The 57400-nt window shown below is 73.6% G+C and carries 51 protein-coding genes (2 of these 51 only partly in view); 17 read left to right on the top strand and 34 right to left on the bottom strand.

Annotated elements, in window-relative coordinates; translation table 11 throughout:
- Together H291_RS0126000 and H291_RS31710 are read right to left on the bottom strand one after the other, a co-directional pair.
- Positions 1–418, bottom strand: the 5' portion of a protein-coding gene (locus tag H291_RS0126000) for a response regulator transcription factor (RefSeq protein WP_020017961.1). 281 nt of this gene lie to the left of the window's left edge; the window shows 418 of its 699 coding nt (coding positions 1–418); the start codon lies at positions 416–418; its stop codon lies off the left edge, out of view.
- The gene (locus H291_RS31710; protein WP_020017960.1) at positions 415–1686 is read right to left on the bottom strand and encodes a sensor histidine kinase; all 1272 of its coding nucleotides are present in this window, start codon (positions 1684–1686) and stop codon (positions 415–417) included. The genes H291_RS0126000 and H291_RS31710 overlap by 4 nt, the downstream gene beginning before the upstream one ends.
- Before the next feature lie 273 nt (positions 1687–1959).
- Between H291_RS31710 and phoU the strand changes: the two genes are divergently transcribed.
- Complete coding sequence (gene phoU / locus H291_RS0125990; RefSeq protein ID WP_020017959.1) at positions 1960–2607, top strand: phosphate signaling complex protein PhoU; 648 nt, start codon at positions 1960–1962, stop codon at positions 2605–2607.
- 97 nt (positions 2608–2704) lie between these two features.
- Here the strand turns inward: phoU and H291_RS0125985 are convergent, their stop codons facing one another.
- The 9 genes from H291_RS0125985 to H291_RS0125945 all read right to left on the bottom strand — a co-directional run bounded on the left by H291_RS0125985 (position 2705) and on the right by H291_RS0125945 (position 11559).
- Complete coding sequence (locus tag H291_RS0125985; RefSeq protein ID WP_020017958.1) at positions 2705–3445, bottom strand: phosphoglyceromutase; 741 nt, start codon at positions 3443–3445, stop codon at positions 2705–2707.
- A gap of 92 nt (positions 3446–3537) precedes the next feature.
- On the bottom strand, positions 3538–4866 hold the full coding sequence (gene mshA, locus H291_RS0125980) for a D-inositol-3-phosphate glycosyltransferase (protein WP_020017957.1): 1329 nt from the start codon (positions 4864–4866) through the stop codon (positions 3538–3540).
- Positions 4866–5900 (bottom strand): lactonase family protein, encoded by a 1035-nt coding sequence (locus H291_RS0125975; RefSeq protein WP_020017956.1) that lies wholly within the window; start codon positions 5898–5900, stop codon positions 4866–4868. The genes mshA and H291_RS0125975 overlap by 1 nt, the downstream gene beginning before the upstream one ends.
- A gap of 112 nt (positions 5901–6012) precedes the next feature.
- Positions 6013–6342 carry a histone-like nucleoid-structuring protein Lsr2 gene (locus H291_RS0125970; protein ID WP_020017955.1) on the bottom strand — a complete coding sequence of 110 codons (330 nt, stop codon included), beginning with the start codon at positions 6340–6342 and terminating at the stop codon, positions 6013–6015.
- A gap of 174 nt (positions 6343–6516) precedes the next feature.
- Entirely contained in the window at positions 6517–6699 is a 183-nt protein-coding gene (locus H291_RS0125965; RefSeq protein ID WP_020017954.1) for a hypothetical protein, read from the bottom strand.
- Positions 6700–6737: 38 nt separating this feature from the next.
- Complete coding sequence (gene lysS, locus H291_RS0125960; protein WP_084468444.1) at positions 6738–8291, bottom strand: lysine--tRNA ligase; 1554 nt, start codon at positions 8289–8291, stop codon at positions 6738–6740.
- Between the two features lie 78 nt (positions 8292–8369).
- A complete protein-coding gene (nadC, locus tag H291_RS0125955; protein ID WP_020017952.1) occupies positions 8370–9299 on the bottom strand; it encodes a carboxylating nicotinate-nucleotide diphosphorylase in 930 nt (309 codons plus the stop codon).
- On the bottom strand, positions 9296–9964 hold the full coding sequence (locus H291_RS31705) for a GntR family transcriptional regulator (RefSeq protein WP_020017951.1): 669 nt from the start codon (positions 9962–9964) through the stop codon (positions 9296–9298). The genes nadC and H291_RS31705 overlap by 4 nt, the downstream gene beginning before the upstream one ends.
- A gap of 77 nt (positions 9965–10041) precedes the next feature.
- Positions 10042–11559: a hypothetical protein gene (locus tag H291_RS0125945; RefSeq protein WP_084468443.1), complete on the bottom strand. Its 1518-nt coding sequence runs from the start codon at positions 11557–11559 to the stop codon at positions 10042–10044.
- Between the two features lie 216 nt (positions 11560–11775).
- Between H291_RS0125945 and H291_RS0125940 the strand changes: the two genes are divergently transcribed.
- Genes H291_RS0125940 through H291_RS0125925 form a run of 4 tightly spaced genes read left to right on the top strand, consistent with a single transcriptional unit; the run spans position 11776 to position 17307 of the window.
- Positions 11776–13053 carry an NRAMP family divalent metal transporter gene (locus H291_RS0125940; RefSeq protein WP_020017949.1) on the top strand — a complete coding sequence of 426 codons (1278 nt, stop codon included), beginning with the start codon at positions 11776–11778 and terminating at the stop codon, positions 13051–13053.
- 41 nt (positions 13054–13094) lie between these two features.
- Positions 13095–13880, top strand: coding sequence for a LamB/YcsF family protein (locus H291_RS0125935; protein WP_020017948.1), 786 nt, complete (start codon positions 13095–13097; stop codon positions 13878–13880).
- Positions 13880–15526: an urea amidolyase family protein gene (locus H291_RS0125930; protein WP_020017947.1), complete on the top strand. Its 1647-nt coding sequence runs from the start codon at positions 13880–13882 to the stop codon at positions 15524–15526. The genes H291_RS0125935 and H291_RS0125930 overlap by 1 nt, the downstream gene beginning before the upstream one ends.
- Positions 15523–17307 carry an acetyl/propionyl/methylcrotonyl-CoA carboxylase subunit alpha gene (locus H291_RS0125925; RefSeq protein ID WP_020017946.1) on the top strand — a complete coding sequence of 595 codons (1785 nt, stop codon included), beginning with the start codon at positions 15523–15525 and terminating at the stop codon, positions 17305–17307. The genes H291_RS0125930 and H291_RS0125925 overlap by 4 nt, the downstream gene beginning before the upstream one ends.
- A 40-nt stretch (positions 17308–17347) precedes the next feature.
- Here H291_RS0125925 and H291_RS0125920 read toward each other — a convergent pair whose 3' ends face one another.
- The 15 genes from H291_RS0125920 to dacB form a co-directional block, all read right to left on the bottom strand.
- Complete coding sequence (locus tag H291_RS0125920) at positions 17348–19045, bottom strand: L-aspartate oxidase (RefSeq protein ID WP_020017945.1); 1698 nt, start codon at positions 19043–19045, stop codon at positions 17348–17350.
- Complete coding sequence (gene panD / locus H291_RS0125915; RefSeq protein WP_020017944.1) at positions 19042–19548, bottom strand: aspartate 1-decarboxylase; 507 nt, start codon at positions 19546–19548, stop codon at positions 19042–19044. The genes H291_RS0125920 and panD overlap by 4 nt, the downstream gene beginning before the upstream one ends.
- Before the next feature lie 4 nt (positions 19549–19552).
- A complete protein-coding gene (gene panC, locus H291_RS0125910; protein WP_020017943.1) occupies positions 19553–20473 on the bottom strand; it encodes a pantoate--beta-alanine ligase in 921 nt (306 codons plus the stop codon).
- Complete coding sequence (locus H291_RS0125905) at positions 20470–21444, bottom strand: Rossmann-like and DUF2520 domain-containing protein (protein ID WP_020017942.1); 975 nt, start codon at positions 21442–21444, stop codon at positions 20470–20472. The genes panC and H291_RS0125905 overlap by 4 nt, the downstream gene beginning before the upstream one ends.
- 3 nt (positions 21445–21447) lie before the next feature.
- Positions 21448–23010 (bottom strand): PH domain-containing protein, encoded by a 1563-nt coding sequence (locus tag H291_RS0125900; RefSeq protein ID WP_020017941.1) that lies wholly within the window; start codon positions 23008–23010, stop codon positions 21448–21450.
- Positions 23007–23498, bottom strand: coding sequence for a PH domain-containing protein (locus H291_RS0125895; protein ID WP_020017940.1), 492 nt, complete (start codon positions 23496–23498; stop codon positions 23007–23009). The genes H291_RS0125900 and H291_RS0125895 overlap by 4 nt, the downstream gene beginning before the upstream one ends.
- Before the next feature lie 34 nt (positions 23499–23532).
- Complete coding sequence (locus tag H291_RS0125890; protein ID WP_020017939.1) at positions 23533–24018, bottom strand: DUF3180 domain-containing protein; 486 nt, start codon at positions 24016–24018, stop codon at positions 23533–23535.
- Position 24019: 1 nt separating this feature from the next.
- Complete coding sequence (folK, locus tag H291_RS34705; RefSeq protein ID WP_020017938.1) at positions 24020–26686, bottom strand: 2-amino-4-hydroxy-6-hydroxymethyldihydropteridine diphosphokinase; 2667 nt, start codon at positions 26684–26686, stop codon at positions 24020–24022.
- Complete coding sequence (folP, locus tag H291_RS0125880; RefSeq protein ID WP_020017937.1) at positions 26683–27741, bottom strand: dihydropteroate synthase; 1059 nt, start codon at positions 27739–27741, stop codon at positions 26683–26685. Before folP ends, folK begins: the two co-directional genes overlap by 4 nt.
- Positions 27738–28361, bottom strand: a complete 624-nt coding sequence (gene folE / locus H291_RS0125875) for a GTP cyclohydrolase I FolE (RefSeq protein ID WP_020017936.1) — start codon at positions 28359–28361, stop codon at positions 27738–27740. The genes folP and folE overlap by 4 nt, the downstream gene beginning before the upstream one ends.
- A gap of 13 nt (positions 28362–28374) precedes the next feature.
- Positions 28375–30414: an ATP-dependent zinc metalloprotease FtsH gene (gene ftsH / locus H291_RS0125870; protein WP_020017935.1), complete on the bottom strand. Its 2040-nt coding sequence runs from the start codon at positions 30412–30414 to the stop codon at positions 28375–28377.
- A 182-nt stretch (positions 30415–30596) separates the two neighbouring features.
- Positions 30597–31151 (bottom strand): hypoxanthine phosphoribosyltransferase, encoded by a 555-nt coding sequence (gene hpt, locus H291_RS0125865; protein WP_020017934.1) that lies wholly within the window; start codon positions 31149–31151, stop codon positions 30597–30599.
- A 3-nt stretch (positions 31152–31154) separates the two neighbouring features.
- Complete coding sequence (tilS, locus tag H291_RS31690) at positions 31155–32297, bottom strand: tRNA lysidine(34) synthetase TilS (protein WP_020017933.1); 1143 nt, start codon at positions 32295–32297, stop codon at positions 31155–31157.
- Between the two features lie 30 nt (positions 32298–32327).
- Positions 32328–33416, bottom strand: coding sequence for a zinc-dependent metalloprotease (locus H291_RS0125855; RefSeq protein ID WP_020017932.1), 1089 nt, complete (start codon positions 33414–33416; stop codon positions 32328–32330).
- A gap of 33 nt (positions 33417–33449) precedes the next feature.
- Entirely contained in the window at positions 33450–34901 is a 1452-nt protein-coding gene (gene dacB / locus H291_RS0125850; protein ID WP_232216177.1) for a D-alanyl-D-alanine carboxypeptidase/D-alanyl-D-alanine endopeptidase, read from the bottom strand.
- Positions 34902–35158: 257 nt separating this feature from the next.
- Between dacB and H291_RS0125845 the strand changes: the two genes are divergently transcribed.
- Positions 35159–35659, top strand: a complete 501-nt coding sequence (locus H291_RS0125845) for an inorganic diphosphatase (RefSeq protein WP_020017930.1) — start codon at positions 35159–35161, stop codon at positions 35657–35659.
- Positions 35660–35730: 71 nt separating this feature from the next.
- Here H291_RS0125845 and H291_RS0125840 read toward each other — a convergent pair whose 3' ends face one another.
- On the bottom strand, positions 35731–37164 hold the full coding sequence (locus H291_RS0125840; protein WP_157237352.1) for a C40 family peptidase: 1434 nt from the start codon (positions 37162–37164) through the stop codon (positions 35731–35733).
- 421 nt (positions 37165–37585) lie between these two features.
- On the opposite strand from H291_RS0125840, the gene H291_RS0125835 reads away from it, so the two are divergent.
- From H291_RS0125835 to H291_RS0125810, 6 genes are all read left to right on the top strand, one after another.
- The gene (locus H291_RS0125835; RefSeq protein WP_020017928.1) at positions 37586–38923 is read left to right on the top strand and encodes a bifunctional o-acetylhomoserine/o-acetylserine sulfhydrylase; all 1338 of its coding nucleotides are present in this window, start codon (positions 37586–37588) and stop codon (positions 38921–38923) included.
- A gap of 77 nt (positions 38924–39000) precedes the next feature.
- Entirely contained in the window at positions 39001–40293 is a 1293-nt protein-coding gene (gene metX / locus H291_RS0125830; protein ID WP_020017927.1) for a homoserine O-acetyltransferase MetX, read from the top strand.
- Between the two features lie 40 nt (positions 40294–40333).
- Entirely contained in the window at positions 40334–40771 is a 438-nt protein-coding gene (locus H291_RS0125825) for a VOC family protein (protein ID WP_020017926.1), read from the top strand.
- An 80-nt stretch (positions 40772–40851) separates the two neighbouring features.
- Positions 40852–41811 (top strand): zinc-binding dehydrogenase, encoded by a 960-nt coding sequence (locus H291_RS0125820; RefSeq protein WP_020017925.1) that lies wholly within the window; start codon positions 40852–40854, stop codon positions 41809–41811.
- Positions 41812–41946: 135 nt separating this feature from the next.
- Positions 41947–43629 (top strand): discoidin domain-containing protein, encoded by a 1683-nt coding sequence (locus tag H291_RS0125815; protein ID WP_020017924.1) that lies wholly within the window; start codon positions 41947–41949, stop codon positions 43627–43629.
- Between the two features lie 115 nt (positions 43630–43744).
- The gene (locus H291_RS0125810) at positions 43745–44740 is read left to right on the top strand and encodes a LacI family DNA-binding transcriptional regulator (protein WP_051109640.1); all 996 of its coding nucleotides are present in this window, start codon (positions 43745–43747) and stop codon (positions 44738–44740) included.
- Between the two features lie 17 nt (positions 44741–44757).
- On the opposite strand, the gene H291_RS0125805 is transcribed toward H291_RS0125810, so the two are convergent.
- On the bottom strand, positions 44758–46833 hold the full coding sequence (locus H291_RS0125805; protein WP_157237351.1) for a hypothetical protein: 2076 nt from the start codon (positions 46831–46833) through the stop codon (positions 44758–44760).
- A 131-nt stretch (positions 46834–46964) separates the two neighbouring features.
- Between H291_RS0125805 and H291_RS0125800 the strand changes: the two genes are divergently transcribed.
- On the top strand, positions 46965–47630 hold the full coding sequence (locus tag H291_RS0125800; protein ID WP_020017922.1) for a LysE family translocator: 666 nt from the start codon (positions 46965–46967) through the stop codon (positions 47628–47630).
- Positions 47631–47660: 30 nt separating this feature from the next.
- Here the strand turns inward: H291_RS0125800 and H291_RS0125795 are convergent, their stop codons facing one another.
- Positions 47661–47984: a thiamine-binding protein gene (locus tag H291_RS0125795; protein ID WP_020017921.1), complete on the bottom strand. Its 324-nt coding sequence runs from the start codon at positions 47982–47984 to the stop codon at positions 47661–47663.
- Positions 47985–48022: 38 nt separating this feature from the next.
- Between H291_RS0125795 and cofD the strand changes: the two genes are divergently transcribed.
- Both cofD and H291_RS0125785 read left to right on the top strand, forming a co-directional pair.
- Positions 48023–48943: a 2-phospho-L-lactate transferase gene (gene cofD / locus H291_RS0125790; protein WP_020017920.1), complete on the top strand. Its 921-nt coding sequence runs from the start codon at positions 48023–48025 to the stop codon at positions 48941–48943.
- Positions 48940–49698, top strand: coding sequence for an NTP transferase domain-containing protein (locus H291_RS0125785; protein ID WP_020017919.1), 759 nt, complete (start codon positions 48940–48942; stop codon positions 49696–49698). Before cofD ends, H291_RS0125785 begins: the two co-directional genes overlap by 4 nt.
- Before the next feature lie 16 nt (positions 49699–49714).
- On the opposite strand, the gene pdxR is transcribed toward H291_RS0125785, so the two are convergent.
- The gene (gene pdxR / locus H291_RS0125780) at positions 49715–51244 is read right to left on the bottom strand and encodes a MocR-like pyridoxine biosynthesis transcription factor PdxR (protein WP_020017918.1); all 1530 of its coding nucleotides are present in this window, start codon (positions 51242–51244) and stop codon (positions 49715–49717) included.
- Positions 51245–51337: 93 nt separating this feature from the next.
- Here pdxR and H291_RS0125775 point away from each other — a divergent pair, with 93 nt between their 5' ends.
- On the top strand, positions 51338–52321 hold the full coding sequence (locus H291_RS0125775; RefSeq protein ID WP_020017917.1) for an aldo/keto reductase: 984 nt from the start codon (positions 51338–51340) through the stop codon (positions 52319–52321).
- Between the two features lie 7 nt (positions 52322–52328).
- Here H291_RS0125775 and H291_RS0125770 read toward each other — a convergent pair whose 3' ends face one another.
- The 3 genes from H291_RS0125770 to H291_RS0125760 form a co-directional block, all read right to left on the bottom strand.
- Entirely contained in the window at positions 52329–52943 is a 615-nt protein-coding gene (locus H291_RS0125770) for a nitroreductase family protein (protein ID WP_020017916.1), read from the bottom strand.
- A 39-nt stretch (positions 52944–52982) separates the two neighbouring features.
- Positions 52983–53381 (bottom strand): hypothetical protein, encoded by a 399-nt coding sequence (locus tag H291_RS0125765; RefSeq protein WP_157237350.1) that lies wholly within the window; start codon positions 53379–53381, stop codon positions 52983–52985.
- Between the two features lie 116 nt (positions 53382–53497).
- Positions 53498–54703, bottom strand: coding sequence for a hypothetical protein (locus H291_RS0125760; RefSeq protein ID WP_020017914.1), 1206 nt, complete (start codon positions 54701–54703; stop codon positions 53498–53500).
- 214 nt (positions 54704–54917) lie between these two features.
- On the opposite strand from H291_RS0125760, the gene H291_RS0125755 reads away from it, so the two are divergent.
- Entirely contained in the window at positions 54918–55247 is a 330-nt protein-coding gene (locus H291_RS0125755) for a cupin domain-containing protein (protein WP_020017913.1), read from the top strand.
- 3 nt (positions 55248–55250) lie between these two features.
- Here H291_RS0125755 and H291_RS0125750 read toward each other — a convergent pair whose 3' ends face one another.
- Positions 55251–57400, bottom strand: partial view of an FAD-binding and (Fe-S)-binding domain-containing protein gene (locus H291_RS0125750; RefSeq protein ID WP_020017912.1) — the 3' portion only. It continues 946 nt past the right edge of the window; 2150 of the gene's 3096 nt are visible here — the last part of the coding sequence; its start codon lies off the right edge, out of view; the stop codon is at positions 55251–55253.

Below are 57400 nucleotides of genomic sequence, written 5' to 3'. Positions count from 1 at the left end.
TCCGGACCGGCCCCACCTCCAGCACGCCGTCCTCGTCCTGCTCGGTCGAGTCGTTGGGCTGCCGGCGCCGCAGCACGGCCCGCACGCGGGCCAGGAGCTCGCGGTACGAGTACGGCTTGGTCACGTAGTCGTCGGCGCCGAGCTCGAGGCCCACCACCTTGTCGATCTCGGAGTCCTTCGCGGTCAGCATGATGACCGGCACGTCACCGCGGGCCCGCAGCTCGCGGCACACCTCGGTGCCCGACAGCCCCGGCAGCATCAGGTCGAGCAGGACCAGGTCCGCACCCTCCGCGTCGTACGCAGCGAGCGCCGAGTTGCCGTCCGCGGCCTCGACCACCTCGAAACCCTCGCGGGTCAGCTGGTACGTCAGCGGGTCCCGGTACGACTCCTCGTCCTCGACCACCAGGATGCGCGTCACGCACCTACCTCCTCGTTCTTCGTGGCCGCGTCGTCAGCGGCCTTGTGCTGGTCGTGCTGGTCCTGCTCCTCGCCCTCGCGGACGACGTCCGCGAGGGGCGGCGGGGTAACCTTGCCGGCGCGGCCCGCGCCGGCGGGCCGGTCGGCGGACGGGATCCGCAGGGTGAAGGTGGATCCCCGGCCGGGCTCCGACCACATCTGGACGTCGCCGCCGTGGTCGGCCGCGACGTGCTTGACGATGCTCAGGCCCAGACCGGTGCCCCCGGTGTCGCGGGAGCGTGCCGGGTCGACGCGGTAGAAGCGCTCGAAGACGCGGTCCTGCGCGTCCTCCGCGATACCGACGCCCTGGTCCACGACGGCGATCTCGACGAGACCGGCGCGCTCGTTGACGCCCACGCCCACCCGGCTGGCGGGCCCGGAGTACGCCACGGCGTTGTCGACCAGGTTGCGGACCGCGGTGACCAGGAGGTTGTGGTCGCCGTAGACCTCGGTGTCCAGGTCGCCGCCCATGGTGATCGCGATGTTCTTGGACTGGGCGGTGGTGCGTGCCCGGTCGACCGCCTCCTCCACGACCTCGCGGATCGGGACCGGCGTCAGCTTGGGCATGGCGCCGGCGCCCTGCAGGCGGGACAGCTCGATGATCTCCTGCACCAGCGCGGACAGCCGGACGGCCTCGCGCTGCATGCGCTCGGTGAAGCGGCGGACGGCGACGGGGTCGTCCGCGGCGTCGGCCACGGTCTCCGCGAGCAGCGCCAGCGCGCCGACCGGCGTCTTGAGCTCGTGGGAGACGTTGACCACGAAGTCGCGGCGGATCGCCTCGACGCGGCGCGCCTCGGTACGGTCCTCGGCGAGCACCAGCACCCGGTCGAGGCCGAGCGGGGCCACGCGGACCTGGAGCAGCACGGTGCCCTGGCCCACCGGGCCACGGGGCAGCTCCAGCTCCTGCTCGCGGATCACGCCGTCGCGCCGCACCAGGGCGACCAGGTCGATGATGGCGGCGTGCACCAGCGCGTCGTTGCGCACCACGCCGAGCGCGTACGCCGGCGGCGACGCGCGGATGACCTCGTCCTCGCCGTCCAGCACCACCGCGGCGGAGCGCAGCACTGAGAGCACGCGAACGAGGCCCGCGTCGAGCTCGTCGGGTTCGGTAGGGGGCAGGGCGTGCTGATGCCGTTCGGAGACGCGGAACGCCACGGTGGCGACCACGCCGACGATCACGCCGAGAATTCCGGCGACCAGCACCGGCACCCCGGAGATGATTCCGTCCACGCCTCCAGGGTAGGTCGACGTTTCAACCGCTGGCGGACGTGGGCGGGCGCTTCCAGGATCGCGTCGCCTACTGTTCATGTCAGGGAGGAAGAGCGTTAACCTCCCAGTACATCGCGCCGTCGAACCTAGGTGGGTGCGGGCGGTAGCTGTGCCGTGCACCGTTCGGGACGTGTCCGGACGGTCGGCCCGGCCGCGCGTCGGCCCTGCCCGCCCTCCCGGCGGCGCGACAGCGGACGCGACCCGTCCGTGCGTCCCGGATGCGAGAGGAAACCGATGCGACAGATCTTCGATGCCGAGCTCCAGCAGGTCGGCGAGGACCTGACCGAGATGAGCAGGCTCGTCGAGTCCGCCATCACCCGAGCCGGAACGGCGCTGCTGGAGGCAGACCTGCAGCTCGCGCAGGAGGTGATCGCCTCCGACAAGACCATCGACGCCATCGAGGACTCCCTCGACGAGCGGTGCGTGCACCTGCTCGCGCAGCAGGCCCCGGTCGCGACCGACCTGCGCGTGGTCGTGAGCGCGCTGCGCATGAGCGCCTCCCTGGAGCGGATGGGCGACCTCGCCCGCCACGTCGCCCAGGTGGCGCGCGGCCGCTACCCCGCCCAGGCGATCGTCCCCGAGGCGCGGGAGACCTTCACCAAGATGCACGACGCCGCCGTCCGCGTGGCGCAGCGCACCACCAAGCTGCTCGCCACGCGCGACCTCACGGTGGCCGAGGCGCTCGAGCGCGACGACGACATCATCGACGAGCTGCACCAGGAGACGTTCAACACGCTCCTGGCGCCGGGCTGGCAGGGCACCGTCCAGGAGGCCGTCGACGTCACCCTCGTGGGCCGCTACTACGAGCGGTTCGGCGACCACGGCGTCTCGGTCGCGCGCCGCGTGACGTTCCTGGTCACGGGCGACTTCCCGGAGGAGTGACCGTCCAGCCGACGTAGAACTGTGGCGAGACAGTACTGGGGCGCGACCACCGATCGGTAGTCGCGCCCCAGTTCTGTCTCTACTTCGACACAGGGGGTCAGCGGCCCTGGTTGGCGACCGCCGCGATGGCGTCCTTGGCCGCCTCGGGGTCGAGGTACGTGCCGCCCGGCTTGACCGGCGCGAGCGTCTCCTCGTCCAGCTCGTAGACCAGCGGGATGCCCGTCGGGATGTTCAGCCCGGCGATGGCCTCGTCCGAGACCCCGTCGAGGTGCTTCACCAGCGCGCGCAGCGAGTTGCCGTGCGCGGCGACCAGCACGGTCTTGCCGGCCTTGAGGTCGGGGACGATCTCGCTCTCCCAGTACGGCAGGGCACGGTCGAGCACGAGCTTGAGGGCCTCCGTGCGCACGACGGGGGCGTCGGCGTAGCGCGGGTCGGCGTCCTGGCTGAACTCCGAGCCCAGCTCGATCTCCGGCGGCGGCACGTCGTACGAGCGGCGCCAGAGCATGAACTGCTCCTCGCCGAACTCCTCGAGCGTCTGCTTCTTGTCCTTGCCCTGCAGGGCGCCGTAGTGGCGCTCGTTGAGGCGCCAGCTCCGCTTGACCGGGATCCAGTGGCGGTCGGCGACGTCGAGCGCGAGGTTCGCGGTCATGATCGCGCGGCGCAGCAGCGAGGTGTGCAGCACGTCCGGGTTCACCCCGGCCTCCTTCAGGAGGGCGCCGCCGCGCTTGGCCTCCTCGACGCCCTTCTCGGAGAGGGCGACGTCCACCCAGCCGGTGAACAGGTTCTTCGCGTTCCACTCGCTCTCGCCGTGGCGGAGCAGCACGAGGGTGTAGGTCATGGCTCCATCCTGCCGCACTTCCCGGGGCGTCGACGAAGCCGCAGGCAGTGGTCTCAGCCCCTGGACCTGCGCGGCCCCGGGCCGGGTGGGCCTCAGGCCCGGTGGGCCTCGGCGTGGTGCTTGCGGGCCCGCTCGTACACGTCCAGCATCTCGTCGGCCGCGCGGTCCCAGCCGAACCGGGTGCCCGAGTGCCGGGCACCCGCGGCCAGCCGCGCGCGCAGCTCGTCGTCGTCCAGGAGGCTCTTGAGCGCCAGGGCCCACGTCTCGGGCTCGTGGTCGGGCACCAGGACGCCGGAGACGCCGTCGTCCACGACCGTGCACAGGCCGCCCACCGCGGCCGCCACGACCGGCGTGCCCGAGGCCTGGGCCTCGGCCGCGACGAGGCCGAACGACTCGCTGTGCGACGGCACCGCGACCAGGTCGGCGGCGCGGAAGTAGTCGGCGAGCGCGCCCTGCGGCACCGGGGGCCGCACGCGCACGTGGGCGGCAACGCCCTCCTGGTAGGCCAGCGCCTCGAGCTCGCGGACGGCGGTCGGCCGCCCGGACGCCCCGCCGAGCACCACGAGCAGCGGAGGCTGCCCGTCGCCCTCGGACCAGACCCGCTCCCCCAGCGCCCGGACCAGCACGTCGGGCCCCTTGAGCAGCTGCACCCGGCCCGCGAACAGCACGATCTTGCGGTCCGCGGGCAGCACGAGCCGCTCGCGCAGCTCGGCCCGCTCCCGGTCGCGCTCGGCCGGGTCCGCGGCGCACCGCGGCGGCGCAAACACCCCGAGGTCCACGCCCGGCTGCACCACGCGCACCAGGGCGGGGTCGGCCTGGTAGTCGCGCACCAGGTCGGCGGCCTCCTGGTCCGTGTTCGCGACCAGGGCGTCGGCCTCGGCGACCACCTGCTCCTCGCCGATGATCCGGCCGTGCGGCTCGGGGGCGTCGCCCGGGGCCAGGGACGCGTTCTTGACGCGCGCCATGGTGTGCATGGTGTGCACCAGCGGCACGTCCCAGCGTTCCGCCGCGATCCAGCCCACCTGGCCCGACAGCCAGTAGTGCGTGTGCAGCACGTCGTACCAGCCCTCGGGGCGGTGCGCCTCGGCGCGCAGCACGCCCGCGGCGAAGGCGCAGAGCTGCCCCGGCAGGTCGTTCTTGTCCAGCCCCTCGTACGGCCCGGCGGCCACGTGGATGACGCGGACGCCGGGTTCGGCGTCGGTCACCTTGGGCTGGGCCGACGACGTCGCCCGCGTGTAGATCTCCACCTGCGCGCCGCGGCGGGCCAGCGCCTTCGACAGCTCCAGCACGTACACGTTCATGCCGCCGGCGTCGCCCGTCCCGGGCTGCTCCAGCGGTGACGTGTGCACGGAGACCATCGCGATCCGGAGCGGACGGGCGGCGTCCGGCTCGACGAGATCGGGCGGCAGGCTGTCGCGCATCACGCCTCCAGGACGCACGCGGGCACGGGCAGCCCCAGCCGGTCGGTGATCTCGCCCTGGCCCGACGCGCGGTCCAGGCGGACCGCGAGCAGCTCGTCGGTGTTCTGCGCCGCGACGACGACCAGCTCGCCGTCGGCCAGCACCGCGTGGTGGCGGGGCCAGGCGCCCGCGCCGAGGTCGACGTCGGCGACGTTCTCGATGGCCAGGTCACGGGCGGCGCGCACCCGGAGCACCGACAGGACGTCCGGCCCGCGGACGCCCACGTGCACCAGGTCGCCCGCGACCGTGATGTGCGAGGGGTACCCGGGCGCGCCGTCGGCCATGGTGCGGGCGGTGATCGCCACCGAGCCGACGTGCTCGAGGCGGCCCGGCCCCGCCGGGACGAGCACGTGCAGGCGGCAGTCCAGCTCGCCGGCGAGCAGGATCGTGCCGTCGGGCAGCTCGACCAGGTGGCGCGGGCCGGTGCCGGGCGGCAGGACGGCGGCGACCTCGCCCGCGCCGGAGCCGTCCAGCGGGTAGGTGCGCAGCTCGTCGGTGCCGAGGTCGGCGACCAGCACGCGGTCGCCCCACACGTGGACGAAGTGGGCGTGCGGCCCCTCCTGCCGGTCGGTCACCGGCCCGGTGCCCGTGTGCGGGAAGGTCCGCGGCTCGCCGAGGGCGCCGTCCTCGGCCAGCGGCACGACGGCGGCCACGCCGTCGCCGTAGTTCGCGACCCAGGCCGCGGCCGGCGTCGCCACGACGTGGCACGGGCTCGATCCGCCCGAGGCGACCGTGGCCACGGGGGCGAGCGCGCCGTCGTCGGCCACGTGGAAGGAGGTGAGCGTGCCCGGCTCGGTCTCGGTGACCGCCAGGAGGGTGCGTCCCGACGCCGCCGCCGCGAGGAACGACGGCGAGGCGACCGGGGCGGCGAGCTCGCCGCCGGCGAACCGGCCGTCGGCGCCGATGCCGACGCGCCAGACGCCCTCACCGGTGCCCGGTGCGGCGTCGGACTTCGGATAGGTGCCGATCCACAGGGCGATGGTGGGGTTGCTCATGCGATCAGCCTAATGACGTGCGACGGGTGCTCTTGCCGCGAAAGCACGACGCCCCGGCCGCCCCTCGTCGAGGGGCGCCGGGGCGCAATCCAACGTCGTGCGTACGTCGGCGTCAGCCGTTCGCCTTCGCGTAGGCGTCCTGGACCTCGGCCGCGATCCGGCCGCGGTCGCTGACCGTGTAGCCGTTCGCCTTGGCCCATTCACGGACCGCCGCGGTGTCGCTCCCGGAGCGGGACCGGCGCGTGGTGGTGGTCCGCGCGACCGCGGACTTCACCTTGCGAGCGTGGCCGACCCACGAAGCGAGCGAATCACGCAGCTGGGCCGCGTGCTCGGCATTGAGGTCGATCTCGTAGGAGACGCCGTCGAGGCCGAAGTTCACGGTCTCGTCGGCGGCACCGCCATCGATGTCGTCTTCGAGAACAAGCTGAACCTTCTGAACCATACGGGTACTTCCCTTCCGCGCCACAAATTCCGGGGTTAGTTCGCGAGCATGCCGCACTCAATATTGACATGTCAATAATGGGCATGTGACACCGATCACGAAAACTTCACCCGGGTACGTGAAGTGCGCGGATTTGATCCCGCAGGTCCGCCCCGATAATCTCGCCCGCGCGGATCAGTGCGAAGCGGAATTCCTGGTGTTTTCCGCCGCTGCCGCCATGGCCTCGCGATCCATTCGCTCGAGCGCCTCACGCTCGTGACGGTCCGCGCGCAGGATCTTGCGCATCGCAAACCAGAAGAGCAGACCCACGCCAACAGAGGGCGTGAGCCCGGCGAGCACCGCAAGCGTCGTATCCATCACAAGATCCTCACAAACTCATCTGGGCGGTCGATATCTCAGGCCTGCGGCTTGACCAGCGGGAAAAGGATGGTCTCCCGGATTCCCTGGCCCGTCAGCGCCATGAGCAGGCGGTCGATCCCCATGCCCATTCCGCCCGAAGGGGGCATCGCGAATTCCATGGCCGTCAGGAAATCCTCGTCCAGCAGCATGGCCTCGTCGTCGCCCGCCGCGGCCATCCTGGCCTGCGCCTCGAAGCGCTGGCGCTGGATCACGGGGTCAACGAGCTCGGAATAGCCCGTGGCCAGCTCGAAGCCGCGCACGTACAGGTCCCACTTCTCGACCTGACCCTTTTCCGAGCGGTGGTCGCGTGTGAGCGGTGAGGTCTCCACCGGGAAATCCCGCACGAACGTCGGCGCGGTCAGGTGGTCGCCCACCCGGTGCTCCCAGAGCGTCTCGACGAGCTTTCCGTGATTGAGGATCTTCTTGTTGCCCACCTCGACATCGAGGCGCTCCGCGATCTTCTCGAGTTCCTCGACCGACGTGGCAGCGGTGATCTCCTCGCCCAGGCTTTCGGAGAGCGAGTCGTACATCCGCAGGTTTGCCCATTCGCCGCCCAGCTCGTACTCCGAACCGTCCGGAAGGGTCACGAGGGTGGTGCCGAGAACGTCCTGCGCCGCGGTCTGCACCAGATCCTGGGTGAGTGCGCCGATGGTGTTGTAATCGCCGTAGGCCTCGTACGCCTCGAGCATGGCGAACTCCGGCGAGTGCGACGAGTCCGCGCCCTCGTTACGGAAGTTTCGGTTGATCTCGAAAACCTTCTCGACCCCGCCGACGACCGCCTTCTTCAGGAAGATCTCCGGCGCGATCCGCAGGAACAGCTCCAGGTCGTACGCATTCATGTGCGTCGAGAAAGGCCGCGCGGACGCGCCCGAGGCAATGGTCTGCAGCATCGGGGTCTCGACCTCGAGAAAGCTGCGGCGATAGAAGTTCTCGCGCAGGGAACGCACCACGCCGGAACGCAGGCGCACCATGTCGCGGGCCGCGGGGCGCGCGATGAGGTCCACGTACCGCTGGCGGACGCGCGCCTCCTCGGACAGGTCCTTGTGCAGCACCGGCAGCGGGCGCAGCGACTTGGCCGCCATGCGCCACTCGTCGGCGAAGATGCTCAGCTCGCCGCGCTTCGACGCCCCGACGTGGCCGTGCAGGAACAGGTGGTCGCCCAGGTCGACGTCGGTCTTGAAGGCGGCCAGCGCCTCCTCGCCGAGCGCGGCCAGGCTCAGCATGCCCTGGAGGCGGTTGCCCTCGCCGTCCTGCAGCGTGACGAAGCAGAGCTTGCCGCCGATGCGGACGAACACGACGCGGCCGGCGACGCCGACGACGTCCTCGGTCTCCTGGCCCGCCTCGAGGTGGTCGTACTTCTCGCGGACCTCCGCGAGGGTGTGGGTGACCGGGACGGAGACCGGGTACGCCTCGGTGCCGTGCGCCAGGAGGCGCTCACGCTTCTCGCGCCGGATCCGCAGCTGCTCGGGCAGGTCGTCGGTCGGCGGGGTCGCGGCGCTGGAGGCAGCGGGGTTCTCGGTCGTCACGGAGGCGATTCTATCGGTGCGCATCACCCGCCGAGTTCTCTTTATCCGCCCGGTTGGACACACCGGACCCGGCGGATATCCAGGAATCGCGGAGAAAAGGGATCAGGCGCGCAGGTCGAGGGCCAGGTCCAGGATCGGCGCGCTGTGCGTCAGGGCGCCCACGGAGAGGAAGTCCACGCCGGCGGCTGCGACCGCGCGCGCCTTGTCCAGCGTGAGGTTGCCGGTGGCCTCGAGCTCGACGTGCGCCGGGACGCCGTCGCGCCCCTCCCGCTCGCGGACGGCGGCGACCGTCTCCGCGAGGCGGGCCGGCTCCATGTTGTCGAGCAGCAGGAAGTCCGCGCCCGAGGCCAGGGCCTCCAGCGCCTGGGCCGTCGTGTCGGCCTCGACCTGGATCTGGACGTCGGGGAACATCTCGCGGACGGCGCGGATCGCGGCCGCGACCGACCCGGCGGCGACCACGTGGTTGTCCTTGACCATGGCGACGTCGTACAGGCCCATGCGCTTGTTGGTGCCGCCCCCGGCGCGCACCGCGTACTTCTGCAGGGCGCGCAGGCCCGGCGTCGTCTTGCGGGTGTCGAGCACCTGGGCGCCCGTGCCCTCCAGCTCCCGGGCGAACGCCCGGGTCGCCGTCGCGACGCCGGACGCGCGGCTGGCCAGGTTGAGGAGGGTGCGCTCGGCCACGAGCAGCACCTGCGTGCGGCCCTCCAGGCTCGCCAGCACCTGCCCCGCGACGACGGCGTCGCCGTCCTGCGCGTGGAACACGACGACCGGGACGGGCAGGGCCAGCCGGGCGGCGACCTGGTCCAGCACCTCCTGCACCACCACGAGACCCGCGACCACGCCGTCCTCGCGCGCCACGAGGTCGGCCACCCCGGCGGCCGACGGCGGGATGGTCGCCTGCGAGGTGACGTCCCGGCCCGGGGCGGTGCCCAGGTCCTCGTCGAGGGCGATGCGCACGGTGCCGGCGACCCAGGCGGGGTCGAGGCCCGGGGCGACCGTGGAGGGGGTGGCGAAGACGGGGAGGGTGCTCACCGGGTCACCGTATCCGGAGCGGGGCGGGCACCGTCCGCGTCGACGACGGACTGGAGCATCCGCTGCGAGTCGGAGAGGTACCGGTCCAGGTCCGCGGCCGCGCCGGCGGCGTCACCACCCAGGAAGCGGCGCAGCAGGCCGGCGTTGCGGTCCACGAAGCCGTCGAAGAAGGCGCCGTCGTCGCCCAGCAGGCCGAAGGACAGACGGAGCTCCGCCGAGAGGTTGGCGTGCAGCCGGTCGAGGCGCGGGCTGCCCGCGAGCGCCACGATCCCGGAGTGGAACCGCATGTTCGCGGCGGCGATGTCCCGCCAGTCGCCACCGAGCCGGGCCGCGAGCGCCGCGTCGACGGCGTCGCGCATGGCGCGGGCGCCCTCGTGCGCCGGGTCGCCCGCGGCGAGCGCGGGCACCTCGATGAGCCGGCGGACCCGGTAGATGTCGACGATGTCGGCCAGCGTGGGTCGGGTGACGGCGACGCCGGCGTTCGGCCGGCGGACCAGGAGACCCTCGTGGACCAGGATCCGGAAGGCCTCACGCAGGGTGTTCCGCGAGACGTCGAGCGACTCGCTCACCGACTGCTCCGAGAGCCGCTGCCCCGGGGTCAGCCGGCCGGTGACGATGAGCTCGCGGATGGCGTCTGCGCTGCGTTCGGCGCGGTCCGGCTTCACGACCCCAGTCTATGGAGCGACGCGCCGTGGTGAGCCGGGTGTCCGCCGCCCGCGGACGACGGACACCCGGCCCGCGGTCAGTCGACCGTGTCCGCCACCGCGTGGACCAGGTTGCTCCCCTGGGCGACGATCGCGGTGCGCCAGGCGTCGAACGTCGGGTCGGTCACGGCGAAGTCGGTCTCGAAGTGCTGCATGTCGGGGGTGTGGATGTGCCCCGCCGGGATGTCGAGGCCGGCCCGGTCACGCAGCAGCGTGTTCCGGTAGGCGCTCTCGTTCGACAGGTAGTTGCCGCCGCCCCCGCTGTACGAGCAGGAGCCCTCGGCCGGGGGCACGGGCGGCGTCGCCGGCGGGTACGTGACCGGCGGCGGGTTGTTGAAGGTCTCCCGGACGGGCGACGCGCAGTCGGGGAACTGCGTGTAGTTGGTGTGCCAGACGACGCCGAACGCCTCGGACTCGTCGGGCCAGGTGTCCCCGGGCGGCCGCGGCACGTCGGCGCCGGTGTCTGCCGCGATCATCTCGGCGACCGGCAGGGTCGCCGTCGTCCACTGCGGCGGGTCGGTGAGCCCGTCGCCGCCGCCCCAGCGGTCGACCACCTGGATGTTGCAGCCCGGGTTGTCGACGGCGAGCTGCGGGACCCCGCCGACGGCGGGGCACGGCGCGGTGCGGTCGTTGCCCAGCGAGACGCCGTGGTACCGGCTGTTCCACTGCTCCAGGTTGAACTGGGCCCCGCCGGCCTGGCTCACCGTGATGGACGCGTCCACCTGCCGGGGGCCGGGCTCCATGAACGGGCCGACGGTGTCCTCGAGGTAGCCGCGCTCGAACTCCGGGTAGCTCACGGGCAGGGTGTAGGCCTCGACGTAGGCGGTCCGGCCGTCGTCGGTGCGGTAGGTGGTGCCGTCGAGAGCGAGCGCCGTGGCACCCGACGGGTTGCCGTGCCGGATGTTGTTGCCGACCGTGCCCTGCGCCGGCCCGGTGGTGCCGCCGTCGAGCGTGTAGACGTCGAACCCGCTGACGAGCACGCGCACCGCGTGCCTCCCGGGCGGCAGGTCGATGTCGTCCATGCCGCGGGCGGCCTTCTCGAAGGTCTCGACGAGCGCGGCACGTTCCGCCTCGTCGAGGCCGCCCCGCGGGTCCCACTGGCGCAGCACGGACATGGCCTCGGTGCGGGTCCAGTACAGGGGGCGGTCGTCGCTCGCGGGCAGGTCGCCCCGGACGGTGCCGCGGCCCTGCGCCCTCGCGACGGCGGCGTCCCACAGGTCCTGGCCGGCCCGCTCGACGAGCCGCGTGGCCGCGTCGAGCGACCGGGTGCGGCACAGTGCCGCGGTGAGGTCGGCGGTGAACCGGCCGAACCCGCCGCCCTCGATGATCGTGCGCGCGTAGGTCTCGTCGGCGGCGACGGTGGGGTCTGCGGCGTCGGGCAGGTGGGCGGCCAGGCGGCTCTCCTCGGCGGAGAGCGGGAGGCCCGGGTCGAGGCAGTCCGGGCCGGACCCGGGCGCGGGCAGCGCGGCGGCGGGGCCGGCCAGGGCGGTGGTGGCGCAGAGGGCGAGGGCGGTGACGCCCGCTCGCATCCGCACCCTGGTACGTCGTCTCGGCATGGTGGATCCCTTCCTCGGAAGCGGTCGCCATCGACCGTAGAGGTTCGTTGAACAATCCGACAGAGCAGCGCGCGTAAACATCTCGTGTCCCGGCCTAGTCGCCACTGTTCGAGCCGTGTCATGATCGACCTGGTCTCGCAATACGGGTGAAACAACCAATCGAGACCATCCTGACTGTTGAACAATCCGGCTCTGCACAACGACCAGGAGGACACGATGTCCGACACGAGCCACGAGCCCACGACGACCTCCGAGCAGATCCCGCCGGGCAGGACGCCCGCGGACGTACGGCAGTTCGCATCGGCGCGACGCCGCTCCCTGCTGGGCGCGCTGTTCCTCATGGCGACCTCGGCCATCGGCCCCGGCTTCATCACCCAGACCGCCACGTTCACGCAGCAGCTCGGCGCCGCGTTCGCGTTCGGCATCCTGGCCTCGATCCTGCTCGACCTGGCCGTCCAGATGAACGTGTGGCGCATGATCACGCTGACCGGCAAGCGGGCGAGCACGCTGGCCAACGAGGCGCTGCCGGGCAGCGGCTACCTGCTGGCCGTGCTCATCGTGTTCGGCGGCCTCATCTTCAACATCGGCAACACGGCGGGCGCCGGGCTGGGCCTGAACGCCCTGTTCGGCCTGGACCCCCGGATCGGCGGGGCGATCAGCGCCGTCATCGCGGTCGCGATCTTCCTGGCCAAGCGGGCGGGGGCCGTCGTCGACCGGGTGGTGATCGCCGCCGGGCTCGTGATGATCGTCCTCACCGTGATCGTCGCGATCCTCTCCGACCCGCCGGTGGGCGACGCGCTCAAGCAGACCGTGCTGCCGGACACCATCGACTTCGCCACGATCACGACGATCGTGGGCGGCACCGTCGGCGGCTACATCACCTACGCGGGCGCGCACAAGCTCCTCGACTCGGGCACCACCGGGCCCGAGCACGTGACCGAGGTGAACCGGGCCGCCGTCAACGGCATCGTCGTGACCGGGATCATGCGCTACGTGCTGTTCCTCGCCATCCTCGGCGTCGTCGCCTCCGGCGTGGTGCTTGACGTCGCGGGGAACCCTGCCGCCGACGCGTTCTCCGCGGCGGCGGGCGAGGCGGGGCTGCGCATCTTCGGGGCCGTCTTCTGGATCGCCGCGATCACCAGCATCATCGGGTCCGCGTACACCTCGGTGTCGTTCCTCCCGGTGTTCTCGGCCCGGATCACGGGGCGCGTCGCCGACCTGTGGACGGTCGGGTTCATCGTGGTCTCGCTCGCGATCTACCTGGCCGTGGGGACGGCGCCGGCCACGCTGCTCGTGTTCGTGGGCGGCGTGAACGGCCTCATCCTGCCGATCGGCCTGACCCTGTTCATGTACATCGGCTGGTTCCGCGGCTCGCTCCTGGGCAGCGCTCGGTACCCGCGCTGGCTCCTGGTGGTCGGCACCCTGGCCACCGTGGTCACCTGGTACATGGCGGTCAACGCGGTGGGCCCGATCTTCGACCTGCTGTCCGCCTGAGCCCCGGGCCCGGGCGACCCGCACCACGAAAGGAACGCACCATGAGCGCCGTCGACCTGAACAGCGACCTCGGCGAGGGGTTCGGCCGCTGGACTCTCGGCGACGACGAGCAGATGCTCGGCATCGTCTCCAGCGCCAACGTCGCCTGCGGCTTCCACGCGGGCGACCCCGCGTCCATCCGGCGCACCCTGCGCTCCGCCGTGGCGCACGGCGTCACCGTCGGCGCGCACGTCGGCTACCGCGACCTGGCCGGGTTCGGCCGGCGCAACATGGACGTGCCCGACGACGAGCTCGAGGCCGACGTCGCCTACCAGATCGGCGCGCTGCGCGGCCTGGCCGACGCCGAGGGCGCGACCGTGACCTACGTGAAGCCGCACGGCGCGCTCTACAACACGGCGGCGGTGGACGAGCGCGTGGCGCGGGCGGTCGCGACGGCCGTCGCCGCCGTCGACCCCGGGCTGGTGCTGCTCGGGCTACCGGGGAGCGTCGCCCTCGCCGCGGCCGAGGCGGCCGGGCTCGCCACCGCGACGGAGGCCTTCGCGGACCGCGCGTACACCCCGGAGGGGCGGCTGGTCTCGCGACGCGAGCCGGGTGCCGTGCTGCACGACGCCGACGACGTGGCCCGCCGCATGCTCCGGCTCGTCACCGAGGGCGTGGTGACCGCCGTCGACGGCACCGACGTCGCGGTGCGCGCGGACTCGGTGTGCGTGCACGGCGACTCCCCCGGCGCCGTCGCCATGGCCCGCCGGATCCGCGAGGTGTTCGACGCCGAGGGCATCGAGCTCGCGGCCTTCGCCCCGGCGGCGGGCACCGGCACCCCGGCGTGATGCGCGTCCTGACCGCGCGGGACGACGCGCTCCTGGTCGAGCTCGACGACCTGGACCAGGCCGTCGCGCTGTACGAGTCGCTCCGGGCCGACCCGGTGCGCGGCGTCGGCACGCCGGTGCCCGGCGCCCGGACCCTGCTCGTGCCGTTCCGGCCCTCGGCGGTCACCGCACAGGACCTGGCGGCCGAGCTACGGGCACGGCCGCTGGAGCGCGGTGCCCGGACCACGGCCCGCACGATCGAGATCCCCGTGCTGTACGACGGCGCGGACCTCGCCGAGGCGGCCGCGCTGCTCGGCTGGAGCACCGACGAGCTGGTCCGGCGGCACGCCGCGGCGGCCTGGACCGTGGGCTTCGTCGGCTTCGCGCCCGGGTTCGCCTACCTGACCAGCGACGACCCGGAACTGGTGGTCCCGCGCCGGCAGTCCCCGCGCACGCGGGTGCCCGCGGGGTCGGTGGCCCTCGCCGGCCCGTACAGCGGCGTCTACCCCCGCCAGAGCCCCGGCGGCTGGCAGCTCCTGGGCCGTACCGACGCCCCGGTCTGGGACGTGACCCGCGAGCGCCCGGCCCTGATGCTGCCGGGCGACGAGGTCCGCTTCACCCCGACGGACACCCTGTCGCCGTCGCCCGTGCCCGTGCCTCCCCCGCCGTCGGCGACCACGGTCGCGACCGGGCTGGAGGTCGTCAGCACCGGGGTGCAGGCGCTCGTCGAGGATCTGGGGCGGGTCGGGGTCGAGGGGGCCGGTGTGTCGGCGTCCGGGGCGCTCGACCGGCCGAGCCTGCGTGCGGCCAACCGGGCCGTGGGCAACCCCGCGGACGCCGCCGTGATCGAGTCGGTGGGCGGGCTGCGGCTGCGCGCACGGGGCCCGCAGGTGCTCGCGGTGACGGGGGCGGCCGGCGACCTGGTGGTGCGGCCCGGGACCGGGGGCCCCGGCGTGCGCCGGCCGCGGCCCGGCGAGCCGTTCGCCCTGGACGACGGCGACGAGCTCCGGCTCGCCGCGCCCGCCCGCGGGGTCCGTGCCTACGTCGCCGTGCGCGGCGGGATCGACGTACCGCCGGTGCTCGGCAGCCGGGCCGCCGACGTGCTGGCCGGGCTGGGGCCCGACCCGCTCGGCTCGGGCGACGTGCTGCCGGTCGGAGCGACGGGCCGCGGCCTGCGCGCCGCCGCGCCGCCGCCGTCGTGGGCAGGTGCACCGGCGGTCGGCACGACGACACCGTCGGACGACCTCCCGGTACCCGGTGGGACGACGGAGCTGGCGATCGTGCTCGGGCCCCGGGACGACTGGTTCGACGCCGCCGCGATCGACCGGCTGACCGGCCAGGACTGGCTCGTGACCCCGAGGTCCAACCGGATCGGGCTGCGCCTGGCGGGCGACCCGCTCGTGCGTCTCCCGGAGCGGGCGACGGCGGAGCTGCCGAGCGAGGGCTGCGTCACCGGCGCGATCCAGGTACCTCCGGACGGCCTGCCGGTCCTGTTCCTGGCCGACCATCCCCTGACCGGCGGGTACCCGGTGGTCGGAGCGGTCGTGGCGGACCAGGTGCCGCTCGCCGGCCAGCTCCCCGCGGGTGCACGCGTGCGCTTCGTCGTCCGCGACCGCGCGCCGGGCACCGACGACACCACCCCGAACGCAGCAGGAGGCACCCCATGATCCGCACCGTGCTCGTCGCGAACCGAGGCGAGATCGCGGTCCGCGTGGTCCGCGCGTGCGCCGACCTGGGCATCCGTTCCGTGGCCGTGTACGCCGACGGCGACGTCGACGCGCCCCACGTGCGCCTGGCCGACGAGGCCTGGGCGCTCGACGGGCGCACCGCCGCCGAGACGTACCTGTCGGTGGACAAGCTGCTCGGCGTCGCGCGCCGTTCCGGGGCGGACGCCGTCCACCCCGGGTACGGGTTCCTGTCCGAGCGGGCCGCGGCGGCCCGGGCCGTCGAGGAGGCCGGGCTGATCTGGGTGGGTCCGACGTCCTCGACCATCGAGCTGCTCGGCGACAAGATCGCGGCCCGCGACCTGGCCCGGAAGGTCGGTGCCCCGCTCGTCCCCGGTTCGGACGGCCCGGTGGCGGACGCCGCGGCGGCGCTGGCGTTCGCCGAGGAGCACGGCCTGCCGCTGGCGATCAAGGCCGCGCACGGGGGCGGCGGGCGCGGCATGCGGGTGGCACGCACGCTGGAGGAGGTGCCCGAGCTGTTCGAGGCCGCGCGGCGGGAGGCCGAGGCCGCGTTCGGGCGGGGCGAGTGCTTCGTCGAGCGGTTCCTGGAGCGCCCGCGGCACGTCGAGGCCCAGGTCATCGCGGACGACCACGGTCACGTGGTGATAGCGGGCACCCGAGACTGTTCCCTGCAGCGCCGCAACCAGAAGCTCGTGGAGGAGGCACCCGCGCCGTACCTGGACGACGCCGTGCGCGAGCGGGTGCACGAGTCCGCGCGGGCCCTGTGCGCCGCCGCCGGTTACCGGAGCGCCGGGACGGTGGAGTTCCTGCTCGGCGCCGACGGCACCCTCTCGTTCCTGGAGGTGAACACCCGGCTGCAGGTGGAGCACCCCGTCACGGAGGAGACCACCGGGCTGGACCTCGTCGTCGAGCAGCTCCGGGTCGCGGGCGGGCTGCCGCTGTCCGTCACCGAGGACCCGGCCCCGCACGGGCACGCGATCGAGCTGCGGCTCAACGCGGAGGACCCGGCGCGCGGGTTCCTGCCCGGCCCGGGGCGGGTCGAGCGCTTCGTCCCGCCGTCCGGTCCGGGAGTCCGGGTGGACGCCGGCATCGAGTCGGGGTCGGTGATCCCCGGCGAGTTCGACTCGCTCTTCGCCAAGGTCGTCGTCTGGGGTCCCAGCCGTGACGCGGCGCTCGCGCGCGCCCGGCGGGCCGCCGCCGAGACGCTGGTGGAGGGTGTGCCCACGGTGCTGCCGTTCCACCGGGCGGTCCTGGCCGACCCGGCGTTCACCGGGGCGGACGGGCACGGCCTCGCCGTCCACACCCAGTGGATAGAGACCGAGCTGCTCGCCTCGATCGACCCGCAGGCGCTCGCCACACCCGTCACCGAACCGGGCGTCGTGGAGACCTGGGTCGAGATCGACGGGCGCCGGCACCGGCTCCGGACACCAGGCGGGATCGGGCCGGCGGCAGCCGGTATCGCCCCGCCCGGCAGCGACGCTCCGGCCCGGGTCCCGGGCACCGCGCCGGACGACGGCCGCACACCACTGCTCGCCGCGATGCCCGGCACCCTGGTCCGCTGGCTGGTCGCCGACGGCGAGCACGTCAGCGACGGCCAGCCGGTCGCCGTCGTCGAGGCCATGAAGATGGAGTCCCAGCTCGTCGCCGAGGCCGCGGGAGCACTGCACCACGAGGCGACGGAGGGCACCCAGATCACCCCGGACACCCCGCTGGCCCACATCATCAGGACTGACCTGGATTCAGCAGGCCACAGCCGACCGTAACCGGCCCGGTAACGGTCGGCCGCGGCCTGCTGAACGAAAGTCAGTCCCCGGCAGGATGCCGGGACGGCACCGTCGTCAGCACCCCGCCCCCGTCCAGCCGCACCCGCACCCGGCGCCGCCAGGCGTCGTCCGGCCGCGGGAAGTCCGTGCGGTAGTGGCCGCCGCGGGTCTCCTCGCGCAGCCACGCCGCACGGGTCAGCGCCCGCGCCACCATGTGCACGTTCGTGGTCTCCCACTCGGCGGCCTGGGGCTCGGCGACCACCTCGGCGGCGAGGTGCGCGTCGGAGCGGACGGCGCCCAGGCGCTCGTCGGCCTCGGCCAGCGACCGGGCCGAGCGGATCACGCCCGCGCCCGCCGAGGCCACCTTCTGGATGCGCGACCGGGCGGCGGCCGCGACCAGGGCCGCCCCGCCAGGCCGGAGAGCGGGCTCGCCCCGGACGAGGTCGCCGGCGTCGGTCCGCGCCGCGATGTCGCGGGCCGCGCGGGAGGCGAAGACGATGCCCTCCAGCAGCGAGTTGGACGCGAGCCGGTTGGCGCCGTGCACGCCGGTGCAGGCGACCTCGCCCACCGCGTACAGCCCGTCCACCGAGGAGCGGCCGTCGAGGTCGGTCACCACACCACCCGAGTGGTAGTGCTGGGCGGGCGCCACGGGCACGGGCTCCTCGGACCAGTCGATGCCGGCCTCCAGGAGCCGCGCGTTGATGGTGGGGAACCGGGCGCGCAGGAACTCCCGGCCCAGGTGGCGGGCGTCGAGGAGCACGTTGTCGGCCCCGGTGGCGGCGAGCTGCCGCACGATCGCGTGCGCGACGACGTCCCGCGGCGCGAGCTCGGCCATCTCGTGCACGCCCGGCATGAACCGGTGCCCGTTGACGTCGAGCAGCAGAGCGCCTTCGCCGCGCACGGCCTCCGAGATGAGCGGGAGCTGCCCCTTGGCGCCGGACCCGAGCCACAGCACCGTCGGGTGGAACTGCACGAACTCCAGGTCGCCCAGCACCGCGCCCGCCCGGAGCGCCGCGGCGATGCCGTCGCCCGTGGCGCCGGCCGGGTTGGTGGACGACCGGAACACCTGCCCGATCCCGCCCGTGGCCAGCACGATGGCGGGGGCCAGCACCGCGCCGACGCCGTCCCGCGAGCCGGTGCCCCGCACGTGCAGCGTGGCGCCGCAGGCCCGGCCGGACGCCGTGGTCAGCACGTCGAGCACGAGCGCGTTCTCCACGACCTCGATGCCCGGGTCGTGCCGCACGGCCTCGATCTGCGCCACGAGCGCACGGGAGATCTCCGCGCCCGTGGCGTCGCCGCCGGCGTGCGCGATGCGGTCGGCGTGGTGGCCGCCCTCCCGGGTGAGCGCGATGTCGCCGTCGGCCGCCTTGTCGAAGACGGCGCCCCGGGCGACGAGCTCGCGCACGCGCTCCGGGCCCTCGGTGACCAGCACCCGCACGGCCTCCGGGTCGGCCAGGCCGCCGCCGGCGGCCAGCGTGTCCGCCAGGTGCGCCTCGGGCGAGTCGGACGGGTCGAGCGCGGCCGCGATGCCGCCCTGCGCCCACACCGTCGAGCCGGAGGAGAGCTCGCCCTTGGTCACGAGCACCACGCGCGGCACGCGGGTGCGCAGCTCCAGCGCCGCCGTGAGGCCCGCGATGCCCGAGCCGACGACGATCGCGTCGGCCTCGACGGTCCAACCGGGCGCGGGAGCCGCCAGGGACCGCGCCAGGCGAGGTCCCGGTCCGGGCGTGGTGCTCACGCCCGGCCCGACGCCGTGCGCACCAGGCCCGCGTGCTGGAACGGCTCGATCGGCAGGCCGCTCTCCTCCAGCCCGTAGCCGTCCGGCACGTGGCCGGGCTCGTCGTTGATCTCGACGATGCGGTTGTCCCCGTCGACGAACACGACGTGCGGCAGGAACGTGCGCGCGTCGTGGTCGGAGAGCATGCCGTAGCCGATGAGGATGACGACGTCGCCCGGGCTGACCAGGTGGGCGGCCGCGCCGTTGATGCAGATCTGCCCGGAGCCGGGCTCGCCGGGGATCACGTAGGTGGTCAGCCGGGCGCCGTTGGTCACGTCGACGACGTCGACCTGCTGGCCGGGCACGAGGTCGGCGGCGTCGAGCAGGTCGGCGTCCACGGTGATGGACCCGACGTAGTGCAGGTCCGCCTGCGTCACGGTGGCGCGGTGGATCTTGGAGATCATCATCGGCCGCTGCAGCGAGGCGGGACGGCCGACGGGCGGACGGTGCTCGGTGGTGCTCATGGTGTTACCTCTGGACCTCTGGCGAGACCTCGACGGCCTGGTTGTCGATCAGGCGGGTGGAACCCACCCGTGCGGCCACGAGCAGCAGCGCGGGGCCGGAGAAGTCGTCGGTGACCGCGTCCACGGTCACCGGGTCGACGAGCGCCAGGTAGTCGACCACGACGCCGTCGGCGCCGTCCAGCACTTCGCGCGCGTCGTTGATCACACCCGCCGCGCCGCGGTCCGCGGCGGCCGCGCCGGCACGCAGGGCGCGCGACAGCGCCAGGGCCCGCTCCCGCTCCTCCGGCGACAGGTAGGCGTTGCGCGAGGACAGGGCCAGACCGTCGGCCTCGCGCACCGTCGGCACGCCCACCACCTCGACCGAGACCTCCAGGTCGCGCACCATGCGGCGCACGGCCAGGAGCTGCTGGGCGTCCTTCTCGCCGAACAGGGCGACGTCGGGCCGCACCAGGTGCATCAGCTTGAGCACCACGGTGAGCACGCCGTCCAGGTGCCCGGGCCGGGACGCGCCCTCCAGCACCTCGCCGACCCGGCCGGCAGACACGCGGACCACGGGGTCGCCGTCCGGGTAGACGACGTCGGGCGTGGGCGCGAAGACGACGTCGGCCCCGACCTCCGCGAGCTTGGCGACGTCGCCGTCCAGGTCGCGCGGGTACTTGTCCAGGTCCTCGCCCGCGCCGAACTGGAGCGGGTTCACGAAGATCGTCACGACGACCTGGCCGGCCGGGCCGGCCTCCGCGCGTGCCCGGCGCACGAGCTCCAGGTGGCCCTCGTGCAGCGCGCCCATGGTCATGACGACGGCACGCCGGCCGGGCTCGTCGCCGGCCTCCAGGGACCCCGCGAGGGCCCAGCGCATCTGCTCGTCGCGCAGCTCCTCACGGGTGCTGACCACCAGCGGGGTGCGCTGCGCGGGTTCGGTGCTCACTGTGTCTTCCTTCCGGCGTGCGACTCCCCGCTGGCGCCGTCCAGCGCGTCCAGCAGGGCCTGTGCGGCGGTGTCGCCGATGCGGTGGCTGGCCAGCGCGCGGCGCGTGGCCCCGCGGGCGAGCTCGGTGTAGCTGTCGGGTATGTCGGTGGCGCCGCTGGCGGCGGCCAGGGCGCTGAGCTCGGTCAGGTGCCGGCGCACGGTGCCGACGTCGCCCCGCGAGACCGGCCCGGTCAGGGCGGAGATCGCCCCCGGCCCGACGCCGTCGCGCGCGTCCGCGGACCGGGTCGCCTGCTCCAGAGCCGCCGAGAGCAGCGGCGCGAGCACGCGGCCGGGCAGCTCCACGCCGGCCGCCTCCAGCGCCTGCGCGGCCTGGGCAACGAGCACCACGAGGTGGTTCGCGCCGTGCGCGAGGGCCGCGTGGTAGAGGCCGCGGGCGTGCTCGTCCACGACCACCGGCTCCCCGCCGATCTCGACCACGAGCGCCTGCCCGATGGGCAGCACGGGCGCGGGCGCCGTCACGGCGAACGTGCAGCCCTCCAGGCGCGCCAGGTCCAGGCTGGTCCCGGTGAACGTCATCGCGGGGTGGACCGCGAGCGGGATCGCGCCACCCTGCCGGGCGGGCTCCAGCACGCCGGTGCCGTAGCGGCCGGACGTGTGGATCGCGAGCTGCCCCGGCTGCCAGGCCCCGGTGTCGGCGAGGCCGGAGACCAGGGGCTCCAGGGCGTCGTCGGGCACCGCGAGGAGCACCAGCTCGGCGCGCTCCAGGACATCGGGCACCTCGAGGTTGGGCACTCCCGGCAGGAGCGTCTCGATGCGCTCCCGGGAATCCTCCGAGATGCCGCTCGCGCCGACCACCGCATGGCCGGCGGCGCGCAGCGCGTTGCCGAGCACCGCCCCCACGCGACCCGCTCCGACCACACCGACACCCAGCCGGCCGGGCCTGCGGCCCACCTCGTCGGGGTCACTCACCGGTCACTCTCCCTGTCGTTCCATCCATCGTTCCGGGCCCGCCGCCGCACGCGCGGTGCGGGCGCGCCGGGCCTGCTCGGTCATGAGCTGCGCCGCGTCGGCCGCGTCGAGGTGCGGCACCTCCGGGTGCACCGGGCCCTCCGTCGAGTGCACCTGGAACGAGGCCACACCGAGCCGGCGCTGCCACGGGCCCTGGCTCAGGGCCAGCGACTGCGTGCGCTCGTGCGGCACCACGTCCAGGATCTTGACCATGCGGCCCCGGCGCATCAGCAGCGCGCGGCCGGTCACGGTGAACCCGTTGCGGCGCCACGCCACCGGATCCAGTATGCGGGTGCGCCGGGGCGCCGTGACGTAGCTGCTCTCGTGGCGCGAGTCGCCGTCCAGGCCCGCGTCGAGAACGCGGCGCGGCTCGTCCACGCCCAGGTCGGGCAGCACGAGGGAGAGCACCGTGAGGGCCTCCTCGCGGGTGCCGACCGGGAGCAGCACGCTGTTCTTCTCCTCGCTCTCGCCGCCGTAGCCGGCAACGTTGAGCTGGACGCGCCACCAGTCGCGGTCCCGCCAGAGCACGCTCTGCACCAGCCGGACGGCCTGCACGCGGCCGGGCGGGATGGTCTGGGAGCGGGTCTCCAGCATGCCGTGCCGCAGGCGGACGCCGTCGGGCGAGATGGCCACCCGGAAGTCGAACTCGCCCGTGACCCGGTTGAACAGGTAGCCGCCGGCCCCCAGCACCGCGGGCAGCGACGCGGAGATGACGGCCCACTCGCCCGTGACGATCATGACCACCACGACCCCCGCCGCCCACAGGAGCAGCGTGATCATGGCGCCGGAGCGCACCACCGAGGCGATCAGGCGGCCCAGCGGCACCGTGAGCACGGGCACCTGGGGCGCCTCGAGGCTGGCCACCGGCAGCGGCTGCTCGGCGTCGGGCACGGCGGCGAGGTCCGCGGCCGGCGCACCCTCCGGGGCGTGGGCGGTCACCGCGTCGGACGGCGCCTGCGCGGCCGCCGGGCGCTTGCCGGCGACCTTCAGGCCCGCGGCGCGGGCGAGCAGCTCGGCACGCAGCTCGTCGGCGTCGGACCCCTTGAGGAACCCGATGGCGACGCCGGAGTCCGTGCCGCCCGCCGTCTCCAGCGTGAGCTCGCACAGCCCGAAGAACCGGGCCACCAGCGGCTGTCGGATGTCCACCGACTGCAGCCGGTCCAGCCGCGCGTGCCGCTGCTGGCGGAACAGGATGCCGCGCCGCAGGTGCACCGTCTCGTCGCCGACGGCGAACGACGTCATGCGCCAGGCCAGCGCCGAGTAGCCCCAGCCCACCAGCGCGATGGCGCCCAGCGCGACGAGCAGCGTCCACCAGTAGCCGCTGGACACCAGCGTGATCAGGCCGCCGCGCGGCCCACCGTCCAGGGTCTGCTGCCCCAGGATCACCACGGCCGCGCCGACCACCGCCCAGCCCCGCACCAGCGGGGTGATGGGGTGGACGCGCCGCCACTCGAGCTCCTCGGTGGCGTCCGGGGCGGACTCGCCCTGGGCCGGGCCCCGGTCGACCTCGTGCTCAGGCGTGCTCACAGCCCCGCCAGCCGGGCCTCGCCGCGGGACGCCAGGCGGTCACGCAGGCGCGCCGCCTCGTCCGGCGGCAGGCCGGGGATCTGGGCGTCCGTGCCGACGGACGCCGTGTGGAGCTGCACCTTGGCCAGGCCCAGCCGGCGGTCGAGCGGGCCTGCCTCGACGTCCACGTACTGCATGCGACCGTAGGGCACCACGACCATCGACCGGAACATGACGCCCTTGCGGATCAGCAGGTCGTCGTCGCGCTCGGCGTAGCCGATCGCGCGGACCTGCCGCGGGACCAGGAGGAACGACCACAGCAGGGAGACGGCGGGCACGCCGGCGAGGATCCAGAACCACGGGCTCACGGTGACCGCGAGCGCGATCCCGGCGACCGCCGGGATCCCGAGGCTGATCGTGCCCGGGACCAGCCGGGCCGTCACGAGTCGCGGGGACACGCTGTTCCAGGTCACGTCGTGCGGTTCGAATGGGCTGGTCATGATGGCCATTGTTCCGCAGACCGGTTGCGCTGGGTAGCGGGCCTCAGGCCGGGGCCGGTGACTCGCCCTCCTCCGAGCCCCGGCGGTCCTTGTCGGACGGCGGCAGCTCACAGAACTTCTCCACCACGAGGCCGATCACGGCGAGCACCACCGAGCACAGCACGGCGATGCCGGCCGCCACCGCGCGGTCGCGGCGCGGCTCGATCGCGAGGTCGCCCAGCACCACCAGCACCTGCGCCAGGTACCAGCCGCCGAGCAGGGCGCCCGTCAGGGCGGCGGCCTTCGCCAGGACGAGCGTCCGGGCGGCCCGGATGCCGTCGAGGGAGGGTCGCTTGCCCTTCTGGTAGGCCCGCACGGCCCACCCCATCCAGAACACCACGCCGGCCAGCGCCAGGATCGCCACGTCGACGAGCCAGGGCACCACCGGCAGGTACACGCCCCGCGACTCGAGGGCCCGCAGCACGAGCCAGCCGACGACAGCGACTGCGACGAGGACTGCGATCAGGGTCCTGACCGGGGTTCTGCGCATGTCAGGCGTCGCGCCCCCGCTCGTCCCGGACCGGCACCCAGGAGGGCACCGAGTCGATCGGGCCGTCGGACGGCGCGATCGACTGCTCGGTCGCGTAGCCCGGGACCCGGATCACGGTGTGGTCGTTGTCGTAGCCCGGGAGCTGTCCGTTCGAGTGGCCGGCGGACTGGCCGTTCGAGTGCCCGTTCGAGGCCGGGTCCGGCGCGCCCTGCGGCGGGTTGCCGACCGGGGCGAACACGGGCGCGGCGGGCTCCTGCGGGGCACCGTTCATCGGCGGGAACACGCCGCTCTGCTGCCGCGACGGGTTGACCGGGGCGAACACCGGCTTGGCCGGCGCCTGGGACGCCGGAGGCAGCGTCTCGCGGTCCGGCTCCTCGTGCGCCGTGTCCCGGACCGCGCGGGGCGCGATCGGCGCGGGGACGAGCGCCTCCTCGGGCGGCGGCACGACGGACCCGTTGCCGGGCACGCCGATCGGCTGGGCGGGCCGCGGGGGCACGGGGGCCGCCTGCGCCTGGTGCGGGATCGGTACGGAGCCGCCCGGGCCCGGCGCCGGTCCGCTGGAGTAGGCCTGCGGGTGACCGCCCTGGTAGGGGTCCTGGGGGCTGCCGTTCGGGCCGTCCAGGTCCACGGGACCGCTGTGGTGCGTCTGCGGCTGGCCGCCGCCGGGCACCTCCACCACGGGGCCGCCGGGCGAGGCCTGCGGGCGCCCGCTCGGCGGGAGCGACGGCGGGAGGGCCGGGGGCATCTCGACCGGGTGGGCGTCCTGCCCGGCGTCGTCGGGCACCGCGGGGTGGTTCGACGCCGTGGTGCCGCCGCCCTGCTCGGGCTCGGGGTCGGTCAGCCAGTCGAGCGCGAGCCAGCGGATGCCGGTCCGGTCGGGTGCCGTCGCCGCGAGCTGGCCCACGGGGCCGCCGCCCAGGCCGGGCAGCATGGCCTCGGGGGCGATCTGCGACCAGGGCTCCAGAACGAAGGCACGCTCGTGCGCCCGCGGGTGCGGGATCTCGATGTCCTCGGCGGAGTCCGTCAGCGTGCCGTAGGTGATCAGGTCGACGTCGAGCGTCCGGGCGCCCCAGCGCTCGTCGCGCGTGCGGCCGTGCAGGTTCTCGACCTCCAGGCACGCGTGCAGCAGCCCGCGCGCCGAGAGCGTGGTGCGGGCCAGCAGCACGGCGTTCAGGTAGTCGGGCTGGTCCTCCGGCCCGCCGACGGCGGCCGTGCGGGCCAGCGGCGAGACGTCGGTGATCTGCACGCCCGGCACGCGGTCCAGCTCGGCGACCGCCGAGCGCATGGTGGCCTGCGGGTCGCCGAGGTTCGCCCCGATCGCGATGACCACGTCCACGTACCCGGCGGGCATCTCGTCGAACCGGTCGCGCGGCTCGGCCTGGTACGGCTGCTCCTGCGCGAACGTCGGCTCCGGCTGCCCGACGGCGGAGTCGGGGACCGCCGCCGAGACGCGGGTGGCCTCCATGTCGCCCTGGTCGTACTGCTGCTCGAACATCTGGTCGTACTGGTTCGGCTGCGCGTCGCGCTGCGGCTGCTCGTACTGCGGCTGCTCGTACGACTGCTGCTCGAACGACTGCTGCTGGAACGCCGGCTGGGCAGGCTCGTAGGACTGCTGCGGCTCGAAGGCGTTCGGCTGGTCCTGGCCCGGCCGCTGGTCGAGGCCCTGGAGGGACTCGTACTGCTGGACCGGCTCGAACGCGGGCTCCGGCTCGAACGCGGGCTCGGCCTTGAACTGCTCGGCCTGGGGGAACTGGTCACCCTGGGAGAACTGCTCCTCGGGCTGGAACCGCTCCTCCGGCTGGAACTGGTCACCCTGCTGGAACACGGGCTCCTTGCCGGGGCGCTGCTCGGCCTCCGCCGGGGCCTCGGCCTGCAGCTCCCACGCCGCGGGGACGACCCCGAGCGGCTCGGGCGCGATCAGCTCGGGCACGGGGAGCGGCTCGGGCTCCTCGGCGGGGGTCTCCACGGCCGGGGCGGCCGGGGCGGCCGGGGCACGCTCGACCAGCGGCTCCGCCTCGAAGGCCTCGTACTTCTCGGCGCCGAACTGGTCGGACCCGAACGGCTCGGCCCCGAACTGCGCCGGCTCGGCCGGCTGGTAGGGCTCGTACGGCTCGGGCCGGAACTGCTCCGGCTCCTCGGCGACCGGGCGCGCAACGGGCTCGAAGTCCTGCGGCTCGGGCTCGGCCGGGGCGGCCTCGACAGCGGGCTCCGGCGCCGGGTGCGCGGCGAGCAGCCCCGCCGGCACGGCCACGACGGGCATGCGGGTGCGGTCGCGGCGGATGGCCACCTCGACGTCGGCGAACGGCACCGGGATGGGCGCGTGCGGCTTGTGCACGCGCACGTCCACCGCCTCGATCAGCGGGCGCGCCAGCACCGCGGCGGCGATCCGCTCCGCGACCGTCTCGATGAGGTCCGCGGGGTCGCCCTTCAGGATGTCGTGGACGTCGGCCGCGACGTCGGCGTAGCTCACGGTCTGCGCCAGGTCGTCACCTGCGGCCGCGGGGCGCGTGTCCATGTACAGCACGACGTCGGCCCGGAACTCCTGGCCGGTCTGCCGTTCCGACGGCAGCACACCGTGGTACCCCCGCGCGCTCACGCCGCTCAGCTGGATCTGGTCCAGCGCGCGGCCGTCCGGGCCTGTGACGCCCGTTCCGAACGCTGTGGTCACCGTGGTCCTCCCCCATCGTCGTTGCCTGCACCGGAATCCTGCCAGGTTGGCATGTCTTGTCCCCCGGCCGTCCACGATTCTGTGGTCAAGGCCACGGTGGAAGTCAATGCCTCCGGTGCGGATGGGGCGGATGAGGAAGAGGTACCCGGCGACCCTACCCGGGGTGCGCCCTCCGCGGCGGACCACGCGGCGGCGACCTTGACGGCGTCCACGCTCGCCCGTGCGGTGTGCACCCGCACGCACCAGGCTCCCGCGGCCGCCGACAGCGCGGAGATCGCGGCCGTGGCGTCGTCGCGCGCCCGCGGGGGCGCGGTGCGGCCCGCCGGGTCCGCGAGCAGATGGCCCAGGAACCGCTTGCGGGAGGCACCGACCAGCACCGGCCGCCCCAGCCGGTGGAGCGCGTCGAGGTGGGCCAGCAGCGGCCAGTTCAGCACCCCGGCCTTCGCGAAGCCCAGACCCGGGTCGAGGATGATCTGGTCGGGCCGCACGCCGTCGTCGTGCAGCGCGGCCATGCGGGCGGCGAGCTCGTCGCGGACGTCGGCCACGACGTCGTCGTACACCTCGAGGTCGTCCATCACGTCCGCGTGCCCGCGCCAGTGCATCGCCACGTAGGCGGCGCCCGTCTCGGCGACCGCGCGCCCCATCTCGGGGTCGGCGAGGCCGCCCGAGACGTCGTTCACGATGCGCGCGCCGGCGGCCACGGCGCGCTCGGCGACGGCGGCGCGCGTGGTGTCCACGCTCACGACCGCGCCGCGCGCGGCGAGCTGCTCGATCACGGGCAGCACCCGGGCCAGCTCCTGGTCCTGCGGCACGCGCACGGCCCCGGGGCGGGTGGACTCCCCGCCCACGTCCAGGATGTCCGCGCCCTCGCCGAGCAGCTCCAGCCCGTGGGCGACGGCGGCCGAGGGCTCGAACCACTCGCCGCCGTCCGAGAACGAGTCCGGGGTGACGTTGACCACACCCATGACGAGGGTACGGCCTGCCCCGGAAAGCTCGGGCAGGCCGTGCACCCGGGCGTCCCGGGCGGTGTGGGGCGGGACGGCGGACACCGTCACTTCCCGAGGATGAGGCTCATCGCCTCGGCTCGCGTCGCACCGTCCCGCATGACGCCGCGCACCGCGGAGGTGATGGTCCGGGAGCCGGGCTTGCGCACGCCGCGCATCGACATGCACAGGTGCTCGCACTGGACCACGACGAGCACGCCGCGCGGTTCGAGGATCTCCACCAGGGAGTCCGCGATCTGCGTGGTCATGCGCTCCTGCACCTGCGGCCGGCGCGCGTAGACCTCGACGAGCCGGGCCAGCTTGCTCAGCCCGGTGATGCGCCCGTCCACGTTCGGGATGTACCCCACGTGCGCCACGCCGTGGAACGGCACCAGGTGGTGCTCGCAGGTGGAGTACACCTCGATGTCCTTGACCAGCACCATCTCCTCGTGCCCGAGGTCGAAGGTGGTGGTCAGCACGTCCTCCGGCTCCTGCCGCAGGCCCGCGAAGATCTCGCGGTACGCCCGGGCGACGCGGGCCGGCGTGTCCCGCAGGCCCTCGCGCTCAGGGTCCTCGCCGACGGCGAGGAGCAGCTCGCGTACCGCCGCCTCGGCCCGTTCGGCGTCGTACGGCGGGACGTCCGCCGCACGACGCACGGGCGTCGACAAGGGTGTGATCGACCCGTCGGTCATCGTGGTGCTCCGGTCAGTTCGACGAGTCTGGGTGGGCGTTGTCCGACGGCGTCGCCGCGTCCACCACGGCCTCGTCCTGCGGCACCACGTCGGTGTGGCCGTTCTGGGCCGCCACCTCCTTGGGCGTCAGGACCGGGCCGCGGGTGTGCACGGTGCGCTGCTCGCTGGAGAGCCAGACGTCGCGCGCCGGGCGCTTCTCGACGGGCGCGAAGACGTCCGCGAGCTCCTTCTGGTTCAGCGTCTCCTTCTCGAGCAGGCGCAGCACCAGGTCGTCGAGCACGTCGCGGTACTGGGTCAGCACCTCCCACGCCTCGTCGTGCGCGGCCTCGACGAGCTTGCGCACCTCGTTGTCGATGGTGCCGGCCACTGCCTCGGAGTAGTCGCGCTCGTGCCCGTAGTCACGGCCCAGGAACGGCTCGCCCGAGCTGGTGCCGAGCTTGATGGCACCGACGCGCTCGCTCATGCCGTACTCGGTCACCATCTTGCGGGCGATGGCCGAGGCCTTCTCGATGTCGTTCGAGGCGCCCGTGGTCGGGTCGTGGAACACGATCTCCTCGGCCACGCGCCCGCCCATGGCGTACGCGAGCTGGTCGAGCAGCTCGTTGCGGGTGGTCGAGTACTTGTCCTCGAGCGGCATGACCATCGTGTAGCCCAGGGCCCGGCCGCGCGGCAGGATCGTCACCTTGGTGACGGGGTCCGTGTACCGCATCGCGGCGGCCACCAGGGCGTGCCCGCCCTCGTGGTACGCGGTGATCTTCTGCTCCTTGGACTGCATGACGCGCGTGCGCTTCTGCGGGCCGGCCACGACGCGGTCGATGGCCTCGTCCAGCGCGCGGTCGTCGATGAGCTGGGCACCGCTGCGGGCGGTGAGCAGCGCGGCCTCGTTGAGCACGTTCGCCAGGTCGGCACCCGTGAAGCCGGGCGTCCGGCGGGCCACGGCCGCGAGGTCGACCTCGGGGACCATCGGCTTGCCCTGCGCGTGCACGTTGAGGATCGCCTCGCGGCCCTTGAGGTCCGGGGCCTCCACGGCGACCTGACGGTCGAAGCGGCCCGGGCGCAGCAGCGCGGGGTCCAGGATGTCGGGGCGGTTCGTCGCGGCGATCAGGATGACGTTCGTCTTGACGTCGAAGCCGTCCATCTCGACGAGCATCTGGTTCAGCGTCTGCTCGCGCTCGTCGTGCCCGCCGCCCATGCCGGCGCCGCGGTGGCGGCCGACGGCGTCGATCTCGTCCACGAAGATGATCGCCGGCGAGTTCTGCTTGGCCTGCTCGAACAGGTCGCGCACACGGCTGGCGCCCACGCCGACGAACATCTCGACGAAGTCGGAGCCGGAGATCGAGTAGAACGGCACCCCGGCCTCGCCGGCGACGGCGCGCGCGATGAGCGTCTTACCGGTTCCGGGCGGGCCGTACAGCAGCACGCCCTTGGGGATCTTGGCGCCCACGGCCTGGAACTTGGTGGGCTCGGCGAGGAACTCCTTGATCTCCTGGAGCTCCTCGACGGCCTCGTCCGCGCCGGCGACGTCGGCGAAGGTCACCTGCGGGGTGTCCTTGCTGACCAGCTTGGCCTTGGACTTGCCGAAGCCCATGACCCGGTTGCCGCCGCCCTGGGCCCGCGACAGCAGGAACCAGAACACGACACCGATCAGGAGGAACGGGATCAGCACCGACAGCATGGAGGACCAGAAGCTGGGCTGCGGCACCTCCGAGTCGAACCCGCCGGACGGGTCGGACTTCACGATGGCGTCCTCGACGCGGTCGCCCTGCGGCTGCGTGTAGAAGAACTCGACCGTCTTGCCGTGGTCGACCTCCTCGGCGGCGTCGCCCTCACCCTCGGTCGACTTGTACGCCTTGGTGAGCTCGAGCTCGACCCGCTGCTCGCCGTCGACCATGAGGGCATGCTTCACGGTGCTGCCTTGCAGCAGCTCGATGCCCTGTGACGTCTCGATTCGCGAGACGTTGGGCTGGTTCAGTGCCGAGATGGCCAGCGTCACCACGACGAGGGCCACCAGGATCCAGATGACGGGCCCACTCAGAAGCTTCTTGATGTTCATCGGCGACGGGGACTAGGCCCCGTTTCCCTCCGCTCGCGCAGTATGTATCCGTCGAAACTACATGGTCTCCCTGAGAGGAGCCCCGAGTGTTCGCCCAGAGCATGTGACTCCTGGACCACACTCGCCCAGACGCGACGAACCGCCGGGGACGGGCATCTCGCGGCGCCTCGTGGGCTGAAGGGTCAGCCCCCGTAGACGTGCGGTGCCAGGGTGGCAACGAACGGCAGGTTCCGATAGTTCTCCGCGTAGTCCAGGCCGTAGCCCACGACGAACTCGTTCGGGATGTCGTACCCGAGGTACTTCACGTCGACGTCGGCCTGCGCGGCGTCCGGCTTGCGGAGCATCGAGGCGATCTCGACCGACTCCGGGCCGCGCGAGCGCAGGTTGGAGACCAGCCAGGACAGCGTGAGGCCCGAGTCGATGACGTCCTCGACGATCAGCACGTTGCGCCCGGTGAGGTCGGAGCGCAGGTCCATGAGGATGCGCACCACCCCGGAGGACTTGGTGCCCGAGCCGTAGGAGGAGACCGCCATCCAGTCCATCTGCGCCTTGTGGTGCAGGCGGCGGGACAGGTCGGCCATCACCATGACCGCACCCTTGAGCACACCGACCAGCAGCAGGTCCTTGCCCGCGTAGTCCGCGTCGATCTGCGCGGCCATCTCGTCGAGCTTCTTGCCGATCTGCTCCTCGGTGAGCAGCACCTCTGCGAGGTCGGGTCCGACGTCGGACTGGTCCACGAGTCACTCCTGAGTTGTGGTGGGGGGTCTGACGCCGGTCCAGCCGTCCGAGTTCCCGGTCGGCGCGGCGCGCAGGAAAAGCCTGCCACACGCGCGCCGTGCCCGTGTCCCGCCCGGGAGCTGGGCGGGACCCTGACCGGTCCAGGACACGACGAGCGCGTCCAGCGCGTCCACGTGCCGGGTCGTGGTGTCCGTGGGCCGGGAGCCGGCCGCGAGCGCCGCGAGGCGCAGGGCCCGGCGGCGCAGGGCGGGGTGGGCCCGGGCGAGCACCTCGGCGTCGAGCGCCTGCTCGCCCACCTCGGCCTCCGTGCTCTCGACCCGGGCCCGCGCCAGCAGGTCCGCGGCGAGGGAGTCCAGCAGGTCGGCGTCGTCCCGGAGCTGGTCCGCGGTGCGGGCGAGCGCCTCGGCCACGCCGGGTCCGAGGGTGTCCTCGAGCACGGGCATGGCCCGGCCCCGCACCAGGGAGCGCAGGGGCGTGAACCCGCCTGTCCCGGCCCCGGTCTCGACCTCGCCGCCGGACCCGGCGTCGGGCAGGAGGTTGGTGGGGTCGGTCCACCAGGCGAGGCCCGACGCCGCGCACACGGCCTCGGTCTGCGCGCGACGCAGGCCGAGGAAGGGTCGGCGGAAGATCCCCCGCTCCCGGGGCATCCCGGCGAGCGACCGGGCGCCGGCCCCGCGCGCGAGGCCGAGCAGCACCTGTTCCGCCTGGTCGTCCAGGGTGTGTCCGAGCAGCACCCGCGCGGCTCCCGTCCGCGCGGCGGCCTGCTCCAGGGCCCGGTACCGCGCGGTCCGGGCGGCGCCCTCGGGCCCCTCGGTGTCGAGCGCCGTGCCCGACCAGTCGGCGGACCGGACCAGCACCGGGTCGAGGCCGAGCGCCCGGCACTGCTCGGCGGCGCGGGCGGCGACGTCGGCCGACCCGGCCTGGAGGCCGTGGTCCACGAGCACGGCGCCGGCGCGGACGGCGTACCCGCGCGAGCGCACGGAGCGCCCCACACGGCGGGCCTCGAACGCCGTCGCCGCGGCCAGCGCGAGGCTGTCGGCCCCGCCGGAGCAGGCGACGAGCACCAGGTCGCCGGGGCCGAGGCCCGCGAGCGCCGCCCGCACCGCGTTGCGCGCCGCGGCGACGGCGGGGTCGACGCGGGCCACGGTCAGACGCTCCCGCTCATCCGTGCACCCTCATCCGTGCACCCGGCGCACCCAGGCGCGGGCGTCGGCGATCTCCCGGGCGTTCGGCAGGTTCTCGGGTCCGGCCCAGACGGCGTTGAGCCCGTCGCGGCCGACGGTGCGCTCCACGGTGCGCACGAACGCTGCGCCGTCGCGGTACTGCGCGAGCTTGGCCTCCATGCCCAGCAGCTTCTGCACCACGACGTCGAAGGTGTTGCGGCCCTCGCCGTCGCGCCGTCGCTCGAACTTGGCGCGGATGCGCCGCACGGACGGCACCACGCGCGGCCCGACGGCGTCCATCATCACGTCCGCGTGCCCCTCCAGGAGGGCCATGACGGCGGTGATGTCGGCGAGCTCGGCCTTCTGCTCGTGGGTGAGCATGCCGTCCATGAGGGTGCCGCCCTCGCCCCGCAGGGCGTCGAGCACGCTGCGCCCGATGACGGCGAGCTTGCGGTCGAACCGGGCCTTGGCGAGCTCGGCGGAGGTGCGGGCCATGCCGGAGATCAGGCTCCGTGTGCGTCCGCTGAGGTGGCCGGCGAGCCAGGGCGCGGCGGCGAACTGGAGGGCGTGCGTCTGCTCGTGCAGGCAGACCCAGAGCCGGAAGTCCTGCTCCGGGACCTGGAGCGCGCGCTCGGCCTGCAGCACGTTGGGGGCCACCAGCAGCAGCCGGCCGGCCCCGGAGTACGGGTCGAACTGCCCCAGCACGCGGCCGCTGAGCAGGGCGAGCACGGCCCCGATCTCGGCGGCGCCGGCCATCTGGGCGCCGGCGGAGGTGGCGCTCCGGGAGATCTCGGCGACGGCCGTGCCGATCCCGTCGGTCATGACGGCCATCGACCGGGTGTTCGCGCGGGCCCAGCTCGCGCGGTCCACGACCGCGACCGGGCTCAGCCCGCCGCCGTCGGCCCCGTGGGTGCCGGCCGGCGTCATCCGCGTGGTCTCCAGCACGTGCCCGACGGCGTCGCCGGCCGCCGTCCGCAGGCCGCTCACCAGGGCTGCGAGCTCGTCCCGTCCGGCCACCGGCCCGGGCGCGGCGAGGCGCGCCGCGATCTGTGCCGCTGCCGACCAGTCGACGATCTGTGGGGTTGCGGAGGCCTGGGTCACCGCACCACGGTAACGGCCCGGGGTGGTGCCGTGTCAGCCCTGGGTGGAGTACGACGCGAGGTCGCCCACGAACCCGTCGTAGATGGACGTGGCGCCCGCCGTCTGCTTGGCCGGGATGGAGTCGGCGAGCACGGAGAAGACGAGCAGCCGGTCGTCGGCCGTGACCACGGTCCCGGCGAGCGCGCGCACCTTGGGCAGGCTGCCGGTCTTGGCCCGGGCGAGGCCGCGTGCGGGGTTGGCCCCGGTGAACCGCCCGTGGGTCACGTCGAGCGTTCCGGTCAGCCCCGCGATGGGCATGCCGACGGCCTCGCTGCGCAGCTCGGGCTTCGTCGGGTCCACCATGACGCCGAGCAGGTCCACGAGCTGCTGCCCGCTGAGGTACGAGCCGTCGCCGAGCCCGGAGCAGTCCCGCAGGCGGGCACCGGTCATGTCGATGCCGAGCCGCTTGGCCTGGGCGATCACGGCCTGGGTGGCGCCGTCGTTCGAGCCGGGCAGGCCGGCGTCCACCGCGACCAGGCGCCCGAGCACCTCGGTGATGGTGTTGTCGGAGTACTGCATCGCGAAGCCGACGACCTCCGCCAGCGGTGCGGAGCTCACCTCGCCGAGCACGCGCGCGTCGTCCGGCGCGGTCTCGTCGACCACGGCGCCGGCCGTCGTCAGCCCCTGCTCCTCCAGGGCCGCGGAGAACGCCTCGGCGGCGTACTTGCCCGGGTCCGAGGCACGGGGCCCGTTGTCGGTGTAGTCGTCGCCGAGCAGGCCGACGTTGATGCCGAGGGACGACACGGGCGCGATGTAGCCCGCGGCGATGTCCGGGCTGGCGACGGTGGGGGCGATCTCGTCGCCCGTGAAGAGCGTGTCGTCGAGCGCGACCCGCACCTCGGTGGCCCCGGTGACCTTGATCTTGGCGGCGACCTGCTGGGCGAGATCGGCGAGCCCGGCGCGACCGTTAACCGCGTTTGGGTCGCCCTTGCCCTCGGCCAGCATCATGTCGCCGCCGCCCACGAGCACCACGGTGTTGTCGTCGACGAGCACGGCCTTGGTCTGCAGGGTGCTGTTCGCCATGGACGACGACAGCGCCGCGACGCCGGTGAAGAGCTTCTGCGTGGAGGCGGGGGTCATCAGCTTGTCCGGGCTGGACGAGCCGAGCACCTGACCCGACGTGCCGTCCGCCACGACCACGCCGACGCGCGAGCCGAGCCGCTTGTCCTTGGCCAGGTCGCTCACCAGGCGCTGCATCTCCACACTGTCCGGCACGGGGGCGTCGCTCGGCAGGTCGCTCAGGAGCGCGGCGGGCTCGGGCCCGTCGACGGCGCCCGGCGCGGACGGGAACGGGCTCGGCTCAGGCCAGGGTGCGGCGGTGGTGAGCATGCCGGGGACGACGTCGTACGCGTCCGCCACCAGGTACCCACCGAACAGTGCGACGACCGCGGCGACGGCAGCGCCGGAGCGCAACCCCCACTCCATGGGCATCCTCTCGATCGTCACGTGAAAGCCATAGCCAACTCTAGTCGCGGCAAACGACGTGGCGCGTACGACGACGGCCGTTCACGGGAAATTTCACCCACTCGTGCCGCAGATTCCCGCGCGCGTCGCGCACGTTGCGAATTATGCCGAACACCGGCAGTGGTTCTGACCACAGGTAACGGTCGGGACACAAGACACATGGCACACTGGACAGGCGCAAGACCGCCGCCGCGGTAAGACACTTCGGCGACCATCATCGAGAACTGGAGCACATCGGCGTGGAGTTCGACGTCACGATCGAGATCCCCAAGGGTCAGCGGAACAAGTACGAGGTGGATCACGAGACCGGACGCATCCGCCTCGACCGCATGCTCTTCACCTCGACGCGCTACCCGGACGACTACGGCTTCATCGAGGACACCCTCGGCGAGGACGGCGACCCGCTGGACGCCCTCGTCCTGCTGGAGGAGCCCACGTTCCCCGGCTGCCTGATCCGGTGCCGCGCCCTGGGCATGTTCCGCATGCGTGACGAGGCCGGCGGCGACGACAAAGTGCTGTGCGTGCCGACCGGTGACCAGCGCGCGGCGTGGCGCCAGGACATCGACGACGTCTCGGACTTCCACCGCCTGGAGATCCAGCACTTCTTCGAGGTCTACAAGGACCTGGAGCCCGGCAAGTCCGTCGAGGGCGCTCACTGGGTGGGCCGCGCCGAGGCCGAGGCCGAGATCGTCCGCTCGATCCAGCGGGCCAAGGACACGGGCTACTACGACAAGCACTGACGAGCCCCCGCGCCACACGTGTCAGACGCACAGGTCACCCCGGTGATCTGTGCGTCTGACACGTTCAGGGGCTACGGCCGCCCGGCGTAGGGCATCGCGTTCGAGAGCCGCAGCGGGTTCTCCGAGAGCGGGTGCCCCGGCAGGGTCGCCTCGATCATCATGCCGCCGCCCGTGTACATGGCCACGTGGTAGATCGACGACGGGTCGCTCGGGTCCGAGCCGTAGAAGATGAGGTCGCCGGGCCGCAGAGCGCCGTAGCCCACCTTGCCGACGGCCAGGTACTGCGACCGCGACGTCCGCGTGATGTCGACGCCCTGGCTCGCCCACGACTTCATCGTCAGCCCCGAGCAGTCGTACGACGACGGCCCTGCGGCGCCGAGCAGGTAGGGCGCGCCGATCTTGGTCCGGGCCCAGGTCACGGCGCCGACGCCGCGGCCCGCCGACCCGACGGTGACCCCCGACGTCGGCTGGACGGCCTTGGGCGGGACAGCCGACCTGGGCGGGCTGGACGACGTCGTGCCACCCCGACCGGAACCGCCAGAACCGCCCGAGCCGCCGGATCCACCTGAGCCGCTGGTGCCGCCCGAACCACGCTCCGCGGGCGCGGCCTCCGCCTCCCGCGCCTCGGCCCGCGCAGCCTCCCGTGCCGCCTGCTGCCGTTCGAGCTCCGCCCGTGCGGCCGCCTCCCGCGCCGCCTCCGCGGCGGCCGCCTCCGCGGCCTCCCGCTCCCGCTCGATCCGCACGCTGGTCCGGCGCAGCTCCGCGAGCCGCTCCACGAGCGCCTGCCGCTCGGCCTCGGCCGAGCGGGTGCGCGCCTCGAGGTCCGCGGCGGCGGTCTGGGCGGCGTCGTACGCGGTCTCGGCCCGCTCGGCCGCCGCGTCGAGCTCCTCCTTGGCCGCCGACCAGCGGGCGTCGGCGGACTCCGAGGCGGCGCGCGCGTCCTGGTAACCGGCCAGGGCGCCGCCCACCTTGCGCTGCACCGCGCGCTCGGCCGCGCTGCGGCCCACCAGGTCGGGCACCGAGTCGGCGCGCAGGGCCACGCCGAGCGGCCCCAGGCCGTCGTCGCGCGACGACGCCCGGTAGACCTCGGCCAGGCTCCCCCGCGCCGTCACCTCGCCCCGGTGCGCCTTCGCCGCGGCCTTCCGGGCCTTCGCCACCTCCGCCTTCGCCTGCTCGACCGCCTGCTGCGCCTCGGCGTAGTCGGCGCCCGCCACCTGGACGCGGACCTGCGCGGCCTCCAGCTCCGCACGGAGGTCCACGAGGGCCGCCTCCGCCTGGTGCACGTCGAGCGTCCCCGCGGCCACGGCGTCGCGGGCGTCCTGCACGTCCTGTTCGGACGGCGCGGACGGCGGGACCGCGGGCGGGTCCGCCTCGGCGCTGGGGCCCCAGGGGAACACCAGGCTGAAGGCGAGGACCGCCGAACCGAGGGCACGGAACGCCAGCACGCCGGCGTGCCGGTGCCGTTCCGACCCGGTGGGCTCGTCCAGAGCTCGGATCCGTCGCATGATCCCCCTTCCGATCCGCGCCACTCCGGCGTGTCGCCTTGCGCAGATCCTGTGAATCACTCCGTTGTTACGGGATCAAATGTGCCCCGAGCCTCCGAAGTGCGCATCCGGAAGGCAAAACGGCGCATACGCCGACACGGGGCCACAGTCGCCCAGCCCGTCTCATTTCTGCATCTCACGATTCAAGACATGGCTTTCGCCCGCGCCCGCGGCCGTCTACGGTCGCACCATGACTCGTCGAATGTGTTGTTGCTGATCCAGCGCACGTTCGCCTGCCCTCGGCCGTCCGGCCGACTTCCGCGTGCGCGCCCTCGACCCGCCGCGGACCCCTCCTGATGCGCAGGCCCCACGGGGCATGCCGCGGCTCAGCTCGGTCAGTTCAGCCAGAAGCACGCCACCCCGCACAGGAAGCAGGAGAGCCATGACGCAGCCCCAGTGGTCGTTCGAGACCCGCCAGATCCACGCCGGCCAGGAGCCCGACCCCGCGACCGGCGCACGCGCCCTGCCGATCTACCAGACCACCTCGTTCGTGTTCCCCGACGCCGGGGTCGCGGCCGACCGGTTCGCCCTGAAGGACCTGGGGCCCATCTACACCCGCATCGGCAACCCGACGCAGCAGGTCGTCGAGGACCGCATCGCGAGCCTGGAGGGCGGCGTCGGCGCCCTGCTGGTCGCGTCCGGCCAGGCCGCGGAGTCCCTCGCGATCCTGAACCTCGCGCAGGCCGGCGACCACGTCGTCGCCTCCGCCAGCCTCTACGGCGGCACGTACAACCTGCTGCACCACACGCTGCCCAAGTTCGGCATCGAGACCACGTTCGTGGACGACCCGCACGACCTCGACGCCTGGCGCGCCGCCGTCCGGCCCAACACGAAGGCGTTCTTCGGCGAGACCATCCCGAACCCGCGCGCCGACGTGCTCGACATCGAGGGCGTCGCGGCCGTGGCCCACGAGGCCGGCGTCCCGCTCATCGTGGACAACACGGTGGCCACCCCGTACCTGATCCGCCCGTTCGAGCACGGCGCCGACATCGTGGTGCACTCCGCGACGAAGTACCTGGGCGGGCACGGCAGCGCGATCGGCGGCGTGATCGTCGACGGCGGCCGGTTCGACTTCGCGGCCGACCCCGAGCGGTTCCCCGGCTTCAACACCCCGGACCCGAGTTACAACGGCATCGTCTTCGCCCGGGACCTGGGCGTGGACGGCGCGCTCGGCGCCAACCTGGCCTTCGTGCTCAAGGCGCGCGTCCAGCTCCTGCGCGACCTCGGCGCCGCGATCTCGCCGTTCAACGCGTTCCTGCTCGCCCAGGGCCTGGAGACGCTGTCGCTGCGGATCGAGCGGCACGTCGCCAACGCCGAGCACGTGGCGCAGTGGCTCGAGGCCCGGGACGACGTCCGCGGCGTGCACTACGCCGGCCTGGCGAGCTCGCCGTGGAACGCCAACGCCCAGAAGTACGCGCCGAAGGGCGCCGGCGCGGTGCTCGCCTTCGAGCTCGACGGCGGCGCGGACGCGGGCCAGGCCTTCGTCTCGGCCCTGCAGCTGCACTCCAACGTGGCGAACATCGGCGACGTCCGGTCGCTCGTGATCCACCCCGCCTCCACGACCCACTCCCAGCTCACGCCGGACGAGCAGGCGCTGTCGGGCGTCACGCCCGGCCTGGTGCGCCTGGCGGTGGGTCTGGAGAACGTGGAGGACATCCTGGCGGACCTGGAGCTCGGCTTCACCGCCGCCAAGAACCTCCTGGGCGAGGAGACCAGCTGATCGTCCCGTCCGTACCTGGAGCGGGCACCGGGGAACCCTCCGGTGCCCGCTCCGCACCCCGAGCCGTAGGAGAAGCCATGGCCGTCACCACCCCGAAGGCCGAGCACGGCGCCCCCGACCAGACGCTCCGCACCGCGAGCGTCCCGTTCTCCGTGTCGGACGACGCCCACGGCGCCGGCCGGCGCGACAAGGGCGACGTCGCCCCGGCGGGACCCACCGAGACCTCGCGCGCCCGGAGCAAGCCGCCGGTGCCGCCGAGCGGCGCGTGGCGGGAGGGCGACGACCCCGGGCGGCGGCAGTTCGCCGACGTCGGCTCCTTCGAGCTCGAGGCGGGCGGGCGCCTGCCCGCCGTCCGCGTGGCCTACGAGACGTGGGGCACGCTGAACGCGGACGGCTCCAACGCCGTGCTGGTGCTGCACGCCCTCACGGGCGACTCGCACGTCACGGGCGAGGCCGGGCCGGGGCACGTCACCAGCGGGTGGTGGGCGCAGATGGTCGGCCCGGGACGGCCCATCGACACCGACCGGTACTTCGTCGTGGCGCCCAACGCGCTGGGCGGCTGTCAGGGCACCACCGGGCCCTCGTCGACGGCGGACGACGGCCGTCCCTGGGGCGGCCGCTTTCCCTACATCACGACCCGCGACCAGGTGGCCGTGGAGATCGCGCTGACCCGGGAGCTCGGGATCGGGTCGTGGGACCTCGTGATCGGCGCCTCGATGGGCGGGCTCCGCGTGCTGGAGTGGGCGCTGCTCGGGCCCGAGTCCGGCATCCCCGTGCGGAACGTCGCGGCCATCGCGACGACCGCCCAGACCGGCGGCGACCAGATCGCGTGGGCGCACCCGCAGCTCGCCGCCATCCGCGTGGACCCGCGCTTCCGCGGCGGCGACTACTACGACGCGGCCGACGACGACGGCCCGCACACCGGCCTGGGCATCGCCCGCCAGATCGCGCACACGACCTACCGCACGGGCTACGAGCTGGACCAGCGGTTCGGGCGGCTGCCGCAGGGCGGCGAGGACCCGTTCGCGGGCGGCCGGTTCGCCGTGCAGTCCTACCTGGAGCACCACGGCGACAAGCTGGCCCGCCGGTTCGACGCCAACTCCTACCTGGTGCTCACCGAGTCGATGCTGTCGCACGACCTGGGCCGCGACCGCGGCGGCGTCGAGGGCGCGCTCAGCCAGATCACCGCGCGCGCCCTGGTGGTGGCGGTCGACAGCGACCGGCTGTTCCCGCCCACGCAGTCCGCGCGGCTGGCGCGCTGGATCCCGCGGGCGGAGCCGCTGCGGATCGTGACCAGCGACGTGGGCCACGACGGGTTCCTGGTCGAGGCCGACCAGATCGGCCCCATGGTGAGCGAGTTCCTCGGGTAACCGTCGCGCGGACCGGGCGACCCAGGCTTAGCGTGGCCGTATGGCAAAGCTCAACCCGTACCTCAGCTTCAAGTCCGAGGCCAAGGACGCCCTGGACTTCTACCGGTCCGTGCTCGGCGGAGAGCTCACCGTCAGCACCTTCGGCGAGAACCCGATGGAGGGTATGCCGACCCCCGACGAGGACAAGGACCTCGTCATGCACGGGCAGCTCGACGCCCCGGGCAACCTCACGATCATGGCGGCCGACACGCCGTCGTTCATGGAGTACGTGGCACCCACCAGCGGCGTCACCGTCTCCCTGACCGGCGGCCCGGACGACCACGACTACATCAAGAAGGCCTACGAGAAGCTGTCCGACGGCGCGACGCCGGGCCAGCCGCTGGAGCTCGCCCCGTGGGGCGACTACTACGGGGCGCTGACCGACAGGTTCGGCATCTCGTGGATGTTCGACATCGGGACGGAGCAGTCCCCCGGGTGATCTTCCGCGACCGGGCCTGGCTCCGGGTGTCTTCCGGCGCCAGGCCTCGTCGCGTGCGGCGACCCGGGTAGGTTGAACGGATGCTTGCCGCCTACGTGACCCGATTCTCGCCCGACAGCCCGCTCGACGGCCTGGAGGTGGGCGACCGCCCCGAGCCGGAGACCCCGGAGCACTGGACCACCGTGGAGGTGCGGGCCGCGAGCCTGAACCACCACGACCTGTGGTCGCTGCGCGGCGTCGGCCTCAAGGAGCAGCAGCTCCCGATGATCCTCGGCACCGACGCCGCGGGCGTGGCGCCGGACGGCACCGAGGTGATCGTGCACGGCGTGATCGGCGCCGACGGGCACGGCGTCGGGCCGAAGGAGCCGCGGTCGCTGCTCTCGGAGCGCTACCCCGGGACCCTCGCCGAGCGCGTCGCGGTGCCGGCCGCGAACCTGGTGCCGAAGCCCGCCGAGCTCTCGTTCGAGGAGGCCGCCTGCCTGCCGACGGCGTGGCTGACCGCCTACTCCATGCTGTTCACGAAGGGCGGGCTCACGCCCGGCGACCGCGTCCTGGTGCAGGGCGCCGGCGGCGGGCTGGCGACGGCGGCGGTCACGCTGGGCGCGGCGGCCGGCCTGGAGGTCTGGGTGACGTCGCGCTCCGCCGAGAAGCGGGAGCGGGCGCTGAAGCTCGGCGCCGCGGGCGCGGTCGAGACGGGCGCCCGGCTGCCGGCCCGCGTGGACGCCGTGCTGGAGTCGGTGGGCCAGGCGACGTGGGCCCACTCGATCCGTTCTGTGCGGCCGGGCGGCTCGGTGCTGGTGTGCGGCGCGACGTCGGGCGACGCTCCCCCGGCCGAGCTGACCCGCATCTTCTTCCAGGAGATCCGGGTCCAGGGCGTGACCATGGGCACGCGCGAGGACCTGGGCGCGCTCGCCCGGTTCTGCGCGCGCACCGGCGTGCGCCCCGTGATCGACGCCGAGGTGCCACTCGCCAAGGCCGCGGAGGGCCTGGCCCGGCTGCACGAGGGCGAGCAGTTCGGCAAGGTCGTCGTCCGGCCCTGACCCGCTTTACTTACAGACCGGTCAGCGAACTTCGCCGAAAGCCTTGACCGGAGTCCGGAATGTCCGCGACAGTGTCAGAGAGCGCTCTCTCACACTGCCCGAAGTGCCAGACCGACGTTCGAAGGAGCACGTCAGATGCGCAGACACCTCCGCCTGCTCGCGGCGGCGACCACCGCCGCGGCCCTCCTCGCCCTGGGTGCGATCACCCAGGTCACCACCGCATCGGCCGCCGCAGAACCGCTCTCCCAGGGCCGGCCCGTCACCACGTCCAGCACCGAGTTCGACTGGAGCACCGGCGCCGCCGCCGTCGACGGCGACCCCGGCACCCGCTGGTCCAGCGCCGCCGCCGACAACCAGTGGATCCGCGTCGACCTGGGCTCCGTCCAGGCGATCGACCGGGTCGTCCTCGACTGGGAGGCGGCGTACGCGTCCGGCTTCCGGATCGAGACCTCCGCCGACGGCGCCGCGTGGTCCAGCATCTACTCGACGACCACCGGCACGGGCGGCGACCAGAACCTCGACGTGGACGGTTCCGGCCGCTACCTGCGCCTGTGGGTGACCCAGCGCGCCACCCAGTGGGGCGTCTCGCTGTGGGAGCTGCAGGTGTTCGGCACCGGGGGCGGCACGCCCACCGACACCACGTTGCTCTCCTACGGCAAGCAGGGCAGCGCCTCCAGCTCGCAGAACGACGGCAACTGCTGGCTCTGCTCCCCCGACAAGGCCTTCGACCTGGACCCGGCCAGCCGCTGGGCCGTCAGCCCCGACACGGGCTGGGTGGACGAGGGCTGGATCGCCGTCGACCTCGGGGCCGCCGCGCACGTGACCAGCGTGGTGCTGCAGTGGGACCCGGCCTTCGCGACTGCCTTCGACATCGAGGTGTCCGACAACGGCACCACGTGGCGCACCGTGCACAGCACCACGAACGGCACCGGCTTCAAGCAGACGATCCCGCTCGACGCCGACGGCCGGCACGTGCGCGTGCACCTGCGCGACCGGAGCGGCCCCTACGGCTACTCGCTCTGGGAGTTCCAGGTCTACGGCACCGGTGGCGCGCCCGCCGCTCCCCCGGCCGAGCCCGCCGACCCCGACTTCGACGACCTCGACCTGGTCTGGAGCGACGAGTTCAACGGCCCGGCCGGCACCGCGGCCGACGGCGCGAAGTGGACCATCGACGCCGGCCTGCCGCAGAACAACGAGCAGCAGGTCTACACCCCGAGCGGCAACGGGTTCCAGGACGGCCAGGGCAACTTCGTGCTGGAGGCCCGGCGAGAGGACCGCGACGGCCGGCAGTACACGTCGCACAGGATGAACACCTCGAACAAGTTCCACGCGCAGTACGGCCGGTTCGAGGCCCGCGTGAAGGTGCCCGAGGGCCGCGGCCTGTGGCCCGCGTTCTGGATGATGGGCTCCGACTTCCTCGACGGCCGCCCGTGGCCGTACAACGGGGAGATCGACATCATGGAGTTCATCGGCCAGAACCCGACCCAGGCCCACTCCACCCTGCACGCCCCGGCGTACAACGGCGGGGGCGGCTACGGCGGGGCCTACGCCCTGCCCGACGGCTCGAAGATCTCCGACGGCTTCCACACCTGGGCCGCCGACTGGGACAGCGAGGGCATCCAGTTCTCGCTGGACGGCCGCGACGTCTTCTACGCGGACCGGGACACCGTGGAGTCGACGCGCGGGCCGTGGGTCTACGACCACGAGTTCTACCTGATCCTCAACCTCGCGGTGGGCGGTGACTGGCCCGGCCCGCCGGACGCGAGCACCCCGTTCCCGTCCCGCATGCTCGTCGACTACGTCCGCGTCTACCAGTAGCCCCGCTCGCCGGGTGCCGGGCCTCCGCGCAGGCAAGAAGGCGGGGACCCGGCCCTCGGCGGCAGGTGGGGACGGGTATAAAGGGCGGGTGCCAGCTCGTCCTACGTTGGAGGTCGTGGCCTCCGTTGCCGGGGTGTCGCGCGCGACCGTGTCGCGCGTGATCAACGAGGTACCCACCGTCGACCCCGAGATCGCCGAGGTCGTGCGGCGGGCGATCGAGCAGACCGGCTACGTGCCCAACCTCGCGGCCCGCTCGCTCGTGACGCGGCGCACGGGCTCGGTCGCCCTCGTGGTCTCGGAGCCGCCGGAGCAGCGCTCGCCGCTGCCGTTCCTCGAGCGCCTCTTCACCGACCCGTACCTGGGCCGCGTGACGGCGGGCGCGCAGGAGGTGCTGCGGCCCCGCGACATCCACCTCGCGATCATCCCTGCTGACCCGCCCGCCCACGACCAGGTGGTGCGGTACGTGCGCCAGGGGCACGTCGACGGCGTCCTGCTCATCACGTCCAGCTCCGCCGACCCGCTGCCGGCCCGGCTCGCCGGCCTCGCCGTGCCACTCGTGCTGTCCACTCGTACCGACCTGGCGGACGTCGCCTGGGTCGACCTGGACCAGGCTGCCGGCGGACGGCTCGCGGCCGAGCACCTCGCGGGCACCGGCCGCACCCGGCTCGCGGTGGTCGCGGGACCCGCCGACGCCCCGTTCGGGCACGCCCGGCTCCAGGGCTTCCTCGACGGCGTGCGCGCCGCGGGCCTGCGCGAGCCCGAGGTCGTCCCCGCCGACTTCACGCGCCCGGGCGGCGAGGCCGCGGCCCGCGCGCTGCTGGCCGCCCGGCCGGACGTCGACGGCGTCTTCGCGGCGAACGACCTCATGGCGGACGGCGTCTCCACCGCCCTCCGGGCCGCCGGCCGGGACGTACCGCGCGACGTCGCCGTCGTGGGCTTCGACGACTCGAGCGTCGCCGCCCAGGCCCACCCGCCGCTCACGACCGTGCGGCAGCCCGTCGAGGACATGGCCAGCGCCATGGCGCGGCTGCTCCTCGCCGCGCTCGACGGCGGGACCCCGGGCGGGGCGGCGACCTTCGTGCCCGAGCTCGTGGTGCGCGCGTCGGGCTGAGCGCTGCGCCGGCCGGCTCAGGCGAACCGGCGGGAGAACTCCTCGACCAGCGTGGGGCCCGTGTCGCCGAGGCGCCACACGCTCCAGCCGTCCGCGGTGTACGAGCCCGACGCCGCGGTGGCCGCCGAGTCGGGGTGCCGGTAGCGCGCGCCGTTGGCCAGCTCGATGGCGCCGTCCGGCAGGAGCATCGCCTCGAAGTGCTGGTTGCGCCGCGGGCGCGACCACACGATCCGGGTGGGCGTGCCGATGCTGCGCGCCAGCGCCTCCAGGTCGGGGTCGTCCTCCTCCTCGAAGAGCATGGGCGTGCTCGCCCGGATGCTCTCGCCCGGCGGCACCGGGCGGGCGGGCGCCTCGGGGGCGCTCGTCGGGTACGGGTCGGAGGCGAACGCCGTCTGGCCGTAGCCGTCGTCGGGGCCAGCCAGGTAGCCGCCGGACTCCCAGGGGCTCTGCTCCACGACCACGGCGGCCACGCCGTCGGCGTAGGGCGACGCGTAGCCGTTCTGCTCGGCGTAGCCGTAGCCGCCCTGGTCGCCGTAACCGCCGGCGGCCTCCGCCGAGTAGTCGTACGCGGGCGCCGCGGCGGCGGGGGCGAACGACGACGGCTCGCGCTCGTACCGCGGCCGGGTGATCTCGAAGTCCGGGGGCTCGCTCTCGGCCGAGCCGCCGTAGGCGGGCGCCTCGTCGTACGGCGCGGGCTGCCAGAGGTTCTCCTCGACCGGCTGCGGCACGGGCGGGTGCGAGTACGGCGCGTCCGCCGCGGGCGGCGGCGGATAGGCCGGCTCCGCGGACGGCGTGGGGCCGGACGCCGGGTAGGCCGACGCCGGCTCGTCCGGCTGGCTGGACGCCGCGAACCGGTCGGTGCGCGAGCGGCGGCGCACCGCGGGCGCCGGCTCGGCCGGCGGCTCGGCGCGGGGTGCGGGCGGCGGCGTGGACGCGGCCGTGCCGGGCTCGCCGAGCGACGAGCGGCTCGCGGACAGACGCGGCGGCGTGCTCGGCGTCGGGCGGGACTCCGCGCCGGGGCGCACCCGGGAGACCGGGGCGCTCGGCGGCACGGCTGTGCTCGGCGCGGGCGGCGGGACGGGCGGGACCGGGGCGCTCGACGGCGCGGCGGGCTCGGGCTGGGCGGTCGGCACCGGGGCGGGCGCGGCCTCGGCCGAGGCGGCAGCGGCCTGCGCCCGGCGGCCCGCGCGGGTGCCCGCGCCGCGCAGCCCGGACCGGAGGCCGGTCGCCGCGTTGGTGGGACCGGCGGGCGGCGTGGGCGGGCCGTCGGCGACGGGCGGCTTGGGCGGTGCGGGGCGCTCGGCGCGGGACTGCGGCGCCTGCGCGACGACCGGCATCTTGCCCGTGAGGGCGTAGCCGACCTTGACGCCCTCCTCGAAGGCGTCCTTGGGTCCCGACGAGCCGCCGGTGACGCCGCCGGTCACGCCGGTGTCCATGGACGTGCTGACCGAGCCCTTCATCGAGCTCGTGATGGTGCCGCCGATCGGCGCCGACTTCGGGGCCGGCAGGCCGGGGGGCAGGTGCACCACCAGCGGCGACACGTCGAGGAACTTGCGGCCGTCGTTGGAGTTCACCACGCCCATCTTCAGCACCTCGACGGGCATCGAGGGCTGGCGCAGGAAGTCGACGGCGTTGAGGATCTCGTCGGGCGCGTTCTGGCAGATGATGATCAGCCGCGCGCCACCGCCGCCGTTCTTCCCGGCCTGCGTGCGCGTGATCGGCACGCTGTCGTAGAAGGCGGCGACGTCGTGCTGGAAGGAGCTGGCCCCGCCGCGGTAGCGCGCGGCGAGCTCGGCGCGGGTCAGGCGGCCGGCGGCGCCGGCGTGGTCCAGGGCCTTGGCGAGGTTCTCGCGGTCGAGGTCCGCCACGAGCTCCACGACGACGGGCGAGCCCGACGCGTCGAGGGCCAGCAGGTGGGGCTCGTCCGGGCCGGAGCCCTGCGCGATCGGGAAGACCTCTTCGCCGAGCAGTCCGTCGATGTGCGAGTCGACCACCTGGTTGGCCGTGGTCTTGAGACCTGGCTCCCCGCCGTCCGGGCCGTTCGCGGACGTCACGAGAAGTGGCCGCTGGGTATCGACCTCGAACAGTGGCATCTCGTGATCTCCCCGGGTCCTGCGGCATCGGTCCGCCTTAGCCTAAAGGCCGCGGGCAAGAGTCCGGAAACACGGGGGTGAAGGGTTAGTGAGACTTGTCCCCGGGTCGTGGCCCATCTAGGGTCCCGCCCATGACGAGCGCTGCGGCGTCGCTGCCGGCGCTGTGGCCGGTCCTGGTCGCCGGCCTCGTGGCCGGGTACGCGGTCGCGCTGCCCGTGGGACCCGTCGCGTCCTACCTCGTGGGGCTGGCCGCCCGGCACCCGTGGCGCGTGGGCGTGGCGGGCGCGCTGGGCGTCGCGACGGTGGACGGCGCGTACGCCCTGGTCACCGGCCTGTTCGGCACGCTGGTCGCCGACCTCGTGCGGCCCGTCGCGGGACCGCTGCGGATCGTGTCCGCCGTCGTGCTCGTGCTGCTCGCCGTCCACGGCGCGCTGACCGCCTGGCGCGAGCGGGCGGCGTCGGACGGCGAGACGCGCGCCGACCCGCTCACGGCGCCACGCGCCTTCGCGCGGTTCGTGGCGATCACCGCGATCAACCCGGGCACCGTGCTGTTCTTCGCCGTGGTCGTGACCGGCGGGGCGCTGATGCCCGACACGACGGCGGGCGGGAGCAGCGCGGTCGCCGCCGTCGTGTTCGGGCTCGCCGCGTTCGTGGCGTCGGCGTCGTGGCAGCTCGCGCTGGCCCTCGGCGGCACGCTCCTCGGGCGCGTGCTGTCGGGGCCGCGCGGGCGGCTGGGCACGGCACTGGCGTCGTCGGCCCTGATGGTGGTCCTGGCGGTCGTGGTGCTCGTCGGCTGACACCGTCCGGCCGCCCGACCGCCCGGCGGCTCAGGAGTGGCCGGTCTCCGACTCGTCGGCCGCGAGGCGCTCCTCGACCCGGGCGATCTTGCTGTCGATCTGCCCGGCGGCGGCACCCGGGCGGATGTCTGCCTTGATCACGAGCGAGACCCGGTGCCCGCCGCGCGCCACGGAGTCGGTCGCGCGCTGGATCACCGGCATCACCTCGTCCCAGGATCCCTCGATCTCGGTGAACATCGAGGTGGTCCGGTTCGGGAGACCGGACTCCCGGACGATGCGGACGGCCTCGGCGACCTGGTCGGCGACGGACTCGCCAGCGGTCATGGGGGCAACGGAGAACGCGAAGACGGCCATGGGTCCATCCTCCCCCACGGCGCACGTAGGCTCGACGCGTGAACGTCACCCTTCTCGCGGGCGGGGTCGGCGGTGCGCGGCTCGCGCACGGCCTCGATCTCGCGCTCGACGCCCCCTCCCTCACCGTCGTCGTGAACGTCGGCGACGACACCGAGCTGCACGGCCTGGCCATCTCCCCCGACATCGACACGGTCCTGTACACCCTCGCCGGGCTCAACGACGAGGAGCGGGGCTGGGGCCTGCGCGGCGAGTCGTACGCGACGCTGGCGGCCCTGAAGGAGCTGGGCGAGGACACCTGGTTCACGCTCGGCGACAAGGACCTCGCCACCCACATCGTGCGCACCGCGCGCCTGCGTCGCGGCGAGCCGCTGTCCGCCGTCACGGCGCTGCTGGCCCGCTCGATGGGGGTGCGCCCGCGCGTGCTGCCCGCCACCGACGACCGGCTCGCGACCCTCGTGGACACGCCGTCCGGGCGGCTCGGGTTCCAGGAGTACTTCGTGGGGCGGCAGCACGCGGACGCCGTGCTCGGCCTGCACTTCGACGGTGCCGACGCCGCCCGCCCGGCCCCCGGCGTGCTCGACGCCCTGGCCGCCGACCTCGTGGTGCTCGCGCCGTCCAACCCGTTCCTGTCGATCGAGCCGCTGCTCGCGGTCCAGGGCGTCCGCGAGGCGCTGACCGGGGCCCGCGGGCGCCGCGTGGCGGTCAGCCCGATCGTCGGCGGCCAGGCGATCAAGGGTCCGGCCGCCCAGATCCTCGAGTCGCTGGGGCACGAGGTCTCCGCCCTGGGCGTGGCCCGGATCTACGCCGGCCTCGTGGACGTCATGGTGATCGACGAGCGCGACGCGCACCTCGCCGGCCCCGTGGCCGACCTCGGCCTGACGGTGCACGTCACCGACACGATCATGGGCGGCGCGCCGGGCCGCGAGCGCCTGGCCCGCGAGCTGCTGGCGCTGGCGTGACGACGGCGCTGGTGCCCTTGCGCGACGGCGTCTCGGGCAAGTCCCGGCTCGCCGCCGTGCTCGACGCCGGGTCGCGGCGCCGGCTGGTGCGCGTGCTGGCGCGGCACGTGGTCTCCACGCTGCTCGCGGCCGACGGGATCGAGCGGGTGGTGGTGGTGACCGCGGACCCGGTGTTCACGCGCGAGACGCTGGCCGGCCTGGCGGTCGAGGTGCTGGAGCAGCCCGCGGACCGGCCGGGCCTGAACGGCGCGCTGGAGCACGCCCGGGAGGTACTGGCGGCGGACGGCACGGCGGGCGGCACGGCGGCGGACGGCACGGCGGGCGGCAGCGCGGCGGACGGCACGGCGGCGGGCGCCGCCGGGTCCCGCCTCCTGGTCGCGCACGCCGACCTCCCGGCCCTGACCCGTCAGGACGTGACGGCGCTCCTCGCGGAGACCGCCCCGGTGGTGATCGCGACGGACCGGTACAGATCGGGCACCAACCTGCTGCTCGTCCCCTTCGAGGGCGGGGTTTCTTCGCTTTCGGCGGTCGCAAAGGCGAGAAACCCCGCCCTCGAAGGGGAGGGTGGCTTCCGGTTCCGGTTCGGCGTCGGGTCCCTGGCCGCGCACCTCGACGAGGCCGCGGCCCACGGGCTGGCCGCGACGGTCGTGGACCGGCCCGGCACCGCCGTCGACCTCGACACCGCCGACGACTGGTCGCAGCTCCCGGACGAGGTCCGTGCCGCCGTGCGCCACGAGGTGCCGGAGCTGCTGTGACCCCGGCGGCCCCGGCCTAGCCCGAGGCCGCCTCCACCGCCGCCCGCAGCCCCCGGATCGCCCCCTCCAGCCGAGCGTCGGCGAGATTTCCGTAGCCGACGACGAGCACGGTCGACCTGGCCGACGGCGCCGCCTGGTACCGCCGCAGATCCACGAGCGCGACGTCGCGGGCCGCCCCCTCGCGGACGACGGCGGCAGCGTCGACGACGGCGTCGTCGGCCGCATCCGCCCCGGCCCGCGACCCGGCCCGCGACCCGACCCGCGCCCCGGCCAGGTCCACGGTCACGTGCATCCCGGCCGCGATGCCGCCGACCAGCGCGCCGGGCAGCTCGCGCTCCAGGCCGGCCAGCAGCGCGGCGCGGCGTCGGGCGTACCGGGTGCGGGCCGCGCGCAGGTGGCGCGCGTAGGCGCCGTCGGCCACGAACCGGGCGAGCGTGAGCTGGTCCAGCGTGGCCGGGCCCGGCGCGGGCCCGCGTCGCACGGAGACGTCGAGCACCGGGGCGCGCCAGCGCGGCGGGACCACCATCCAGCCGATCCCGAAGGCCGGGGCGAGGGTCTTGCTCGTGGAGCCGAGCAGCAGCACCCGGTCCGGGTCGAGGCCCTGCAGCGCGGGGACGGGGCGGCGGTCGTAACGGAACTCGGCGTCGTAGTCGTCCTCGATCAGCAGCCCGTCCACCTCGCGCGCCCAGTCGAGCAGGGTGGCGCGCCGGTCGTCCGACAGCGCGGCGCCGAGCGGGAACTGGTGGGCCGGGGTGAGCAGCGCGGCCCGGGCCCCGGTACGGGCGGCCTCGGTGCGCAGCCGCTCGGGCGAGATCCCGTCGTCGTCCACCGGGACGGGCACCGGGACCAGGCCCGCGCCCGTGGCGACGTCGCGGAGCGCGGCCCAGCTCGGGTCCTCGACCAGCAGGTGGGTGTGCCCGGCGGCGGCCAGGGCGGCCGCGATCCGGGACATGCCGTCGGCCGCACCCCGGGTGAGCACGACGGCGTCGTCGGGCCCGGAGACGACCCGCGACCGCCGCAGGTGGGTCGCGACCGCGGCGCGGGCGGCCGGGTGCCCGGCGGGCGGCTGCGCGCCGAGGTCCTGGTTGGTCGCCTCCGCGAGCGCGTCGCGAGCGGCGCGCACCCAGGCCTCGCGGGGCACGTGCCGCAGGTCGGGCACGCCAGGGGCGAGGTCGTGGGTGGCGCGGTCGGGAGCGCGTTCGAGCCCAGGGCCCCGAGCTGCGGGTCGAGCCTGTCGAGACCTGGTCTCGACAGGCTCGACCGACGACTGCCCGGGGGCGACCGCCGCCACCCGCGTCGCCGACCCGGTCCGCGCCTCCAGCACGCCCTTGCCCACCAGGTGCCCGTACGCCTCGGTGACCACCCAGCGGGAGATGCCGAGCGTGTCGGCGAGGGTACGGCTGGGCGGCAGCGCCGTGCCGGGCGCGAGGCGGCCGGAGGCGATGTCGCCGAGGATCGCCTGCTCCAGCCGCTGCCGCAGCGGACCGGGGCCGGGGAGCGGCGCGAGGAGCACGTCGGCGGCCGAATTGGTCTGGTCCGTGGCCATGGCATTGGACCGTAGCACCAGACCGATCCGCTCCTAGCGTGGTTGCTGCCGGGCGGGTGACCCCCGGTACCCCAGACCTCGGAGGAGCAGACCATGCAGTACCGCACGCTGGACAACGGGCACACGTCGTTCGAGGTGTCGACGCTGTGCCTGGGCACCATGTGGATGGGCACGCGGACCGACGAGGAGACGTCGTTCGCGATCCTCGACCGGTTCGTCGAGGCCGGGGGCACGTTCCTCGACACGGCGAACAACTACAACGACTGGGGCGACGGCTACGGCCGCGACTCGGAGGACGTGCTGGGCCGCTGGCTGGCCGCGCGCGGCAACCGGGACGACCTGCGGATCGCGACCAAGCTGGGTGCGGCGAAGAAGGACCCGGCGCTGCCGCTGTCGAACACGCCGCCCACCAACTTCCAGGGCCTGGGCGCCGCGACGGTCGACCGGGAGGCCCGCGAGAGCCTGCGCCACCTGGGCGTCGACCACATCGACGTGCTGTACGGGCACGTGGACGACCGGGAGACGCCGCTGGAGGAGACCGTCGGCGCGTTCGGCAAGCTGGTCGACGAGGGGATCGTCGGCATCCCGGGCATCTCGAACGTCGCGCTGTGGCGGGTCGTCGAGGCACGGGAGACCGCCGCCCGGCTCGGGGTCGCCCCGTACGGGGCGGTGCAGCAGTGCCACAGCTACCTGTACCCGCGCCCGCAGCCGATCCGGACCAACTGGGCCTCGCCCGAGCTGCTCGACTACGCCCGGTCCACCGGCACCGACGGCCGGCCGGGGCTCACGGTGCTGGCGTACTCACCGCTGCACCAGGGCGTGTTCACGCGGGACGACAAGCCCTTCTACGACGGCGCGGACCACGCGGGGTCCCGTGCCCGGATCGCCGAGCTCCGGGCCGTGGCCGCCGACCTCGGCGCCACCCCCAACCAGGTGGCGCTGGCGTGGCTGCTGGGCGGCGAGGTGCCGGTGGTCCCGGTGTTCGGGGCGAGCAGCGTGGCGCAGCTCGACGAGGCGCTCGGCGCGGCGGACCTGGTGCTCGACGACGAGGTGCGGGCCCGGCTCGACGCCGCCTGACGCCGGGTCACCACCCGCCGCGGTGCACCACCTCGTCCAGGGGCTTGCGCCGGCGGCGGGTGGGCGAGCCCTTGGCCCCGCCGTCGGCCGGGTGCCCGACGGCGACGACACCGGTGATCTCGTACTCGTCCGGGATGCCGAGCTCGGCGCGCACCGCAGGCACGTGCTCCGGCGGGACGCCGAAGAAGCAGGCGCCCAGCCCCTCGTCGACGGCGGTCTGCAGCATCAGCAGCGACGCCATGCCGACGTCGACGTGCCAGAACGGGACGGGCCAGCGGGCCTCGTCGAGGTCTTCCCAGCCCTTGTCGGGCTCCGCGTACCGCCGCAGGTAGGCGGCCTTGGACGCGAGCGCCAGCACGATCACGGGCGCGGTGCGCATCCCGGAGAGCCACGCCGACATGTCGCGTCCCGAGCGCTCCGAGTCCTGCGGCGTGGACGCCGCCCAGAACCGGTCCCGGTCCGGGGCGGTGTCCAGCACCACGAACGCCCAGCCCTGGCTGAACCCGGCGCTCGGCGCCCGGACGGCGTTGCGGGTGATCCGGTCGACGGCGTCGGCGGCCACGGGCTGGTCGGTGAACCTGCGGTGCATCCGCCGCGTGCGCACGACGTCCTGAAACTCCATGGGCGCATTCTCCACCCCGTGAGGGCGTTCTTCACCCACTCAACAGTTGTCGATCTCGGACTCCTCGGGAGCGCAGAGCACAATGGCGTAGGGGATGTTCAACACACTCTCTGTGCCGCGACCCTCGGACGAGTATCGAACGATCAGCTCGTCGGCCGAGGCGCTCTCCTCCGACGACCGGGACCCTTCGATGACCAGCCATCCCGGTTGGTCGTCGCAATGCCGCGTGAGCTCTTGCCGCGCCGGATCGAACCCGGCGGCCTCGAGCGTCACGCGATCGTTGCCGAACCCGTTCATCTGGTCAGAGACGGAGAATGCCGAGATCTTCAACGTAGATCCAGCCGGCGCCTCCACCGACTCGATCGTGGCCGAAGGGGTCTGTGCGTCCACGATGCACAGGGGTATGTCGCCGAAGGTCATGGCCTCGTGAACACTCATGTCCGGGATGACGGACCGCACGGCCGTACCCGGGTACTCCACCTGCGGTGGCGGGGATCCCTGGCAACCGGCCAGTACCCCCACCACCGCAACGGTCAGAACGTGGCGCTTCCGGATCAACTGGTCCTCGCTACCACCTGGGGCGCACTGACCCAACTCTTGCCGTTGCTCCCACAAAGACGTGAAGGCCCTGTGAACTTGAAGGCCAGCGACGCCTTTGTACCCCAACCCGCCTGGGCGGTCAGCTCAGCGTGCACCTTGACCGCTCCAGAGATCGTTGCGTTCTTCTCGGTTTCCTTCGTGTAGGTACCGCTGGACTTTGTCACGCACGTCGTCCAGTTCTTTCGAGGAACATTCGTGAGGCCCGAGAAGATGTCAGTTATTGCTTCGGGCCTTGACCTGGTGATCTTTCCGGTGCACGAATTCTTGTAGTCGCGATAACGCACAGTGTTCGTGTGATAGTAAACCGCCCGGTACGGCCCGTCCTCACCGCTCACAGTGGTCTTCTTCGCGAGCGTCCCGCTCATCTTCCACCCGGAGGAGCCCTTGATCGCGACACCTAGCGTGTGGGAGAGATCGCGAGACTGCTTTGCGGTCACCGCGACGTTGGTTGTCCCCTGGGACAACGCCCAGCGCTCTCGAGCGGTGTGCGTGGTCGCGGAACGGACCGTGTCGCATATCGGCTCGAGCGGCGCGAATTCTGCCGACTTGTAAGCCGCAAGCCGTTGATCGAACACGGCGCTACGCGTCTCTACCGCAGTGGTCGTCTGTTCTTGAGCTGCGCCCGTGTCGACCGGATCAAAATCACTGTCGACCATGGAATCCACATCGATCGAGCTGTCCTTGACCTGGCCGGACTCCAGATCGACCGAGACATCCAGACCTTCTCCGGACTCGCTGGTCGCCGTGGTCCATCCAGCAGGCTCCCTGACCAGCGAGAAGGACCATGTCGCCTCGGCGGTGTCGTCTGCGATCAGCAGGTCGACGTCGACCTGGCCCGAATCATCGATGTAGTCCACGGGGACCTTGTCGAGATCGACCGAGATCGAATAGTCACCCGACGTCGCCGACTTCGCTGCCGCGAGCGTGACCATGCGAACGGCACCCTCATCGGGAATCTTGTCGAGAACCGCACCCTCTGGCCACGCGACAGCAAGGATGTCTGCCACGGCAGGCGACCCAGCACGTGTGACCGTGCCAGAAACCACAACGTGACCGCGGTCGGCGACCGGGTCGGCAGCATCACCCACCTCAGCATCGGCAGACGCCGACACGCCCCCGCCCGTCAGGACGAGGACGAGCGCGAGGCCCCCTGTCAGCACACGGCTACTTCTTCCAGCACCCATCAGCTGCACTCCCCCATACCAGCGCCCCGCAGTACGGCCTGCACTTCAGGCCTTGATGAACGTAAAAGAATCATCCAGAAGTGTCAATGAAACCGCTTGCCGTGCGGATGGTCCGCCGATCCGGACCCCCTCGTTCGGCGTCCCACGAAACTGGTTGCCTGGCGACCACCTGCCCGCCAGTCTGAACCACATGACTCTTCAGGCGATCGAGCAGGCGACGCTGCCGTACGGGAACTTCGAGGGGTACCTCCACGGGTCGGAGGTGTCCGTCATCTTCGAGAAGGTGGCCCAGGACGGCACCGGCCCCCGGCTGCACCGGCACCCCTACTCCGAGACCTTCGTGATCCGCTCCGGCCGGGCACTGTTCACGGTGGACGGCAAGGAGTTCGAGGCCGTGGGCGGCCAGATCCTCGTGGTCGAGGCGATGGTGCCGCACAAGTTCCGCACCCTCGGCGCGGACCTCTACGAGGCGGTGCACATCCACGCGAACGACCGCTTCGAGACGGAGTGGCTGGAGTAGCCCCTACAGCCGGTCGGCGATGACCTCCAGCAGCGACTTGCCCTCGACGCCCATCAGGTCCAGCGCCTGGGTGCGGCACGAGAAGCCGTCGGCCAGGTAGGTGGTGCCCGGGGCGGCGTCCCGCAGGGCCGGCAGCAGCGCGTTCTCCGCGACCGCCACCGACGTCTCGTAGTGCCCCTTCTGCATGCCGAAGTTGCCGGCCAGGCCGCAGCAGCCGGCGAGCACCTCGATCTGCGCGCCGCCCTGCTCCAGCAGGGCCTGGTCCGCCGCGTACCCCATCACGGAGTGCTGGTGGCAGTGCGGCTGCACCACGGCGGAGACGTCGGCGAGCGAGGGCAGCTCCCAGTCGTCCGGGGTGTCGTCCGAGGTCAGCAGCTCGGCCGCCGTCCGCGTCATGCGGGCAACGGCTTGCGCGCGCGGGTCGTCCGGGAACAGGTCGAGCAGGTCGGAGCGCAGCACCGCGGTGCAGGACGGCTCCAGGCCCATGATCGGGATGCCGTTCACCGCGTACGGGCCCAGCACCTCCAGGAGCTTCAGGAGCCGACGGCGGGCGCCGTCGAGCTGACCGGTGGAGATCCAGGTCAGGCCGCAGCACGCCTGCTCGTCGGGCACGATGACGTCGAACCCGGCCGAGGTCAGCACCTTCAGCGCCGCCTGGGGCACCGTCGGCGAGAGCGCGTCGCTGAACGAGTCGGTCCACAGCACGACCTTGGGCTTGGTCGCGAGCCGCGCCGCCGTCCGGCCCTCGCGCCCCGGCTCGCCCGTCACCGGCAGCCCGGGAACGCCGTGCGTCGCGCCGCCGCGCGCCCACCACTGCCGGAACGGCACCTCGGCGAACCTCGGCATCGACCGGCGGGTGTCCATGCCGCCCGCCCACAGCACGGCCTTGCCGATCCACTTCACGCCCAGCAGCGCGTTGACCAGCTCGGGGACGGCGCCCGCGAGCCGGGCCCAGCGCGGCAGCCAGCCGAGGGCGTAGTGGTCGACGGGGCGCAGCTTGCCGCGGTAGGTGCGGTACAGAACCTCCGACTTGTACTGCGCCATGTCGACGCCGGCCGGGCAGTCGCTGGAGCACGCCTTGCACGACAGGCACAGGTCGAGCGACTCGCGGACCTCGGGCGCCGACAGGCCGCCCACGAGGGTTCCGTTGACGGCCTCCTGCAGCACGCGGGCGCGCCCGCGGGTCACGTCCTTCTCGTCCTTGGTGGCCTGGTAGCTGGGGCACATGAAACCGCCCGCGGCCGAGTTGTCGGCCCGGCACTTGCCCACGCCCACGCAGCGGTGCACGGCCGTGGTCAGGTCGTTGTGGTCGTGCGCGAACGAGAAGCCCTCGTACCCGGACTTGCGCCGCACGCCGTGCCCGGCGCCCTTGCCCACCAGCGGCAGCTTGGTGCGCACGGGGGCAGCGGCCGGCCGCCGCAGGTCGGCGTCGACGGCCCGCGGCCGCACGACGACGCCCGGGTTGAGCACGTCCTTCGGGTCGAACAGGGCCTTGAACTGCTCCAGCAGCGCGATGGCCTCGGGCGAGTAGATCAGCGGCAGCAGCTCGGACCGGGCCCGGCCGTCGCCGTGCTCGCCGGACAGCGACCCGCCGTACCGGGCCACCAGCTCTGCCGCCTCGGTCATGAAGGTGCGCAGCACCGAGCCCGACGTCTCCAGCGGGATGTCGATGCGCAGGTGCACGCAGCCGTCGCCGAAGTGCCCGTACGGCAGCCCGTCCACGCCGTACCGGTCCATGAGCGCCTGCAGGTCGCGCAGGTACGGGCCGAGCTTCTCGGGCGGCACCGCCGAGTCCTCCCAGCCGGGCCAGGCCTGCTCGCCCGCGGGCGTGCGGCCGGCCAGGCCGGCGCCGTCGGCCCGGATCTGCCACATCTTCGTGGCGTCCGGCCCGGCGGGCAGCACCGTCGAGTCCAGCGCGGACGACGACGCGACGATCGCGTCCGCGCGGCCCAGCGCCTCGGCCTGCGACGAGCCGCCCACCTCGATCATGAGCCAGCCCGTGACGTGCGGGTCGTCCGCCCCGGGCAGGGGCGGCACCGACGCGGCGCCCTTGGCCCGGCGCACGACGTCGACCAGGCGGGCGTCGAGCCCCTCGATCGCGAGCGGCTTGTGGTCCAGGAGCCGCGGGACGTCGTCGGCCGCGGTGGCCATGT

The organism is Promicromonospora sukumoe 327MFSha3.1 (assembly GCF_000385135.1).
GTDB lineage: Bacteria > Actinomycetota > Actinomycetes > Actinomycetales > Cellulomonadaceae > Promicromonospora > Promicromonospora sukumoe_B.
The sequence above is the reverse complement of the archived record's forward strand: the minus strand, read 5'-3'. Positions and strand labels throughout refer to the sequence as shown.

Excerpts from the sequence above, each read along its gene's own strand:
- H291_RS0125800 (WP_020017922.1), top strand. The coding sequence starts at position 46,965 with ATGACGAGCGCTGCGGCGTCGCTGCCGGCGCTGTGGCCGGTCCTGGTC.
- phoU (WP_020017959.1), top strand. The coding sequence starts at position 1,960 with ATGCGACAGATCTTCGATGCCGAGCTCCAGCAGGTCGGCGAGGACCTG.
- H291_RS0125895 (WP_020017940.1), bottom strand. The coding sequence starts at position 23,498 with ATGGCCATCATGACCAGCCCATTCGAACCGCACGACGTGACCTGGAAC.
- mshA (WP_020017957.1), bottom strand. The coding sequence starts at position 4,866 with ATGCGCGACAGCCTGCCGCCCGATCTCGTCGAGCCGGACGCCGCCCGT.
- H291_RS0125835 (WP_020017928.1), top strand. The coding sequence starts at position 37,586 with ATGACGCAGCCCCAGTGGTCGTTCGAGACCCGCCAGATCCACGCCGGC.
- lysS (WP_084468444.1), bottom strand. The coding sequence starts at position 8,291 with ATGCGCACCGATAGAATCGCCTCCGTGACGACCGAGAACCCCGCTGCC.
- H291_RS0125935 (WP_020017948.1), top strand. The coding sequence starts at position 13,095 with ATGAGCGCCGTCGACCTGAACAGCGACCTCGGCGAGGGGTTCGGCCGC.
- H291_RS0125755 (WP_020017913.1), top strand. The coding sequence starts at position 54,918 with ATGACTCTTCAGGCGATCGAGCAGGCGACGCTGCCGTACGGGAACTTC.
- ftsH (WP_020017935.1), bottom strand. The coding sequence starts at position 30,414 with ATGAACATCAAGAAGCTTCTGAGTGGGCCCGTCATCTGGATCCTGGTG.
- H291_RS0125815 (WP_020017924.1), top strand. The coding sequence starts at position 41,947 with ATGCGCAGACACCTCCGCCTGCTCGCGGCGGCGACCACCGCCGCGGCC.
- H291_RS0125805 (WP_157237351.1), bottom strand. The coding sequence starts at position 46,833 with ATGCCACTGTTCGAGGTCGATACCCAGCGGCCACTTCTCGTGACGTCC.
- H291_RS0125825 (WP_020017926.1), top strand. The coding sequence starts at position 40,334 with ATGGCAAAGCTCAACCCGTACCTCAGCTTCAAGTCCGAGGCCAAGGAC.
- folE (WP_020017936.1), bottom strand. The coding sequence starts at position 28,361 with ATGACCGACGGGTCGATCACACCCTTGTCGACGCCCGTGCGTCGTGCG.
- H291_RS0125975 (WP_020017956.1), bottom strand. The coding sequence starts at position 5,900 with ATGAGCAACCCCACCATCGCCCTGTGGATCGGCACCTATCCGAAGTCC.
- H291_RS0125795 (WP_020017921.1), bottom strand. The coding sequence starts at position 47,984 with ATGGCCGTCTTCGCGTTCTCCGTTGCCCCCATGACCGCTGGCGAGTCC.
- metX (WP_020017927.1), top strand. The coding sequence starts at position 39,001 with ATGGCCGTCACCACCCCGAAGGCCGAGCACGGCGCCCCCGACCAGACG.
- pdxR (WP_020017918.1), bottom strand. The coding sequence starts at position 51,244 with ATGGCCACGGACCAGACCAATTCGGCCGCCGACGTGCTCCTCGCGCCG.
- H291_RS0125765 (WP_157237350.1), bottom strand. The coding sequence starts at position 53,381 with ATGAGTGTTCACGAGGCCATGACCTTCGGCGACATACCCCTGTGCATC.
- panD (WP_020017944.1), bottom strand. The coding sequence starts at position 19,548 with ATGAGCACCACCGAGCACCGTCCGCCCGTCGGCCGTCCCGCCTCGCTG.
- H291_RS0125775 (WP_020017917.1), top strand. The coding sequence starts at position 51,338 with ATGCAGTACCGCACGCTGGACAACGGGCACACGTCGTTCGAGGTGTCG.
- H291_RS0125940 (WP_020017949.1), top strand. The coding sequence starts at position 11,776 with ATGTCCGACACGAGCCACGAGCCCACGACGACCTCCGAGCAGATCCCG.
- H291_RS0125890 (WP_020017939.1), bottom strand. The coding sequence starts at position 24,018 with ATGCGCAGAACCCCGGTCAGGACCCTGATCGCAGTCCTCGTCGCAGTC.
- H291_RS0125840 (WP_157237352.1), bottom strand. The coding sequence starts at position 37,164 with ATGCGACGGATCCGAGCTCTGGACGAGCCCACCGGGTCGGAACGGCAC.
- H291_RS0125770 (WP_020017916.1), bottom strand. The coding sequence starts at position 52,943 with ATGGAGTTTCAGGACGTCGTGCGCACGCGGCGGATGCACCGCAGGTTC.
- H291_RS0125970 (WP_020017955.1), bottom strand. The coding sequence starts at position 6,342 with ATGGTTCAGAAGGTTCAGCTTGTTCTCGAAGACGACATCGATGGCGGT.
- H291_RS0125820 (WP_020017925.1), top strand. The coding sequence starts at position 40,852 with ATGCTTGCCGCCTACGTGACCCGATTCTCGCCCGACAGCCCGCTCGAC.
- H291_RS0125930 (WP_020017947.1), top strand. The coding sequence starts at position 13,880 with ATGCGCGTCCTGACCGCGCGGGACGACGCGCTCCTGGTCGAGCTCGAC.
- H291_RS0125925 (WP_020017946.1), top strand. The coding sequence starts at position 15,523 with ATGATCCGCACCGTGCTCGTCGCGAACCGAGGCGAGATCGCGGTCCGC.
- H291_RS0125985 (WP_020017958.1), bottom strand. The coding sequence starts at position 3,445 with ATGACCTACACCCTCGTGCTGCTCCGCCACGGCGAGAGCGAGTGGAAC.
- H291_RS0125965 (WP_020017954.1), bottom strand. The coding sequence starts at position 6,699 with ATGGATACGACGCTTGCGGTGCTCGCCGGGCTCACGCCCTCTGTTGGC.
- H291_RS0125945 (WP_084468443.1), bottom strand. The coding sequence starts at position 11,559 with ATGCCGAGACGACGTACCAGGGTGCGGATGCGAGCGGGCGTCACCGCC.